The organism is Phyllobacterium sp. CCNWLW183 (genome assembly GCF_037203775.1).
GTDB lineage: Bacteria > Pseudomonadota > Alphaproteobacteria > Rhizobiales > Rhizobiaceae > Phyllobacterium > Phyllobacterium ifriqiyense.
Map to the genome: position 1 here is coordinate 1 of NZ_JBBCBN010000013.1, position 57,671 is coordinate 57,671.

A 57,671-nucleotide genomic window follows, 5' to 3' on the forward strand; every position below is an offset into this window, starting at 1 on the left:
CTACAAAGACGCGCTTCGATGACCGCCCGTCTTTCCCACCATCTCAATAGCCAGACGCAAAAGCGGGCGTGGCAAGGTAAAAGCACGGAGAAAATCAGCATGGGTAAGCGCAAAAAATATTCGGAGGATGATCTGGTGCCATTTTGCTCATTCATACCAAATCCGCTGCCGGAACTGCCCTTCACGTTGCAGCCAAGACATCCGCAACAGACAGATGAGCAATATGCTGCCGATATAGAGGGACAAAAGCGCGCCCACCGTCGCTATGTGGTGATGCTCTCGCTGTTTCAGGCCATGGCAACGGCACTTGGCTACCATAAGATTTGCAACAAGCCCGCCTGCCGCCGCAAACAATGCTGTATAGGACGGCGCGATTTTTTCCCGAAAGACGACTATCCTGTCGTGCTTTTTCCGCTTTGCGGCACGGTGGAGATGGCGGAGCGGGCACGCGCGGCCGTACCCAAGATGCTTGCTATTCTGAAATCCGGTTACAACCCGCTCGTCGCGCCCGACGGCACCTTACATCCCGGCGAGAAAATGCTAGAAGTCGAGCCATGACCACGAAACCGCGCATCACCATCACCTATTGTACGCAATGCAGCTGGATGCTGCGCTCCGCCTGGATGGCGCAGGAGCTGCTCTCCACATTCGGCGCTGATCTGGGTGAGGTGGCGCTGGTTCCCGGCACAGGCGGCATCTTCGAAATCCACGTTAATGGCGACCTTATCTGGGAGCGCAAGCGCGATGGTGGCTTTCCGGAAGCCAAGGTTTTGAAGCAGAAGCTGCGCGATATTGTCTGGCCGGAGCGTGATCTTGGCCATTCCGACGGGCACAAGGCAAAGGGTGCGTCCTTCGACAAGCTCAGGATGAGGAAGGAAGTGCCTGCCAAAGATGGGAGGGAGCCTGCCACAATTCCTCATGGTGAGCCTGTCGAACCACGCGTAACAGGAATCCCAGTCTCACAAGATGAGGCAGAGAATTGAGTAAGCCCGAAATTACCAACACCAAGCTGGATGATGCGGCGCGCGCGGGCTGGCTCTATTATGTTGCCGGCAATACGCAGGATGAGATTGCCGCAAAGCTTGGCGTTTCGCGCCAGTCGGCCCAGCGCATGGTGTCGTTGGCTGTTTCGGAAGGGCTGGTCAAGGTTCGGCTTGATCATCCGATTGCCCATTGTCTCGATCTGGCGGCGCAGCTGAAAAAGCGCTTTGGCTTGAAAATGGCGGAAGTGGTGCCGACTGATCCCGGCTCCACCTCGACCACGCTTGGTGTTGCCGATGCAGCGGCGGCGGAAATGACGCGCTGGCTGAAGACGGAAGCGCCGGTGGTTGTCGGTATCGGCACCGGACGCACGCTAAAGGCTGCCATTGAAATGTTGTCGCCCATCGATTGCCCGCAACACAAGGTGGTGTCGCTGACGGGCAATATCGCGCCGGATGGTTCGGCTGCCTTTTACAACGTCATCTTCAATATTGCCGAAAAGATAAAGGCGCGCAGTTTCCCCATGCCGCTGCCTGTCATCGCCTCTTCACCCGAAGAGCGCGAATTGCTGCACAGTCAGCCAATGATCCGCTCCGTGCTGGAATTGTCGGCCAAGGCGGATGTCGCCTTTATCGGCATTGGCGATCTGGGGGATGACGCGCCGCTTTTTGTCGACGGATTTATTTCCCGCGCCGAATTACAGACCTTGCAGCGGGCGGGTGCGGTGTTTGAAATCGTCGGGCGTGCCTTTGATCGCAATGGTATTGCTATTGAAGGATTGACCAATGAGCGCGTTGCCAGCGCCCTTATTCCTTCCCGTGAGACGGCCATGGTCATTGCCATCGCCAAAGGCGAAAAGAAGATGCCCGGCATAGCGGCCGCCCTCAAGGGCAGTCTTATCAATGGGTTGATTACCGACGAGCACACCGCCGAGGCACTGCTCGCCGACTAAATTCCCTTTCATTGTGCACTGCAGCGACGAATTGCCCTTGACTAACTTCGCCCATGTGTGAGTATTTGCCCACAATACAAGCAATTGCTCATAACATTCGGGAGGAATGAAATGTTTAAGAGAACGCTTCTGCTCGGCGCGGTTTCTGTCGCGGCGATGGTCAGCTTTGCGCATGCGGAGACATTGACCATTGCCACGGTCAATAATGGCGACATGGTTCGCATGCAGAAACTGACCGAAGATTTCACCAAGAAAAATCCGGACATTCAGCTCGAATGGGTAACGCTGGAAGAAAACATTCTTCGCCAGCGCGTCACAACCGATATCGCCACCAAAGGCGGCCAGTATGACGTGATGACAATCGGCACGTACGAAGTGCCGATCTGGGCCAAGCAGGGATGGCTTTTGCCGCTTGACGGTCTGGGTGCGGATTATGACAAGGCCGATCTTCTGCCATCGATCAGCGATGCTGTTTCCGTTGACGGCAAGCTCTATGCCTCGCCATTCTATGGCGAAAGCGCGATGGTGATGTACCGCAAGGATCTGGCTGAAAAGGCCGGTGTGACAATTCCTGAAAAGCCGACCTGGGACCAGATCGCTGATGCTGCGAAGAAGATGACCGACAAGTCCACCGAGACTTACGGCATTTGCCTGCGCGGTAAAGCCGGTTGGGGCGAGAACATGGCGCTGTTGACGGCAACGGCAAACTCCTTCGGTGCGCGCTGGTTCGATGAAAAGTGGACACCGCAGTTCGATCAGCCGGAATGGAAAAAGGCACTCACATTCTATGTCGACCTGATGAAGGAAGCCGGACCTGCCGGTGCTTCATCGAACGGCTTCAATGAAAACCTTGCCCTGTTCCAGACTGGTAAATGCGGCATCTGGATCGATGCTACAGTTGCGGCGTCCTTCGTGACCAATCCGAAAGAATCGAAGGTTGCAGATAAGGTGGGCTACGCCCTCTTCCCCACGGGCGGCGTGGAGAACCACGGCAACTGGCTATGGGCATGGAATCTTGGCATTCCTGCCGGTACGAAAAAGGCAGAAGCAGCACAGAAATTCGTCTCCTGGGCGACTGACAAGGCTTATACGGAATTGGTTGCGAGCAAAGAAGGTTGGGCAAACGTTCCGCCCGGCACACGCACGTCGCTTTATGCCAATCCGGAATATCAGAAGGCTGCGCCTTTCGCCAAGATTACGCTCGAAGCCATGACGGCAGCCAATACAAGCAAGCCGACCGTCAAGCCGGTGCCTTATACGGGTGGTCAGTTCGTTGCCATTCCCGAGTTCCAAGGGCTCGGCACGGCAGTGGGCCAGCAGTTTTCGGCGGCGCTTGCCGGTTCTGTAACCGTTGATCAGGCCTTGCAGAGCGCACAGGCACTGACAACCCGCGAAATGACGAAGGGCGGTTACATCAAGTAGATCCTCCTGGCTCCGGGCGGTTTCGGCGCAAATGCCGGAGCCGCCCGGGCCTCCTTTGCTCATCTGCATTTTCAATGATCGCTGTATTGGATCCTGACCATGGCTACGCTTCAGACACGCGCAACTGCCCGTATCATGATGTCGCCCGCCGTCATCCTCTTGTTCCTGTGGATGATCGTGCCGCTTGTCATGACGCTGTACTTTTCATTCCTGCGCTACAATCTCTTGATGCCGGGAACCGAAGAATATGTCGGCTTTCTCAATTACCAGTATTTTCTGACTGATCCCGCCTTCTTCACTGCCCTTGGCAATACCTTGCTTCTGGTTGGCGGAACATTGCTGATCACGGTGATTGGCGGCATTCTTTTGGCGATTGTTCTGGACCAGCCATTCTGGGGCCAAGGCATTGTCCGCCTTCTGGTCATCGCGCCATTCTTCGTTATGCCAACCGTCTCGGCATTGGTTTGGAAGAATATGCTCATGCATCCCGTCAACGGCTTGTTTGCCTGGATCGCACGATCCTTCGGGTTTCAGCCTGTGGACTGGTTTGCGCAGGTTCCGCTGTTTTCGATTATCCTGATCGTTGCATGGCAGTGGTTGCCATTCGCAACGCTTATCCTGTTGACAGCATTGCAGTCGCTGGATGGCGAGCAGATCGAAGCGGCAGAAATGGATGGAGCCGGACCGATATCGCGTTTCATCTATCTGGTCCTTCCGCATCTTGCTCGCGCGATCACCGTTGTTATTCTGATTCAGACCATTTTCCTGCTGAGTGTTTTCGCTGAAATTCTGGTGACCACAAATGGGGGACCGGGCCTGCAGACCACAAACATTGCATATCTGATCTATTCACAAGCGCTTTTGCAATTCGACGTGGGTGGAGCTTCCGCTGGCGGTATTGTGGCGGTCATCCTCGCCAACATCGTTGCCTTTTTCCTCATTCGCCTCATCGGCAAGAACCTGGAGAGGTAGAAAAATGGCTCGGTCCGTTACCACGCAACGCAAACTCATCTTTACAATAATTGGATGGAGTATCGGGTTCCTGATCTTTTTCCCGATCCTGTGGACGTTTCTTACAAGCTTTAAGACGGAAGGAACGGCCGTGGCAACGCCGCCTCAATTCCTGTTCTTCGATTGGACGCTGGAAAATTATCACGAAGTGCAGAGCCGGTCTGACTACGGCAAGCATGTTATGAATTCGATAGTCATTTCGGTCGGCTCGACACTGCTCGGCCTCGTATTGGCAATCCCGGCCGCTTGGGCGATGGCTTTTTCGCCAACCAAACACACCAAGGATATTTTGATGTGGATGCTATCCACCAAAATGATGCCTTCTGTCGGCGTGCTTGTTCCGCTCTACTTGATCTTCCGCGATTGGGGCCTGCTCGACTCGCGTCTCGGCCTTGTTGCGGTTCTCACCATGATCAATCTGCCGATCATTGTCTGGATGCTCTACACCTACTTCAAGGAGATACCAGGCGAGATACTCGAGGCTGCCCGTATGGACGGCGCATCGCTGATGAAAGAGATTATCTATGTGCTGACGCCCATGGCCATTCCCGGCATTGCTTCGACAATGTTGCTGAACATCATTCTGGCATGGAATGAGGCATTTTGGACGCTCAACCTAACAGCCGCAAATGCTGCGCCACTGACAGCTTTCATCGCCTCCTATTCCAGCCCCGAAGGGCTGTTCTGGGCAAAGTTGTCGGCTGCGTCCACCATGGCAATCGCCCCGATCCTGATTATGGGCTGGTTCAGCCAGAAGCAATTGGTTCGCGGTTTGACCTTTGGCGCCGTCAAATAATTTCTGACCTTTGGCTTCGCCAAAAGAGATGGGAACAATATTATGGGAAGCATAACACTTGAAAAAGTATCGAAGTCATTCGGTAGCACTTCGGTCATTCCGGAAATCGATCTTGAAATCAATGACGGCGAATTCGTTGTCTTTGTAGGACCATCCGGCTGCGGAAAATCAACATTGCTGCGCATGATCGCTGGTCTGGAAGATTTGAGCGGTGGGCGTATCGTTATCGACGGTAAAGACATGTCCAACGAAGCGCCAGCCAAGCGCGGATTGTCGATGGTGTTTCAGTCATATGCGCTCTATCCGCATATGAGCGTCTACCAGAATATAGCTTTTCCGCTGAAGATGGATGGCCAGGAAAAGTCCGCGATCGACAAGAAGGTCAAGGACGCAGCACATATCCTCAATCTGACAAACTATCTCGATCGCAGGCCTGGACAACTATCGGGCGGTCAACGCCAGCGCGTTGCTATCGGCCGTGCTATTGTGCGTCAGCCGAAGGCGTTTCTATTTGACGAGCCGCTTTCCAATCTTGATGCGGCTCTTCGGGGCAATATGCGTCTCGAAATCAGCGATCTACATCATCAGCTAAAAACCACCATGATCTATGTGACGCATGATCAGGTGGAAGCCATGACAATGGCAGATAAGATCGTGGTGCTGAATGCAGGTCGCATTGAGCAAGTGGGATCGCCTCTGGAACTCTATAAGAGCCCGAAAAACGTCTTTGTAGCCGGGTTCATTGGATCACCGCGCATGAACTTGGTCGAAGGGCCAGCTGCTGCAAAACACAATGCGGCAACGTTGGGTGTACGGCCGGAACATGTCCAAATTTCCAAAACTGAGGGCTTATGGAAAGGCACTGTTGGAGTAACCGAACATCTCGGGTCCGATACATTTATCCATGTACAGACCGAGAATACCGGAAAGATCACGGTGCGCACAGATGGCGATTTCGCTACGGAACATGGGCAGTCAGTGTACTTGACACCTGATCCATCCCGTTTGCATCTTTTTGATGCAAACGGCCAAGCCATATAGGCACTCGAAATGAGCAGGCTTGCGGGCAAGACGGCATTTATCACAGGTTCGGCACGAGGTATCGGCCGCGCATTTGCAGAGGCTTATATACGTGAAGGCATAGACCATGTGGTAATTGCTGACATCGATCTGGAGCGCGCGCAGCAAACCGCAACTGACCTGGGCAACAAGGCTCTTGCGGTCCGGCTTGATGTGACCAATCAGCAGTCCATCGATGCGGCAGTTACCAAAACGGTCGAGCATTTTGGCGGCGTCGATATCCTGATCAATAATGCAGCGCTTTTCGATCTCGCGCCAATCGTCGATATCACCCGCGATAGCTACAATAAATTGTTTGCAGTAAATTTTGCAGGAACACTTTTCACACTGCAAGCCGTTGCCAAAAACATGATTGCTCGCGGAAAAGGCGGCAAGATCATTAACATGGCCAGCCAGGCGGGACGCCGCGGAGAGCCGCTTGTCGCTGTTTACTGTGCAACGAAGGCAGCAGTAATAAGTCTTACCCAATCGGCAGGCCTCAACCTTATCAAGCACGGCATCAACGTGAATGCCATTGCGCCCGGTGTCGTTGATGGAGAGCACTGGGAAGGCGTGGATGCCCTCTTTGCAAAATACGAGAACAGGCCGCGTGGAGAAAAGAAGCGACTCGTTGGCGAAGCTGTACCATTCGGCAGGATGGGCACCGCAGACGATCTCGTTGGCATGGCCGTTTTTCTGGCTTCAAGTGATAGCGATTACGTCGTCGCACAAACTTACAATGTCGATGGCGGCAACTGGATGAGCTGACTGTAAGTCGGTCGTGATGGACGCTTGCAGCATGAATGAAAAGAAGGGTTGATCCCGATGACAATTAAACTTTCGCAGAACGCTTTGCCCCAATTTTCGGCCAATGTCAGCGTACCCAGTTACAAGCAATCGGATTTGAAAGCCGGGATTATTCACTTTGGTGTCGGGAATTTTCATCGTGCACATCAGGCGGCTTATCTTGATGAGTTGTTCAATGCAGGGACGGATCACGAATGGGGTCTGGTTGGTGCTGGGGTCCTGCCTTCCGATGAAATCATGCGTCAGAAACTCAAGGACCAAGACTGGCTTACAACTGTAGTTGAACAAGACAGCGGGCATCGCAAAGCATATGTCACATCATCAATGATCGACTATATTCAGCCGGGTAACGCTGCAAACACAATTGCTCGTCTTGCTGATCCTGAAATTCGGATCGTGTCATTGACCATTACCGAGGGCGGTTATTTTATTGATCCGGCCTCAGGAAAATTCAATCCGCAACATCCTGCCATAGCGGCAGATGCGGCCAATATAGACAGCCCGAAAACCGTTTTCGGCTTGATTTTGGCTGGCCTGATTCGTCGGCGCAGCGAGGGCACGCCTGCTTTTACGGTTATGTCTTGCGACAATATTCCAGGCAATGGCCACGTCACCAGCGATGCCATTTGTGGATTGGCGGCGCTGATTGATCCTGTACTTGCAGATTGGGTGAAGCAAAATGTGGCTTTCCCGAATGGCATGGTGGATCGTATTACACCAGCAACAACCGACCGCGAGCGCAACTTCCTGGCAACGGAATTTGGAGTTGAAGATAATTGGCCGGTATTTTGCGAACCGTTCAAGCAATGGGTGCTCGAGGATCATTTTCCAACTGGTCGTCCTGCGCTTGAAAAGGTCGGGGTGACGTTTGTCGAAGATGTTGCACCGTATGAATTAATGAAAATACGCATTCTCAATGGCGGACATGCGGCAATCGCCTATCCGGCTTCACTCATGGACATCCATTTTGTTCACGAAGCGATGGAAGAGCCATTGATACGCAATTTTCTAACGAAGCTTGAGCGCGAAGAGATCATTCCGGTGTTGCCACCCGTACCTGATATGCCTTTCGATCAGTATTTTGATCTTATTATCCGGCGTTTTTCCAATCCAAAAATCGGCGATACCATCCAGCGACTTTGCCAGGATGGATCGAACCGCCAGCCAAAATTCATTTTGCCGACGACTGCCGACAGGTTGAGGGCAGGCGACAGCATTACCGGCCTATCCCTGGTGTCTGCGCTTTGGTGTCGGTTCTGTGCAGGGACAACTGATAGTGGTAAACCGACCGACTATCTGGATGCGAGCGCTGAGCGATTAAAGATCGAGGCTTTGAAGGCAAGGGGCGATCCGAAGGCATTCCTTGCCATGACAGATATTTTTGGCGATGTAGGGACAGCACCGGTTTTCGTCGAATCATTTTCGCGTATTCTCCGGACACTATGGGACAAGGGAGCACGCGAAACTTTGGAACTCTATCTTGAAAATAAACTCTAATGGCTGATCCCTCGCTTATTATTTTCGATTGCGATGGCGTTCTGGTCGACAGTGAGCCTATCTCCATAGCGGTGCTGCTGGAGATGATCGCCAAAAGTGGTGTCACCATGTCAGAAGATGATGCCTATGATCGTTTTCTTGGTCGAAGCATGGCGACCATTAGCAAGATTCTCCACGAAGAATACGGTTTCGCTGCCAGCGAAGCCGACCTCGACGAAATGCGGACCCATCTCTATTCGCGCTTCGAATTGGATCTCCAGCCCATCCCCGGCATCGCTGATACATTGAAGAAATTGCCACAGCGCCGCTGTGTTGCTTCGTCGAGCCAGCCAGAACGCATTCGTTTATCGCTAAGGTTGACCGGGCTCATCGACCTGCTTGATCCGCATATTTTCAGCGCCACTATGGTCAAGAATGGCAAGCCCGCTCCAGACCTGTTTTTATTTGCTGCGAACATAATGAATGTCGATCCGGCTGAATGTGTGGTGATCGAAGACAGTCCAGCAGGTATACAAGCTGCCAAAGCGGCGGGTATGCGCGTTTTCGCATTTACGGGCGGGACGCATTCCCGCGGTGGCAGGCTGGAGTCAACGCTTGCGTCTCTTGGCCCAGACCTTATATTCGACGACATGTTGCAATTGCCTGACCTACTCAAGTCGTAGGAAGCCGTACTGAAAGTTCGTTGATGCCGCAATTTGTCTGCGCTGTAGATGTTGGTACAGGAAGCGCCCGTGCGGGCATTCTGGATGCAAATGGCAACCTTCTGGGCCGCGTGGAGCACCCAATCTTAATGAATCGCCCAATGGGTGATCATGCCGAGCACGATTCGGAAGATATATGGAAATCTGTATGTATTTCTGTGCAAGGCGCGATTGCGGCGGCTAAAATTGATCCTGCAGATGTGGTGGGCTTGAGTTTTGATGCCACCTGTTCATTGGTCGTTCGCGATACCCATGGCAAGCAGCTTACCGTCTCAACATCTGGCGAGCAGCGTTGGGATACAATTGTCTGGCTCGATCATCGCGCTTTGGACGAGGCCGATGAATGCACGGCAACGGGCCACAAAGTCCTCGATTTTCTGGGCGGTGTCATGTCGCCGGAAATGCAGACGCCAAAATTGATGTGGTTGAAGCGTCATTTGCCGACCACTTGGAACAAGACGGGGTATTTTTTTGATCTGGCCGATTATTTGAGCTGGAAAGCAACAGGATCGTTGGCGCGGTCGCAATGCACGTTAACCTGTAAGTGGACCTATCTCGCGCATGAAAAGCAGGGCTGGCAGGTAGATTATCTGGAAGCAATCGGCTTGGAGGACTTGATTGAACGCGGCAATCTTCCGGACGTCGCAAGTCCTGTGGCAACGGATTTAGGCGCACTGACAAGCGAAGCGGCAAAAGAGTTGGGCCTCACGCCAAACTGTCATGTAGGAGCCGGACTCATTGATGCATTCGCCGGCTCGCTTGGCGTTCTAGGTGGCTTTGCTGGCGATCTTTCACAGATTGATCGCCATCTTGCGCTGATAGCTGGAACGTCAAGCTGCCTGATGGCCTTGTCCCGGGAGCCGATCTCGTTTCGCGGTGGTTGGGGCCCCTATCACGGCGTTGCACTTCCAGATGTTTGGCTGAGCGAAGGCGGTCAATCCGTAACTGGTGCCTTACTTGACCATATTATCCGCTGGCATGGGGCTGGAGGCGAGCCAAGTGGCGATGTGCACAGAAAGATCACAGCACGTATCATGGAGCTTCGTGCAACCGAGCCGGATCTCGCAAATCGTTTACACGTCCTGCCCGACTTCCATGGAAACCGTTCGCCGCTGGCTGACCCGCATGCGGTCGGGGTTATCAGTGGTCTGACACTTGATTCATCCTTCGACAGCCTGTGCCGTCTTTATTGGCGTACTGCTATCGGCATATCGCTCGGCGTGCGCCATATTCTGGATGCGTTCAATGACAAGGGTTACGCAATCGACACGATGCATGTCACTGGCGGCCACATCAAGAGCCCGCTGCTTATGGAGCTTTATGCCGATGCGACCGGCTGTACGGTTATAACCTCTGCGGCGGAGGACGCGGTGCTCCTTGGCACAGCGATGGTAGCTGCGGCGGCTGCGGGCGTGTATGCTGATCTACCTTCGGCCTGCACAGCGATGAAGCAGGGCGGGCATGTCCGTCGACCTGATCCGGCAGCGCGTCAGCGCCTTGATCGCGACTATCGAATCTTCCTTGAAATGCATGCCCAGCGCAAAGCATTGGACGCTTTGCAGTAACTGGGAAGCGCTCTAATGCGCCGCTTCCCAGTTATGCGCAGCACGTGCGTCCACCTGTAGTGGAACTGATAACGCAATTGCTGGCATGGCCGCGTTTTCCATCACTTCGCGAATGACGGGAAGCGTTGCCTCCACCTCATCCTCAATGGTCTCGAAAACCAATTCATCATGCACTTGAAGCAGCATGCGCGCTGTGAGTTTCGCGTCTTTCAATGCAGCGTCCATACGCACCATAGCACGACGAATAATATCGGCTGCCGAGCCTTGGATCGGTGCGTTGATTGCGGCTCGCTCGTTGAAGGCCCGCAGTTGCGGATTTGACGAGCGGATTTCAGGATAATGCGCACGGCGGCCAAAAATGGTTTCGACATAGCCGTGTTGACGGGCAAAGGCTTTCGTCGCTTCCATATAATCCTTGATCCCCGGGAAGCGTTCAAAATAGGTCCGGATGTATTGGCTGGCTTCTTCGCGCGGAATGGAGAGCTGGTTGGCAAGCCCGAATGCGGAAATACCGTAGATAATGCCGAAGTTGATGGCCTTTGCGCGTCGTCGCACTTCCGAAGGCATGCCTTCCACCGGGACGCCGAACATTTCAGAAGCCGTCATGGCATGAATGTCGATGCCATCGGCAAAGGCCTGAGTCAGCTGTGGAATTTCCGCAACATGTGCAAGCACGCGGAGTTCGATCTGGCTATAATCTGCCGATATCAGCTTATTACCGGGCGCGGCTATAAAGGCCGTACGGATTTTGCGCCCCTCGGTGGTGCGAACCGGAATGTTTTGCAGATTGGGCTCTGATGACGACAGACGCCCTGTCGAGGTTGCGGCCATGGCATAGGACGTATGGACCCGCTTGGTGTCGGGATGAATGTAGCCGGGAAGGGCGTCGGTATAAGTTGATTTCAGCTTTGTCAGCTGGCGCCAGTCAACGACTTTGCGAGGTAGTTCATGGCCCTCAGCGGCTAAGTCTTCGAGAAGCTGAGCAGATGTTGACCACTGCCCAGTTTTCGTCTTCGATCCCCCCGGCAGCCCCATTTTTCCGAACAGGATATCACCCATCTGCTTGGGAGACCCGATATTGATCTTCTCTCCTGCAAGTTTGTAGATTTCGTCCTCGATAGCCGCTGCTGACTGTGCGAGATCACCTGACAAGCGAGACAGAATCTGTCGGTCGACAGAAATCCCTCGTTCCTCCATACGGGCGAGCACAGGAATAAGGGGCCGTTCGAGCCGCTCGTAAACCGAGGAGAGGCCATCGGCGACAAGCCGAGGCTTCAGAAGCCGCCATAGCCGCAAAGTAACGTCTGCATCCTCAGCGGCGTATTCGGTGGCTCTTTCTATTTCAACTTTGTCAAATGTGAGTGAGGATTTACCAGAGCCGACCAAATCCTTGTAAGACAAAGGCTTGTGGCCCAGCCATCGGTCACACAGACTATCCATGGTATGGTGGCCTTCGCCAGCATCCAACACATAGGAAATAAGCATGGTGTCATCGACCGGATGAAGATCAATGCCGTGACGATGCATGACCAGCCACTCATACTTCATGGCATGGGCAATTTTGAGAACCGATGCGTCTTCAAGCATCGGCTTCAACAGACGGAAAACCTCTGCTTCAGGAATCTGATGTTCAAGCAGTCCACCGCCAAGCAGATCGCCGTCGCGTGATTTATGATTGATTGGAATATACGCAGCCTTGCCCGGCCGCGTGGCGAGGGACAGGCCCACAATTTCGGTCTGCATTGGATCGGCGGATGTTGTCTCCGTATCGAAAGCGACGATACCCGACGCCATGGCTTCATCAATCCAGATTTGCAGCGAGGCAACATCGCGAATCGTTATGTAGGCGCTGCGATCAATTTTGGCTGACAACGCTTCGTCGGTGCGAGCCTTTACAAGGTCAGCAGGTGTAGCGGACACGTTTGATGATGGCGGTTTGCTGGAGACAACCATCTGGCTTGATGCGGTTGCACCTTCAGGGTTGGCATCAGATCCAGCACTATCTAGATCCGGGCCGCGGGCTTCGGCGACGGCCTCAATCTTAAGGTTGGCAGCTTCAATTTCGCTGGCGTCCACTCCGGTTGCCTCGGCAGCGCGACGTGTCAGGGCGTTGAATTCCATCGATTTGAGAAATGCAACCAGCTTTGGTCCGTTCTGAGGCTCGAGTCCGAAATCCTCAAGACCTACGTCAATGGGCGTATCGGTTTTCAGGGTCACAAGCTGGCGGGATATCAATGCCTGCTCGGCATACTGGATTATGTTCTCGCGTCGTTTCTGCTGTTTGATTTCTCCGGCACGCGCAAGCAGCGTATCAAGATCACCAAACTCCTCCAGCAACTGCGCCGCTGTTTTTGGTCCGATGCCGGGAATTCCAGGAACATTATCGGTCGAATCGCCCGTCATTGCCTGTAGATCAATCATTTTTTCGGGCGGCACGCCCCACTTCTCGATTACCTCAGGAATGCCGATCTGCTTGTCCTTCATGCTGTCATACATGGACACCAGCGGCGTAACGAGCTGCATCAAATCCTTGTCTGATGAAATAATCGTAACTTCTGCTCCCACAGCTTCTGCCATGCGGGCATAGGTGGCGATGAGATCGTCAGCCTCATAACCTTCCTTCTCAATACACGGCAGATTAAAGGCTTTCGTTGCTTGCCGGATCAAACCGAATTGCGGGATCAAGTCTTCCGGAGGGGCAGAGCGGTTTGCCTTGTACTCCGGATAAATTTCCTTGCGGAAGGTGGTCGAGGAATAATCGAAAATTACTGCGAAGTGTGTGGGCGTATCGCGTACAGACGTGTCTCGCGCTTCCCGCAACAGCTTCCACAACATGTTACAAAAACCTGAAACGGCGCCGACCGGCAGGCCATCCGATTTCCGCGTCAGGGGCGGAAGAGCGTGGTAGGCGCGGAAAATATAGCCGGAGCCGTCGACGAGGAAGAGATGATCACCTTTTTTCATGGCAACAGAAATAAATGAACATGGTAAAAAAGGAAATGACGAGTTGTGTTGTTTCCAGCGACTCCTGTGGGCATCCTGACGTTAATTTCGCTTCACGCCTTTGTTACAAAGATGTAATCTTCTGTGCCCTTGAATTGCCACGGTTTACCCCCCAAATCCAGTTCATCGACATTAGATCGATCGCTGGTTTTTAAGGCTCGTCCCCCGCCTGACACCAGTGTCGCAGCCTCCCATTCCCCTCTCCAGGGTGGCTGCAAATGAGTGTAGTAGTGATCTGGTCGCCTTTGGTCCCCCCGCCAAGGCGGCCATTTCTTTTATAGCGTGCCGCCCTGCCATTTTTTTGTGCCGTTGGCTTGAAAATACGCTAAGAAGAGCTCCCTTCACGAATCCCGGTCAATGAACTCAGGAAATATTATGTCAGCTCTCGAACCTGTCTTGAATGCGCTTGATACAAACCTCGACAAGAGCTTGGAGCGCCTTTTTGATCTGCTGAGAATCAAGTCCATTTCAACTGATCCGGCGTTCAAAGTGGATTGTCGCAAAGCCGCTGAATGGCTGGTAGCTGATCTGCAATCGATTGGATTTGAAGCAAGTATACGCGACACGCCGGGGCATCCGATGGTTGTCGCACATCATGCTGGCCCTAGCGAAGATGCTCCCCATGTGCTTTTTTACGGCCACTATGATGTCCAGCCTGTCGATCCTCTCGAATTGTGGGAAAACGATCCATTCGATCCTGCGATCAAGGACATGGGCAATGGCCGCAAAATTCTGACCGGTCGCGGCACATCTGACGACAAGGGCCAGTTGATGACCTTTGTTGAAGCCTGCCGTGCTTATAAAGCGGTACATGGCCAATTGCCGATAAAGATTTCCATTCTGTTTGAAGGCGAAGAAGAATCGGGCTCGCCGTCTCTCAAGCCATTTCTTGAGTCACACAAGAATGAGCTGAAGGCCGATTTTGCACTCGTCTGCGACACTGGAATGTGGGATTCGGAAACGCCTGCGATTTCTGTCGGGCTGCGCGGATTAGTTGGCGAAGAGATTATTGTCAAAGCGGCCGACCGGGACTTGCATTCCGGTATGTTTGGCGGCGCAGCGGCAAACCCGATCCGCATCCTTACTAAAATTCTCGCTGATATTCATGACGAGAATGGCGCGGTGACAATCCCTGGTTTCTATGATGGCGTTGAAGAAACACCCACGCAAATATTGCAGATGTGGGAAGGGCTTGATGCCACGCCGGAAAACTTCCTTGGTCCTGTTGGTCTTTCTATACCATCAGGCGAGCAGGGCCGTTCAATCCTTGAACTGATATGGGCGCGTCCGACCGCCGAATTTAATGGCATAACCGGCGGTTACACGGGACAAGGGTTCAAAACCGTCATTGCGGCCCAAGCCTCTGCAAAAGTATCGTTCAGATTGGTCCACAAGCAAAATCCGGCGAAAATCCGCGAGGCTTTCCGCGCCTTTGTCCAAGCGCGTGTTCCTGCCGATTGCACAGTTGAGTTCCATGAGCATGGTGGATCACCCGCCATCCAACTTTCCTACGAATCGCCGCTGCTTTCCAAGGCAAAAAATGCCCTGAGCGATGAATGGCCAAACCCGGCAGTGCTGATTGCAATGGGTGGCTCAATTCCGATTGTTGGTGACTTCCAGAATATGCTGGGCATGGAATCTTTGCTCGTAGGCTATGGCCTCGAAGATGACCGGATTCATTCTCCGAATGAGAAATATGAATTGAATTCATTCCACAAAGGCCAGCGGTCTTGGGCGCGCATTCTCGACGCCCTCGCGAAATAAACAGGAAAAGAATATGACCATTCGCTTTCACCGCAATGACCTGCCTGACCTGAGCAACTATCAGGTCGATGCGGTTGCCATCGATACCGAGACACTTGGTCTCAATCCGCATCGCGACAGGCTTTGTGTCGTTCAAATTTCACCTGGCGATGGTACAGCGGACGTTATCCAGATCGATAAGGGACAGAAAAGCGCTCCGAATTTGGAGAGGCTGCTGGGCGATAATGCCGTCACCAAGATTTTTCACTTCGGACGTTTTGACCTTGCAGTTCTATTTCATACGTTTGGCATCATGCCGAAACCTGTCTTCTGCACCAAGATCGCATCCCGGCTGGTACGCACCTATACGGATCGCCACGGATTGAAAGAGATTTGCAGTGAACTGCTGGAAATCAACCTTTCCAAACAACAGCAGTCTTCAGATTGGGGTGCACCGCAGCTCAGTCAGGCACAGCTGGAATATGCGGCCTCCGATGTTCTTTATCTGCATCGCCTGCGAACCATTCTCCAGCAGCGTCTGGAACGGGACGGGAGAGCAGAAGAGGCGATGGCTTGCTTTGAGTTTTTGCCTACCCGCGCCAAACTGGATTTGATGGGATGGGACGAGCAGGACATTTTTGCGCATAGCTGAGTTATTACGCGGCGGGGGCTTGAGCTGTTTCCTGCTGTGGAGCGCGATCTACATGCGTCCAAGCCGGTCTTTTGAATAGAAATTCCCCATAGCCAGTGAGTTGAATGATTCTATAAAGAATGACCGGGCCGATGACGCCGCTCATCACCGTCAGTAGTGAAATAGTGCCAATATCAGTGATGATTCCAGTTTTAAGCAATATAGTGCGAGCGGCTGCCATGGGCAGAAAGAAGGCCAGGTACACCACGATTGAGTGAGCACCAAGCCAGCGCAGCGTTGCGTTTATGGGCTTCCATGGCACACTTGCAATAAGAGCTGAGCTTGAAACAATAGCCAGTGCTCCAGCAAAACCGGCGATCAACGAGATAACCGGCACACTTGCCCAGCCACCAAGCCCGCCCGAAGTATAAGTCACTTGTGGTATCCACGCGCTAAATGGTGCCGGTGCAGGATGGAAGACCAGCCACCCGTTTAAGACAGCCCATGCACCTAGAATGATTGCAGCAATAGCGGGGCTTGCCCGCAATTTCTCGGCCAGTTTGAAGATTGCTGGAGCAAATGCATATCCTGCAAAAAAATACACATATCGGCTGCAAAACTCGTCAATAACAAGCCATCCCGTGTGGATCGGCAACGTTTCTAAAAGTGCCGATGCTGCAAAGACCAGCCAGACATTTGTCGTCTTCAGCAATCGGGTAACGATAAAGAACACCGGCAACAAATATATGAACCACAATGTGCCAAATGGTTGCACAAATGCGAGCAGATAAGCCGATATGGCACCCGTCGCTCCGTCTTGCGCCACAACCCCTGGTGCCTTGAACACAAATTGAATGGTTAGCCAAAGCACGTAGAAATAGGCAAAATGCACGACCTTTCGATCAATATAGCGCAGCCACGAGCGGTTAATGACGACGCTTAGGAAAAGCCCCGATATCAAAAAGAAATCTGGCATCCGAAATGGCTGAGCAAATGCTACAACCGGATGCATCCACCCTTGCGTGCCAGTCTCGTTCTCTACACCCAGAACAGAATGCATCATCACTACAAAAATGATGCAGATACCTTTGGCAATGTCGACCCAGTCTACCCGCATCTTTTCCACGGTACTCATTCGTCGTGCTCCCTCACCATTCGTCTTTGATACGCGAAGATTCAGAATAGGAAGTAAAATTCAGGTGATGGACGAATGCCCGAAGATGTTTCCATAAAACATGATTGCTAGACCGTATTTCGAGCGATCGAATTTTTATTGTAATTATCAGAAGTCGTTCTTCGGAGTGCTACGCGTACGAGACTGTACAAGGCACAAAAAAGCCGGGCAAGAGCCCGGCGAATTGTGAACGCTAATGCGTCCAGAGGGGAACACGCAACGAGCGAAAAATGGGAGGAGAACCGCTCGTTACGCAAGGATTAAAGTATAGCCGATAAAGGAAATATTCAAGAGCCTGCAAATAATAATCTTTTGCTATTGAGCAGCCGGAGATTGTTTTTCAAATTCTTGGCTGTCCTTGCATACCCCGTGTCCCCGTAACTGGCACCCGCCAAGACGGTATTGCGCCTCTGAGTCGGGTGAGGGACTGAGGCGCTTAATGGCACCGCCACCGCATCCGCTAATTCCAATCGTGAGAACTACAAGCATGATAAGGCGCATGAACATTCCTCATTGATACGCAAGATTAACCCCAGCAGATGGATTTCTCAACTGGCGGCAGGTCATTCAAAGCAGCGGACGAAATTGCCCCAAAGATGGCTTTTCCGGCATGCGGGCAAGTTCTTCAAGTTGATTCATCGCACCTGCAAGAGTGAAGCGCTGAAAAAGCCAAGGCTCAACTTTATATGGTAAAGTTTCGAAAAGCGCGATTTTGTCGGACAGCGCTTGGGCGTCGCCGGTGGGAACGAGCCATTGTGCGTAGGAGTCTGTGAGGATCTCTGCCGGTCCATAGGGGCAATCGGTGGATATGATAGGCGTTCCCGAGATAAGACTTTCGACCAGAACGTTTGGAAAGCCTTCAAAATCGGATGACAGCAATAAAGCGTCTGCGCGCGCCATATAGGAAAAGGGGTTGTCGCGAAAGTTAAGGGCAGCCACTCGATCTTCCAATGCATATTGCCGCGCAAGTTGCATGGCTTCATCGGGCTTATCAGTCAAAAGCAAGAGCCTGCGTGTTGATCCGCTGCCCTTCAACGCTTCGAACAGCACGTCATGGCGTTTGGCCGCAGCAAATCGGCCCACATGGATATAATACGGTTCGGAGGGCAAATCGGCAGGCTTTTCAGCTGCCAATTTGCGTATGTGTTCAACATTGTAGCCATTATGTATCAGCGTTGCGCTGGATGGGATGGCATCCAGTTTTGCAAGATCGTCAATCACGCCCTTTGATACGCCTATGACCGGTTTTCCGTGATAGATACTAGATAAAAGCCGCGCGCGCCGCCGCCGTTTTCGAAGATCGGACACGCCCGCAATAAGCTCTGATGTCGCAATATGTATCCAATGATGTACGTTTATTAGCCCGGCTCTGGCTACAACGCGGTCAGCCGGCGTGAGCGAAGAAGAAACAAAATCAAAGGGCTGAAGGCGTGAGGCCTGTTTGAACCACTGCCGCAGACGTAACGCGGATTTTATCTGTTGAACGAAACCACTTAGCCTGGTCGTCGAGCGATCCAAAACCTCAAAGTCAACCCCGTCTGGGATGGTCCTTGTCTCGCCATCTACAAGTGCCAAAATCTTGACCTTGTGACCGCGACGCGCCAACTCCCCTGCATAACGGAGGCGTGAATAGGTGACTCCGTTCGGCCCGAGATCTGCTATAATAAAAAGAAAACGCATCAGCCATCGTCCTATCGGAGCATCACGGGCGCGCGAAGAGTCCCAGCTCTGTAAATTGACGGGAATCTCGAAACCTTAGGGAGTCCGGCCCAATCAAGCTCACATTTTCTTCGGCACCAAGCACGTCAACCACGTTTTTGTAAACATGTGAGCCACCATAATATTGCGCGTCCGCAACAGCGGCCTGCGCGAAAAGCAAGGCATCACTGAAAAATTTGAAATGCAATAGCGAGCCATAAATAGGAGAAAAATTGCGATAGAATGGCAATGGCTTGTGAATACTGGAAGCGAACGCCATCGTCGTCTCCACGTATAGAAGCGGGTATTTCATCAATTCAACATGTTCCTTGAGAATACGTCCGCGGGGGCCACCCGTTAAAGACATGAAACGGTTATCCGCGCTCATGCGATAGCCGGACGCGTCAAACATATCGGCAATTTTCCAAGGCATGATCTCGCTGGAACCATCGAATACTGCCGATGACAGCGGGCCCGAAGGATAAAGGTCAATCATGGGCGCTGGACAATGCCTAATGCCCTTCAGCTCAAGATTTGCAATGAGCTCCGGTAACGGTTCTTCTTCGCAATTGTCATAAATGAAATATTCATCGCAATCGACATTAAGATACCAGCGATTGATTCCATACAGTTTCAGAAGTTCATGCCTCCAGAGCTTCCCGCGGTCAGCTTCCCCATAGCGTAGGGGTGACTTGAAGAGATCGACATCGGGCTGTTGCAGCAATATGTCCCGGGTAGCATCAGACGAATTATCATCGATACATAGGAAGCGTGTGACACCAATTTTGCGATAGTGAGACAGAAATGAGGGCAGGAAATTTACGCTGTTGCGCGTCAGGAAAATGAGTGGAATGTCCGTATTCTGTAACGGGCGCATTCCAGAACCAAGAGGTGATATCGCGGCAACATTATTTTTTCGGCGCTTCAATCGCGTCTCGATCCGCCACGAATCCAGACGGCTCCTCAGCCTTTGAAAAAGACTGCGCTCGATTGCCGGTGAGCCCTTGTCGGGAAATGCCAAATTCGTTTCTGACAATGTAAAAAGCGTGTCCGATTGCGGTATTGAGTTTTATGTCAGCACGTAAAGACCATGTGCATATGCGCCCACCAATACCAACATAAAAATGCTTATAATCAAGGCATTAATGCCATTCTTATGCTCACTGTGGCGAGAATGCTGGTAACACAGGCCCGCCGCTGTAACCATTAATGCAAGATAGCTTGCGCTTTCCGCAATCTCTTCTTTTATCTGCATGGAAACTGTGCCGTGCTGTGAATCACAATAGGCACCAATAAGAAGAAAAATTGCCGCGACGTAGAATGGCCAAGCAGATTTGCTGAAAACAAATCGCGCAATTTCGCCAACTGTCCGCCAGCGAAAGGCCAGATAAACACATGCCACCGCAATTATTATAACAGCTTCGTGAATACGGAATACTTTGCTGTTCATATAGGTCGTTATTGGACCCACGCGATCAACCTCAAGCTCACGCAGGAAAAAAACGATACAAAGCACAGCCATGCCAATGGAAAACATTCGGCCAGCTTTATGCTGGAGCAGGCCTGCGATGAAGAACAGGGCAGTTGCACCGGCGATATATGCCAGCTGGAAAGTTTCAATCGCACCCGACTCATCCAGCGAAACAGAAACGTCCAGTGGGTCGATTGAAAACGCGAAATAACCGATGTTGATAACGAGTGCACCCAGTAAAAGCAGCGCGAAACCCGTTGTGAACTTTGCCTGTTCCATGTCACGGACCTTATAAGACAGCGAAGCGCCGAGACCTAAAGGAAGCTGCACACTATCGCAACCCTTTAGTGTATTAGTTGCAAAAACTGCAACTGCACACGATAGAGCTGCTTTGGCTGGCCTGTCTTCGCGCCGCTGTTTTGTTAAACGAATTTAACTTCACTGGTCCTTAACCGCACCTTAAATCGCCGCATTTACTCTGCAACGCGTGGCTATCACTCCAGATGGGTACAACGGCGCGGAATTTATCATCAATGGCACCACGCGATAAAGGCAGGCAACGCATCGAACCCGGATTTGGCTCCGGTCGGGATTCGAGCGATGACATGCGTGCAGATCCGAAGGATAGGCCCGTGGCAAAACGCAAATCGGCAGTGCGCAAAGTCTCAAAGTCAAAGCGTAGCAGCTCACGCCGCGGCAAAAACGGCAGTGGATTTATTGGGTTGGTGCGACGTGCAGTTTATTGGTCGTTTGTTTTATGCATTTGGGGTGGAATCGCTCTGACAGGCACGGTTCTCTATTTCGCCGCCAAGATGCCCCAGACGACGACATGGACCATTCCTGACCGTGCACCCAACGTTAGGATAGTTTCCGTGGAAGGCGAATTGATCGCCAATCGTGGCGCTTCGGGCGGAGAGGCAATCGGGCTGCATGATATGTCGCCCTATATACCTGAGGCGGTTATTGCCATTGAAGATCGCCGGTTCTATTCGCATTTTGGCGTCGATCCTATTGGCTTTGCCCGGGCGATGGTAACCAATGTGATTTCGGGTCGCTTGGTACAGGGGGGCTCGACGATCACCCAGCAGTTGGCCAAGAATCTTTTCCTGACACCTGATCGCACCCTTGAACGCAAGGTTCAGGAGGTATTGCTGGCGCTGTGGCTGGAGCAGAAATATACCAAGACACAAATCCTGGAGATGTATCTTAATCGGGTCTATCTGGGGTCCGGCTCTTATGGTGTGGCCGCTGCATCGCACCGGTACTTCAACAAATCAGCCAAAGAAGTGACCTTGCCAGAAGCTGCGCTGCTTGCGGGTCTGCTCAAGGCTCCTTCGCGTTTGTCACCTGCACGTGATCCAAAAGCTGCGCGCGAACGTTCGCAATTGGTGCTTGCTGCAATGCGTGAGCAAGGCATGATCGGCGTTGACGAATTGGATGTGGCGATGAAGCAGCCTACAGCACGCGCCGCTTCCTATTGGTCAGGATCAGAACAGTATGTTGCTGACCGCGTCATGGAGGAGTTGCCAAATCTAATCGGCGACGTATCGAATGATATTGTGGTTGATACCACTGTGGATCTTGGCTTGCAGAAGTTGGGAGAAGCATCGATCCGCGATCTCATCAGTAAAAACGGTGAGAAGTTGAATGTTTCGCAAGGCGCGCTGGTCTCAGTTGATGGAACAGGCGCCGTGCGCGCGCTCGTAGGCGGGTATGATTACGCCAACAGTCAGTTTGACCGGGCCAGCGAGGCAAAGCGCCAGCCGGGATCGGCCTTCAAGCCTTTCGTTTATCTTTCTGCTTTGGAAAAGGGACTTACGCCGGAATCTATTCGCAATGATGCGCCAATCCGCATCGGCAAATGGACACCAGGAAATTACAATGGAAAATATTTTGGCAAAGTAACATTGGCTGAAGCACTGGCCCGCTCGCTCAATTCCGTATCTGCGCAACTTGTCATGGAAGTGGGACCTGCAACCGTTGTCTCAACGGCTCATCGTCTTGGCATCGATTCCAGCCTTACGTCGAATGCTTCGCTGGCCCTCGGCACATCTGAAGTAACTTTGCTGGAACTGACAGATTCCTTTGTCCCATTTGCCAATGGAGGCTACAAGGCGCCTGTCCACATTATTCGCCGTGTCACCACGAATAGCGGTAAGCTGCTTTTTGAGTATAAGGGGCCGACACCGGACCGTGTTGTAAGCCCGCGCAATCTCAGCATGATGAACGCCATGTTGAGCCAGACTATCGAGACTGGCACGGCAACCAAGGCAAGATTTGGCTGGCCGGCAGCTGGCAAGACCGGAACCAGCCAGAACTTCCGTGATGCCTGGTTTATTGGCTATACGTCCAATCTGACGACAGGCGTGTGGTTCGGCAACGATAACGGCAAGCCAACGAAGAAGATCACCGGCGGATCGTTACCGGCAATCGCTTGGAAAGATTTCATGGTGGCAGCCCATAAGGGCGTTCCCATCGCACCGCTTCCCGGAGATTATCGCCTCGATAAATTGATCGAAGAGGGCAATGATATTTTGCCTGATTCGGGTGTTGATCCTTCAGCTCCATCAGCACAACTCGATCCCGGCACGCAGGTTGGACTTGGCGACCAGACTGGATCTACGAGACTTATTCCACCGGGAGACGTGGGTCAAAACGGTCAGGCAGGTCGCAAGACAACGCTGTTCGATCTCATCATGGGAAATTGAACGAGCGATACCAAGCGTCTTGCCAGGAACTAACTTGTCAGGGTTCTTTTCACGGCGATCTTCCATCCGGCAATCTTGGCCTTGCGGGTCTTCTCATCCATTTTCGGTATAAAGCGCGTGTCTCTTTCCCATGTTTTGGAGAATTCGCGGCGGTTTGGCCATATGCCCGCCTTGGAGCCGGCAAGCCATGCTGCGCCAAGTGCCGTTGTTTCGAGAATGGTTGGTCGATCCACGGGCGCATCAAGAATATCGGCAAGGCGCTGCATGGTCCAGTCCGAGGCGACCATCCCGCCATCGACGCGCAGCACGGTCTTGGTGTCAGAAGTCTTCCAATCCTTTCGCATGGCGTCAAGGAGATCGCGCGTTTGATAGGCCACAGATTCCAGCGCGGCTCTTGCAAATTCCGCAGGGCCAGAGTTTCGGGTCAGTCCATATATCGCGCCACGTGCTTCTGCGTCCCAATGGGGCGCCCCTAGCCCTACGAAGGCGGGAACGAGATAAACATCTTGGCTCGGGTCTGCCTGATCAGCGAGCTTACCGGTTTCGGGCGCGGATCCAATGATTTTCAACCCGTCCCGCAGCCATTGCACCGCCGCACCTGCAATGAAAATCGAACCCTCCAGCGCATAGGTCGTTTTGCCATTGAGACGATAGGCGATGGTTGTCAGGAGCCGGTTTTTGGAGATCACCATATCGCTGCCGGTATTGAGCAAGGCAAAACAGCCCGTACCATAAGTGGATTTGAACATTCCCGGTTCAAAACAAGCTTGGCCAATGGTCGCTGCATGTTGATCACCGGCAACACCGAGAATCGGAATTGTTGCGCCAAATAAAGACGCTTCCGCCGAGCCGAAATTTGCCGCGCAGTCTTTAACCTCCGGCAACATTGCACGAGGAACACGGAGAATTTCGAGCAGTTCGTCATCCCACTCATTGGTAGCAATGTTAAAAAGCAGCGTGCGTGAGGCATTGGTGGCATCTGTCGCGTGAACCTTGCCGCCAGTCAGTCGCCAAATCAAAAAACTGTCGATTGTACCGAAAAGCAGTTCGCCATTGGCTGCGCGCTTGCGGGCACCGGGCACTTTATCCAAAATCCAGGAAAGCTTGGTGCCAGAAAAATAGGGATCGAGCAGCAAGCCCGTTTTCCGGGTGAATTTCTTTTCCAGCCCTTGCTTCTTCAGCTTTTGGCAAAGGGAAGCGGTTCGGCGATCCTGCCAAACTATGGCGTTGTGTATCGGTTTGCCCGTTGCCTTTTCCCAGACGATCACCGTTTCGCGCTGGTTGGTAATGCCGATTGCCGCGACGTCGCCCGCTTGGATTTTTGCATTCTCGATAGCAACTTCACAAGTTGCCAGAACGGATTGCCAGATTTCATCAGGATCGTGCTCAACCCAGCCAGACTGCGGATATATTTGCGTGAATTCTTGTTGGCTTTTGCCGACAACTTTCCGGCTCTTATCAAAAATGATTGCGCGGCTTGATGTCGTGCCCTGGTCGATGGCCAATATATATCCGTTCATGCTTCCTCCCGCGTTTTGAACGACGTTATTGATTTCGTTCAACGGGATCAATAACGCCGCGAATGTTATGCCTCGATATTCAACTGCTGATCGGCTATGGAGTCTCCAACGGAGAATTTCTCATGAGTGAAAAAGAACCTCGCAAGGTCCTCGTACTGACCGGCGCAAGCCGCGGTATTGGCCACGCAACTGTTAAGCGTTTTTCGCGTGCAGGTTGGCGCGTTATCACCTGCTCTCGCCAGAGTTTCGATGACAACTGCCCTTGGCCTGCTGGTCCAGACGATCATATCAAGGTCGATCTTGCTGATCCTGCTGATGTAGATCATGCGGTGTCGGAGATCAGGCAGCGGCTTAAGGTCGAAGGCGGGATGCTTAACGCCCTAGTCAACAATGCGGGTATTTCACCAAAGAATGGCTCGGGTAATCGTCTCGATTCCATTGAAACGCCAATGCAGACCTGGATGAGCGTGTTCCAAGTAAATTTCTTTGCCCCAATCATGCTGGCGCGTGGCCTGTTCAATGAGTTGGCCACTGCAAAAGGTTCTGTGGTGAACGTGACATCAATTGCCGGCAGTCGCGTACATCCATTTGCAGGTACAGCCTATGCTACATCCAAGGCAGCTTTGGCGTCATTGACCCGCGAAATGGCATCCGACTTCGGTCCCCACGGAATTCGAGTCAATGCCATCGCGCCTGGCGAGATCGATACGGCAATTCTCTCTCCCGGAACCGACAAGCTGGTAGAGCATTTGCCGCTTCGCAGGCTTGGCAAAACAGCCGAAGTTGCCGAAACGATCTTCTTCCTCTGTTCCGAGGCCTCATCTTATGTGACCGGCTCGGAAATACACATCAATGGTGGCCAACACGTTTGATTCTAAAGGATAAACAAGCTCTCATATGAGAGCTTGTTTATTAGACGTGGCTTTTATCTTTGGTGGTTTAAACGTAGCGATTGACTACATTTTCCAAATATTCCTGACGTCCGGAGCGCGGTTGCGGTTGCAGTCCTGAACCCTCAACTTTGTTCGCAATGTCCTCAAGCGAAAGCTTGCCCGAAAGCATTTGCTGGGCTTCCGGCTTTGACCAGCCAGCATAACGCTCATCGACAAACCCTGTCAGCACCTTGTCTTCGATCATCTTTGCTGCCGCCTTGAGGCCACGAGCGCAAGTGTCCATGCCGCCAATATGAGCAATCAACAAATCCTGCGGATCAAGTGACTGGCGGCGCAATTTCGAGTCGAAATTCGTGCCACCCGACGTAAATCCTCCTGCTTTGAGAATTTCAAAATATGCCAGCGCAACTTCCGGAACGTTGTTAGGGAACTGGTCTGTATCCCAGCCGGACTGATAGTCATTACGGTTCATATCGATTGAACCGAAGATGCCCAGAGCCGAGGCAGTCGCAAGTTCATGCTCAAAGGAATGGCCTGCAAGAATCGCATGACCCTGCTCCAGATTGACCTTCACTTCATTTTCAAGACCGAAGCGCTTGAGGAAGCCGTAAACAGTTGCCGCGTCATAATCGTACTGATGTTTGGTCGGCTCTTGTGGCTTCGGTTCAATAAGGATGGCGCCCTTGAAGCCAATCTTATGCTTATAATCGACGACGAGGCTCAGGAAACGACCCATCTGGTCGAGTTCGCGCTTCATATCGGTATTCAGCAGCGTTTCGTAGCCTTCGCGACCGCCCCAGAGAACGTAGTTTTCGCCCTTGAGCTTCTGCGTAACGTCGATGCAGGTTTTCACCGTTGCAGCGGCATAGGCGAAGACCTCTGGATCGGGATTGGTTGCGGCACCTGACATATAACGGCGGTTGGAAAAGAGGTTGGCTGTGCCCCAGAGAAGCTTTGTTCCTGTCTTCTCCATCTTCCCGGCAAAATAGTCCGCTATTTCATGGAGGCGCTTGTTGCTTTCTGCAAGCGTATCGCCTTCCGGGCGCACATCGGCATCGTGGAAACAGAAATAAGGTGCGCCCAGTATCGAGAACATTTCGAAGGCAACATCTGCTTTCAGTTTCGCTCCTTCCATGGTCTCATTAAACCAGGGGCGCTCGAATGTCTGCCCACCAAACGGATCGCCGCCCGGCCAGACAAAGGAGTGCCAATAGGCAACGGCAAAACGCAAATGGTCTTCAAGGCGTTTCCCCAAAACCACTTCATCCGCATTGTAGAAGCGGTAGGCTAGCGGATTTGTGCTGTCCGGCCCCTCATATTTGACTGGTTTGGTGTCGCCGAAAAATCCGCTGTTCATGACTGAACTCCTTTTAATGCTGGATATAGATTATGATAACGATGATAGGCCGCATCAAATTGAGCGGTCAGTTTTGTTTCTGGCTCGATGGTCGAGGCGGTTGAAGGCGCGACGCATATTTCACGTGGGTTAACTTGCTCGGCGGCGATCAATCCGAGACGCGCTGCCCCGAAAGCTGCGCCGAAATCGCCGTCTGCTGGCACGTCAACTGGGATATTGAGCGCCGTCGCTATGGTTTTCAACCAATAGGTTGAGCGCGAGCCGCCGCCGACAGCCGTAACGCGTTCAAGCTGTGTGCCCGCCGCCGCCAATGCACGCGAACAGTCGCGAAATGCGAAGGCCACACCTTCCAGAACGGCTTGTGTCAATACTGCGCGGTCACTTGCGTGCTCCAACCCATAAAACGATCCGCGAATAGAGGAGTCGTTAAGCGGAGTGCGCTCGCCGGAAAGATAGGGAAGGAAGGTGACGCCCGATGGTTCCCGTAAAGCTAGCCCAAGCTCGTTTGTGAGCTCAGCTGCATTGCGCGAGGTTATCCCGGCATACCAGTTCAACGCGTCGGTAGCCGACAGAATTACCCCCATCTGATGCCATGTATTCGGCAATGCATGGCAAAACGTATGCACGGCACTTTCCGGATTGGGCAAATAGGCATTGTTTGCAGCAAAAAGTACACCGGACGTGCCTAGAGAAATGAAAGCGTGACCCTCGCCAACAGTTCCCATGCCACATGCGGATGCTGCGTTGTCGCCGGCTCCACCAGCAACAACGACGTTGCTTTTCATTCCCCAACGCGAAGCAATATCGGATTTTAATGTGCCGGAGACATCTGTGCCTTCCACCAGCGACGGCATATGATCAAGACTTAATTCTGTGGCGGCCAAAAGTTCTTGCGACCAAGCGCGCTTACCAACGTCCAACCAGGATGTGCCCGCAGCGTCCGACATTTCCGAGACGTACTCGCCCGTCAACCAAAGGCGCAAATAGTCTTTTGGTAAAAGAATATGGCGGGTTTTACTGAAGATATCTGGCTCATTGTTTCTAACCCAGTCCACTTTTGGCGCCGTAAAGCCCGGGAAAACAATATTGCCCGTGAGCGCCCTGAATCTCGGATCTGCATCAAGCGTGCTTGCTTCTTTATGGCTTCGTGTATCGTTCCAAAGCATACATGGGCGTAACACCTGACCATTGGCGTCGAGTAGCGTTGCGCCATGCATTTGACCCGAAAGACCGATGCCCTTTACGGCAGCAAGTTCCATGCCATGACTGGCACGCAGTTCCTGTACAGCGTGTTCTGTTGCTCTGATCCAGTGCTCAGGGTCTTGCTCCGACCAGCCGGAGTGGGGCCGCGTGACTTCCAGCGATCCATTGCCGGAAGCTATGATCCGCTGTTCATCGTCAATCAATAACGCCTTGACACCTGATGTGCCGAGATCGAGACCGAGATACATAAGATTTCTCCTGAACTATGCTGAAATTGCCCGTTTGACCGGGGCATCTCCGGGGGCAAAAATGTGCGTATCGAGATGAAGCAGGGATGTCATCATGCATCCTTGTAAAATAAGCGGATGTTCATCAGGATAGCAGCGAATATTGAGGTCCTCTGTCGCGCCCCAGCCGGATGTTCCCGAAATGATGGCGCGCAAATCCTTTTCAAGAAGATCGAAAACACCTGCGCCCGGGCCAACCAGCGCAACGGGAACGGGGTCAATCAGCGAAAAAAGGCTGCGTAGTCCTGAACCGATTGCCTGTCCTGCTTTGGCGAAGGCCGCACGTTCCGGACCATCCTTTGCCCGTGCAATGTCGGCAACCTTGTTGAAACTTGCGGCGTCGACGCCCTGTATAGGTTGTGTTTTTTCATCTTCGTCAGCGATGTTTCTCAAGATGGCGTAGTCGCTGGCATAGGCTTCAATACATCCGTGCCGCCCGCACCGGCATAGCGCTCCGTTGGGTACATGCAACATGTGCCCGAACTCGGATGCGGAGGAGTAGGCGCCGACAAAGGGTTTTCCTTTCAAGTAAAGGCCCATACCGATGCCGTGAGAAAGCAAAATAGCAGCAAAATCCTCGGTATAATTTTGAGGGTCAGTCCAGCGCAGAGCTTCCGCTATCATGTTGCAATCATTGGTAACGGCTACACCCACTCCATAGCGCTGCGAAAGGGCATTGCCGAATGCGATATTTGTGTCAGGCGTAATGGGAGACCAAAGCATCGCAGAGCTTGCAGCGTCTGTGACGCCCTGCACACCCATTGAGATGTGGAGCAGGGGACCAGCATTCTTCGGGCTGTTTTCGATTAACTCATCAAGCATGGATGAGACAGTTGCGATCAACTCGCCGGTTGTCGCTTCTAAAGTGGGTAAATGACGAAACTGCTCCGCAGTGACTTGGCCAGTATAGTCGAACAGCACGACATGGATAAGGTTGAGCGCGAGTTCCACCGTAGCGACTGTTGCGATTTCAGGGTTTAAAGCCAAGGCTATTTGAGGTCGTCCCCGCTTCGTTTCAGCCGGGTCGCCGCCGCGGTTTTCGCCAATAATACCTTCAGCTATAAGGGCCGTAGTAATGGCTGAAACCGTCGATGGACTTAGCCCCGTATGGGCCACGATGTCGGTTCTGGATAAATGCTCATGCTGTCGTATGGACCCCAATATAAGCCGCCGATTCTGACGGCGGACATCGTCCGGTCGCGCAATCTCATCCAGCAACAAATGACTTCCTCCCGAAATCTTTTTTTGTGCGACGCAAAAAAGTTGTTGCAGTGCAATGACTTGCGTCTTCAAAAACCAAGTTGACACGGAATTAGTTTTAAGTCACTATTTTTTTCGAGCCTCGAAATAAAGAGGTTTAATTGCTGGGCGGAGGTGAAGCCAGCAATAAATAGTCAGCGTGCTAAAGGCACTGGGAGGGTTATCATGAAGAAATATGCGGCCGCATTGGCGGGGGCAACGATTCTAGCTGTCTCGTTTGCAGGACCTGTTTTGGCGAAGGACAAGATCATCGGCGTTTCTTGGTCGAACTTCCAGGAAGAGCGTTGGAAGACCGATGAAGCTGCCATCAAGAAGGCTCTCGAGGCAAATGGTGACAAGTACATTTCTGCCGATGCGCAGTCGTCTGCGGCAAAACAGTTAACCGACGTAGAAAGCCTGATTTCGCAGGGCGCCAATGCCTTGATCATCTTGGCACAGGATTCCAGCGCAATTGGTCCAGCGGTAGAAAAAGCTGTCGCTGAAGGCATTCCTGTTGTGGGTTATGACCGTTTGATTGAAAATAAAGATGCGTTCTATGTCACGTTCGACAACAAGGAAGTTGGACGCATGCAGGCTCGCGGCGTATTGGCTGTAAAGCCAGAAGGCAACTATGCCTTCATCAAGGGCAGCTCGGCCGATCCTAATGCTGACTTCCTCTTCGCCGGCGCACAGGAAGTACTCAAAGATGCTATCGATTCCGGTAAGATCAAGAATGTCGGTGAGGCTTATACAGATGGCTGGTTGCCGGCCAACGCGCAGAAGAACATGGAGCAGTTTCTCACTGCCAACGACAACAAGATTGACGCTGTTGTTGCTGCCAATGACGGAACGGCTGGCGGTGCCATCGCGGCGCTCCAGGCTCAGGGTCTAGCCGGATCCGTGCCGGTTTCAGGTCAGGATGCCGATTTCGCTGCGCTTAATCGTGTCGCTCTAGGCACGCAGACAGTGACAATCTGGAAAGACTCGCGTGAACTTGGCAAAGAAGCTGCAGACATCGCGGCGGCATTGGCTGATGGCAAAAAGATGGAAGAAATTCCAAACGTCCAGAAGTTTGCTGGCGGTGCCAACAAGGTTGAGGTCAATGCAGTGTTTCTGACACCAGTTCCGGTTACCAAGGAGAATCTGGGTGTTGTCATTGACGCCGGCTGGGTCACGAAAGACGTCGTATGCCAAGGCGTAAAAGCCGATGCAGTGGCAGCTTGCAAATAGTTTGATCAAGATATCCTGAAATTTGACGCCGCTGATCCTCCGGGTCGGCGGCGTTCAAACAAGATAACTGGGAGAAATTTCATGAGTGATCCGGCTATTAGCCTTGACCGCGCTCGCGCTTCTGAACTGAGTGTTGTTGCCCGCTTCTTCAAAGCGACGGAACTCGATACGCGGCTCCTCGGTATGATAGGGGCGCTGGTGATCATCTGGGTGGCTTTCCAGTTCCTGTCTGGTGGCCAGTTTCTGACCCCGCGAAATCTCTGGAACCTTTCCGTGCAAACTTCGTCGGTGGCTGTCATGGCAACTGGCATGGTTCTCATCATTGTTACGCGGAATATTGATCTGTCAGTCGGCTCGGTATTAGGGTTTGTCGGCATGATCATGGGCGTTACGCAAGCAGAATTTCTACCCAAACTGCTGGGCTTTGAACACTCAGCAACTTGGCTGATAGTCCTTGCCATTGGTATTTTAACGGGTGCCATTATCGGCGCCGCTCAAGGTTTTATTATTGCATTTATGGGCGTCCCTGCATTCATCGTAACGCTCGGCGGGCTTCTGGTCTGGCGTGGTGCTGCGTGGTGGGTAACCTCCGGCAGAACCGTAGCGCCAATGGACTCCACTTTCCGCCTTATGGGCGGTGGGCCTGAGGGATCAATTGGCGCGATGTGGAGCTGGATTGTCGGCTTGGTCGCCTGTGTCGCTTTGGTCGTCATGATCATTAATAGCCGTCGTCAGCGGAAACGTTTCAATTTCCCGCGTCGCCCTGTGTGGGCGGAGATATTCATGGGCGTTGTCGCTTGTGGTTTGGTGCTGGGCGTTGTCGCAGTCGCAAACGCCTATTACTGGCCCATAGGCATTGTTCGTAAATATGCGGAAGCAAACAGCATTGTGATCCCGGAAGGTGGGCTGTTTATTTCTCATGGCATTGCTGTGCCAGTCCTTATCGCGGTGGCGACAGGCATCATCATGACCTTCGTGACAACACGCACGCGTTTTGGTCGTTACGTTTTTGCAATGGGGGGTAACCCGGAAGCAGCCGACCTTGCGGGTATCAATACGCGTTGGGTCACGATGAAAATCTTTATCATTATGGGAGTTCTCTGCGCGATAGCCGGCGCCATCTCGACGGCACGCCTGAACGCCGCCACCAACGCGCAAGGTACATTGGATGAACTGCTGACGATTGCAGCCGCTGTTATCGGTGGCACCTCATTGGCTGGCGGTGTGGGCACGATTGCCGGGGCAATGATCGGAGCGCTTTTAATGCAATCGCTTAGTTCCGGGATGGTCTTGTTGGGCCTCGACACTCCATTGCAGAATATCGTTGTTGGCCTGGTGCTCGTCATAGCAGTTTGGCTTGATACAATTTATCGCCGTCGGACCGCTTGAGGGAGGAGAAAACTATGACAAACAAACAAACCGCTCTCATCGATATGGAAAATATCTCAATTGCCTTCGGAGGTATCCGTGCAGTTGATGGCGCATCAATCGATCTTTTCCCGGGGGAAGTTGTTGCTCTCCTTGGGCATAATGGTGCCGGAAAATCGACATTGATCAAAATTCTATCCGGCGCTTACAAACGGGATAGCGGTACGATCAAAGTTAGTGGCGAAGAGGCCACGATCAACAATCCGCGCGACGCGAAAGCCTACGGCATTGAGACGATTTACCAGACCCTTGCACTGGCCGACAATGTGGATACGGCGGCCAATCTATATCTCGGGCGAGAACTAATGACGCCATGGGGTACGCTGGATGATGTTGCGATGGAACATAGTGCAAGAGAAGTCATGAGGCGTCTCAACCCGCGCTTTCAACGCTTTAAGGATCCGGTCAAGGCCTTATCAGGTGGTCAGCGTCAGTCTGTAGCAATTGCAAGAGCTATTCTCTTTAACGCGCGCATACTTATCATGGATGAGCCAACAGCAGCACTTGGCCCGCAGGAAACAGCGCAGGTCGGCGAGCTAATCAAGCAGTTAAAGAGCGAAGGGATAGGCATTTTCCTTATCAGCCACGATATTCATGACGTCTTCCATCTCGCGGATCGTGTCGCGGTGATGAAGAATGGTCAGGTCGTCGGAACCGCAAATGTCGGCGATGTAAATGAGGATGAGGTGCTCGGCATGATCATCCTAGGCAAATGTCCACCCGGAGCAATTCCTGGACCCGGCGCCGTTAACTGATATAAAAAAGAAGCCCGCTTGCGCGGGCTTCGAGCTTTACATCAGATAGCTTCGACCTGTTGAACTTCCGGAACGAAGTGCTTCAGCAGGTTCTGGATACCGTGCTTGAGCGTTGCGGTGGAAGAGGGGCAGCCTGAGCATGCGCCTTTCATGTGGAGAAACACCGTGCCATTTTCGAAGCCGCGAAATGTAATATCGCCACCATCTTGAGCGACAGCGGGGCGAACCCGTGTTTCCAACAATTCCTTGATCGTATCAACGATCTCGGTGTCGGCACTGTCGAAGAACTCGCCTTCAGTTTCACGCTGAGCATTGTCAGCAATATCGGTCACATTCGCCATAACTGGAGCGCCGGACATGAAATGCTCCATGATGGCGCCGAGAATCGCTGGCTTCAAATGCTGCCATTCGGGCGCATCCGTTTTAGTCACAGTTACAAAATCATATCCGAAGAATACACCGGAAACGCCCCGAACTGCAAAGATCTTGGCAGCGAGAGGTGACGCGTCACCTGCGGTAGCTGCATCGCGAAAATCAGCGGTGCCTTCCTCAAGCACCACCTTTCCCGGCAAGAATTTCAATGTTGCTGGATTAGGCGTGGCTTCGGTCTGGATAAACATGGCGTATCTCGCGTCCCTAGTTTAGAACTGTTCAAAAGGCATATAGGCCTTTAAACCATTCTCTTCAAGTCAAGATTATATCACGTTTTAAGAATGCCGTCAGGTAATAGCGTCCAGATCTTCGTCAGAGAGGTTATAGGGCACGACGGTCACGGGAATAGAGAAGGTTTCCCGACCTGCTAATGACTGAACGAGTGGCCCCGGGCCGTCCTTGCCGGAACCAGCAGCCAAAACCAGGATGGCAATATCCTGATCTTCTTCGATGAGTTTTTGGATCTCTTCTGAGGTTATCCCCTCTCGTACGGCAAGTTCAGACTCTATGCCAATACTTTCCCGAACGCTGGCGGCAAACTTGCTAAGCGTGGAATTTGCGGTTTCCTCAGCCTCGGCCCGCATGATTTGCTCAACTCCGAGAAACGCTTGAAAGTCCGCTGAGTCGATGACAAACAGGAGCAGCAAAACACCCCCAGTGGTCTTGGCACGGCGGGCTGCATAAGCAACCGCCCGCTCACATTCAGGGGTTTCATCAATAATGGCCAGGAATTTACGGCGATGGCCAGCTTCGCGGCTGAGACGTTTTGATACCATTTGTGCAACCTGCCTTAAGCGTCGATCGTCTGCAAGCCTTGTCTAGTCTTGAAGGAAGCCAACGATATCACGAACCTTATGCATCGTCTTTTCCGCAAGGACACTAGCCCGCTCGCCACCATCCTTGAGAACCTTGTCGACATAACCGGGGTCAGCGGAAATGCGGCGCATTTCATCAGCAATAGGCGAGAGCTTTTCAACAGCTAGCTCAGCTAGCGCTGGCTTGAAAATGGAAAATTGCTGTCCGCCGAAGTTGCGAAGTACGTTTTCCTTGTCGGTATCCGTCAAAGCGGCATAAATGCCGACCAGATTGTCCGCCTCGGGTCGGTCTTTCAAGCCATCGACTTCGGAAGGCAAAGGATCGGAGTCTGTTTTTGCCTTTCGGATCTTCTTGGAAATCGTATCAGCATCGTCGATAAGATTGATTCGGGAAAGATCCGACGGGTCGGACTTCGACATTTTCTTGGTGCCGTCGCGTAAGCTCATAAGCCGTGCGGCAGGGCCGCCAATGACTGGTTCAGTCAATGGAAAGAAGCTTGATATGGTTTCGTCGCCTGACTGGGTCTCTATTCCAAGGCCAAGTTTAGAGATCCGGTCGGAAAAATCAGTGTTGAATTTTTGCGCGATGTCACGGGTCAGTTCGAGATGTTGCTTTTGATCCTCGCCAACCGGCACATGCGTAGCGCGATATACGAGAATGTCAGCAGCCATCAGATTGGGGTAGACATATAGGCCAACGGACGCGTTTTCGCGATCCTTGCCAGCCTTATCCTTGAATTGTGTCATGCGGTTCAGCCAGCCCATCCGGGCGATGCAGTTAAATATCCAAGCGAGTTCAGAATGCTGGCGAACACGGCTTTGATTGAAGACTATATGTTTCTTGGGATCAACGCCCGAGGCGAGGAAAGCAGCGGTGACTTCACGCGTGTTGCGCAAAAGCTCCGAAGGCCCGCCCCATACAGAAATCGCCTGCGTTATGGCGTGCTGATCGACCACGCAATAGATGCAATTATTGTTTTCCTGCAAAGCGACCCAACGGCGGATTGCGCCGAGATAGTTGCCAAGGTGCAGATTTCCGGTTGGTTGAACACCGGAAAAAACGAGCGGTTCAAACGTGCTCATAAATCGTCCTTAATTCTTCTTCGGCCAAGGTGGATAGCCATGACGTGCGGTTCTGGCAGAGCAAAGCATGGGATTCAAGCCCTACCATCATTTGAGCTGCAACAGGTCCCATTTATTGCCGTAGAGATCCTCGAAAACAGCTACGCTGCCATAGGCTTCATGTCTTGGTTCTTCGAGAAATTTCACACCTGCACGCAGCATTTTCGCGTGATCGTTTGAAAAGTCATCCGTATAGAGAAACAGGGCAACACGGCCACCTGTCTGATTGCCTATCGCTTGCTGTTGTTGCGGGCCTTGAGCCTGAGCAAGAAGCAGCTTTGCGCCACCTCTTTCCGGTGAGACAACCACCCAGCGCTTTGTTTCCGATTGTTTAGTGTCGCTCTCAACGGAAAAACCCAGCACATTTGTGTACCAGGCAATCGCCTCATCATAGTCATCAACGACGAGTGTGATCAGTCCAATTCCGCGGGCCATTATGATGGATTCTCCGCTGGTGGTTCGGCTGCTTTTGCACGGCGCTTTACGTTGCGGCGGATCATGCCCAGACTTGCGCCGCCACTGCCAAAGGCCAATGCGAAATATATGACCATCGACATGAAGATGAGACCGAAAACGCCAGCTGCCTGAACATGGACAGGTGCTTGCGCGACGAGATAGGGCTCCGCCCATTTGATTGCATAGGACAATGCAAGCGCCATAATGGCAGCGGCAATGATCAATCGCGGTATACGGGTCAAAAGCGGGATGTCACGTCCCCAATGCCCTCGCCAGATAAGAGTAGCAAACAGAAGGATGGCGTTGACCCATCCAGCTGTCACTTCGGCGGTGGCAATGCCTGTCTCTGCCAAAATGGGAAAGAGTGTCAGCGCCATGGCTATATTGATGACCACCGAAACGGCCGCAAAGATCATAGGCGTCTTGGTATCTTCACGTGCGAAAAAGCCGGGTATGAACGCCTTGATCAGCACGAAGGCGGGTAGGCCAAGACCATATATCGCAAGAATATTCGCAACACGGCTTGTTGACTCAGCGGTAAATTCGCCGCGTTCGAGCAAGAGCCGAATAATCGGCTCGGACATGACCAGAAGCGCTGCAGCGGCTGGCAATGTAAGAAACAAGATGAACTCGACCGAGCGATTTTGGAGGTTGCCCGCCTCCTTCAAATTGCCGGATCGGAGGGCGCGTGCAAGTTCAGGCAAGAGCACAGTTGCGACAGCGATACCTACAACGCCGAGTGGGAGTTGATAGACGCGATCAGCGTTTGCCAGTGACGTAATTGCGCCTTCCTTACCGGAAGCGATATTGGTGTTTATCAGCAGATTTATCTGCGTTATGCCACCTGTAATTGCTGCGGGTAGAGCCAAAACCAAAAGTCGTTTGACGTTTGCAGTCATGCGGGGGCGGCGAAAGCCAATCGATATTCCAGCTTTACGCACGGCAAACCAGACGATAGTCAATTGCACCAGCCCCGCAGCCATTACACCCCAGGAAAGGCCATAGCCAATTGCAATCCCGTCATGGCCGGCATACCAGGCATAGGCGAGCACGCCGATCAGAATGATATTCAGGAAAACCGGCGCTACTGCAGCGGCAAAATAACGGTGAAGGGAGTTCAGCATTCCCCCCATCATGGCTGCCAGCGACATGCATGCCAGATATGGAAACATGATGATCGCCATCGAAACCGTATTGCCGAACTTTTGTGGATCATCGACAAATCCCGGAGCAATCACGGTTCGCACGATGAGAGGCATGGACAGTTCCATGATAATGGTCAGAGCCATCAGAACGCTGAACAGAACGCCAAAGACTTCTTCCGAAAACCGCTTGGCCCCATCCATACCGTTGGCTTCAATTTCCTTTGCAAAAAGAGGTACAAAGGCTGCGTTGAATGCACCCTCCGCAAACAATCGGCGGAAGGTATTGGGAAATCGGAAGGCAGCATTGAACGCATCCGCAACCGGACCCGTTCCAAGAGCTGCGGCCATAAGCATTTCGCGGGTAAGACCAAAGACACGGCTCATCAATGTGCCGGACGCGACGGTCGCAAATTTTTTGACGAGGCTCATACTATTCTGCCGTCATGAGGGCGTTTTGCCGTTGAGGCTGGGCTGTAATAATGTCGCCCTCGCCGAAAAGCGCGAGAAGTTTTTTACGGATGCGGCTTTGTCGGGTCGTATTGGTAATTTGATGGCCAACAAGGTCGGTCACATAGAACACGTCGATAACCTTTTCGCCGAATGTCGTCACATGTGCCGAGGCAATGTCGAGCGATAAGTCGGAGATTACTCCTGTAATCTCTGACAGAACGCCCGGACGATCCAAACCTTCAACTTCGATTACCGTGAATTTGTTTGATAGAGTATTGTTGATCTCCACCCGGGGCGTAATCTTGAATGCCTTTGCAGCGCGCTTAGGCTTTGTTCTGGAGGCAAGCATCTCAGGCAGATAGGTTTTGCCCGACAATACGTCCTCAATTAAACGTCCAACGCGCGTGGCGCGCCGCCGCTCGTCATCGTCAGTTGCAAATTCACGGCTGATCAGGATTGTGTCGAGCGCCCGCCCATCACTAGTGGTAAAAATCTGTGCGTCGACGATATTCGCGCCTGCAGCCGCGCATGCACCAGCAATGACAGATAGAAGTCGCGGATGATCTGGCGAAAGGACAGTTATTTCCGTCACACCCTCAAAATCGTGAGTTTTCACCATGGTAGCAAGTGTCTTGCCACTGGCGTCAGATTCTCGAACAAAGGTCGCATGGCGCACCTGATCGGCAATGCTCACTGTCAGCAGGTAGTTCTGATAGTGAAGTGCGAGATAGGATTGACGCTCGACCTGCGGCCACGATGACAGAGCATGCTCAAGCTGCGCTCTGGCGTGGTCGGTTCGCTCTTTGCGCGGCACTTCCGAAAAGCCGCCTGTAAGCATCAATTCGGTTTCGTAGAACAGATTTCGCAATAACTGCCCCTTCCAGCCGTTCCACACACCGGGGCCGACCGCTTTTATGTCGCAGATCGTCAGGATCAGCAGCAGTTTCATGCGGTCGAGCGTTTGTACAATCTCGGCAAAGTCTTCGATTGTTTTGCGATCATTCAAGTCGCGTGATTGCGCGACCATGCTCATTGTCAGATGTTGCTCGACCAACCAGGCCACGGTCTGGGTATCTGCCTTGGAAAGACCCAAGCGCGGGCATATGCGTTTAGCAATACGCGCACCTGCAATGGAATGATCTTCCGGGCGGCCTTTCGCAATGTCATGTAGCAGAAGCGCAATATATATGAGACTACGGTCCTTTTTCAGGCCAGGCATGATCTGATTGGCTAAGGGATGCTCCTGTTCGAGTTCCCCGCGCTCGATTTCAGACATTACTGCGATGCATCGCAGTAAATGCTCATCAACGGTGTAGTGATGGTACATATTGAACTGCATCATCGCGACGACTTTGCCAAAATCCGGAATGAACTTACCCAATACGCCAGATTCGTTCATGCGACGCAGGATAAGTTCCGGATTGCGTTCTGAAGTCAGGATTTCAAGGAAGAGTTTATTGGCCTCCTGATTGTCGCGCAGGTCTGCTTTGATCAGAGAAAGAGAGCGCGTAACCAGTTGCATCGCATCCGGGTGAAATTCCAACCCATGTTTGTCAGCAAGATGGAAAAGACGGATGAGGTTCACAGGGTCCTTGTGAAATACTCCGTCATTGGCAATCGTAATGCGGTGATTGTCGACAACAAAATCCGTGGTTCCCGCCAATTTACGTTTTCGGCGCGAAAAAGTGAGGAAAATCCGGTTGAAACCTGGAACATGCTTCGCCTGCTCCTCTTCCAGCGCAGCACAAATGATACGCGTTAGATCGCCAACTTCTTTCGCCACAAGAAAGTAATGTTTCATAAAGCGCTCGACATCCCGTTGTCCGGGATGCGCGGTATAGCCAAGGCGCCTTGCGATTTCGCTCTGTATATCGAAAGAAAGACGTTCTTCGGACTTTCCTGTAAGAAAGTGCATGTGGCAGCGAACTGCCCATAAAAGGTCTTCAGCCTTGCGGAAAATATTGTGTTCCGCGCGCGAAAGCACGCCCAGTTTGACCAATTCATCGCTTGTCTTGACGCGATAATAATATTTGGCGATCCAGAAGAGTGTATGCAGGTCGCGCTGACCGCCTTTGCCTTCCTTTACGTTCGGTTCAACGAGATAGCGGGTTGCGCCGGATTTCTTGTGGCGCGCATCCCGCTCTGCAAGCTTTGCTTCGATGAAGGCGGGACCGGTGCCCTCAACAACCTCTTTATCAAATCGGTCAATGAGCTTGTCGAACAGCTCCTGATTGCCGCAAATATAGCGTGCCTCCAGAATACTGGTGCGGATGGTCATATCCGAAAGCGATAAGCGGACTGATTCATCCAGATTGCGGGTAGCATGACCGATTTTCAGGCCAATATCCCAAAGCATATATAGAATGTATTCGACCACCTGCTCACCCCAGGGGGTTTGCTTATAGGGTAGGAGAAATAACAGATCGATATCAGAACCTGGAGCCAGACCGCCGCGGCCATAACCACCAACCGCTATGATCGTCATTTTCTCTGAAGTCGAAGGATTGACTGCGGGATAAACATGGCGGGTTGCAAAATTATAGAGCGCCGTAATGATCTGATCCATCAACCATGAGAGGCGCACGGAGCATCGTGTGCCCCGTGCATCTTGCATCAGCATCGTTTCAGCGCTTTTGCGGCCAAGTTCCAGCGTTTGCTTGATGAGCTGCAAAACATCGCTGCGCTCGACAGACGGTTTGCCCTGCTTGGCTGCCGCTTTGACGAGATCTTCAAATTGTTGATGAAGCTTGTCCGGGCTGACGATCTGTTCCAGTTTCAGGTCTGTGGCGCTCATGAACACGACTTTACAAATGATGGCCGCACGCTATAGCGCGAATTTGCGCCAAACGAAATGATTACATTTTGAAGCAGGCAGTAATACGTCTTGGCGCTAATGCGCGCTTAGTCCTTTCAGGCGGTAAAGTTCTTCAAGTGCTTCGCGTGGGGTCAACTCGTCGGGGTTAATTGCCGATAGGGCGACAAGGAGCGCACTGTCTTTCCCTTGGACTGGCTTGGGTGCCTGTCGTTTTACCTCTACGGAAAACAGCGGCAAATCATCAATTAGCTTATCCGCTTTGCCAGAGGTTTCGCCAGCTTCCAGCTGATGCAAAACATCGCGAGCCCGATTTACAACAGCTTCAGGCAAACCCGCCAGACGTGCCACCTGCACACCATAGGAACGGTCGGCTGCACCCTTGGCAACCTCATGCAAAAATACAACGTCTCCGTCCCATTCCTTTACCCGCATTGTTACATTGCTTAGGCGCTCAAGCTTTTCGGAAAGCGAAGTCATTTCATGAAAATGCGTTGCAAAGATTGCGCGGCATTGATTTTTCTCATGCAAATATTCAACCGCTGCCCACGCGATGGAAAGACCATCGAAAGTCGCAGTGCCGCGTCCGATCTCATCAAGGATCACAAGAGAACGATCCGTTGCCTGGTTCAAAATCGCAGCCGTTTCGACCATTTCTACCATGAATGTAGAGCGGCCGCGTGCCAAGTCATCGGATGCACCAACGCGGGAGAACAGCCGATCGACCACGCCTATATGCGCTGAACCCGCAGGGACAAAAGAACCCATTTGGGCGAGGATGGCTATAAGCGCGTTCTGGCGCAGAAAAGTTGATTTACCGCCCATATTGGGGCCCGTCAGGAGCCAAATGGCTCCTTTACCGGTCGTGAGCGGCGAGAGATTGCAGTCGTTAGCAACAAAAGGATTTTCTGCCTGCCGTCTAAGGGATTGCTCGACCACGGGATGACGCCCGGCGACAATCTCGAAAGCTAAGCTGTCGTCGACAAGTGGGCGGCAATATCCCTGTTCGCCGGAGAGAGCAGCCAGAGCAACGGATACATCAAGGGTTGATAATGCGAGTGCGCCAGCACGTATGGCGTCAGCATTGAGAATCGTTTCATTTGTCAAAGCGTCGAAGATACCAAGTTCGATCGAAAGAGCCCGTTCTGCTGCATTTGCGATTTTGGTTTCAAGCTCAGCCAGCTCGGTGGTTGTAAACCGCATGGCATTGGCGATTGTTTGACGATGTATGAACTTGCTCTTTGCCTCAACGCTATCCGTCATGACGGAAGCATTGTTCGCAGTTACCTCGATGAAGTAGCCCAGCACATTATTATGCTTGATTTTCAGCGATCGGATGCCTGTGGTTTCCATATAGTCGGCTTGCAAGCCGGCGATGATCCGGCGCGAGTGATCCCGCAGAGCACGCATTTCATCGAGTTCGGCGTGATACTCCGCACGAACAAATCCCCCATCACGTTTTAGCAACGGCAATTCATCAGCCAAAGACCGGTCAAGGTGTGCGGCAAAATCCAGAGGCAATTGGGCGAGACATTCGCGAACGCGGGCAAGTTCCGATGGTAATTCTTCACCCGAAAACAAGTGAAAAATCTCGGAGGCGGCTTCCAGACCAAGCGCGAGAGCCCCAAGATCACGGGGGCCACCGCGGCCAACTGCAAGCCGCGACAATGCGCGGGGCATGTCAGGAACGCCTCTTAGGGCCGATTGCATCAGATCGGCCAGGGGTTGCCTTGCAAGGAAGAACGAAATGGAGTCAAGGCGTTCGGCGATAGCTGCCGGATCTGTTAAGGGCGATGTCAAGCGCTCGGCCAGAAGACGTGCACCACCGCCCGTTGTTGTTCGGTCAATCGCTCGCAGCAGGCTACCTTCACGTTTGCCGGAAAGCGTGCGTAGGAGCTCAAGATTCCCTCGCGTCGCTGGATCTATGAAAAGCGAAGAACCTTCCGATTCCCGCTCCGGACGCATCAAGGGAGGGCGTTCCGCGAGCTGTGTTTTTTCAACATAGGCGATAGCGCCCGATATGGCGGAGAGTTCAGCGCGTGAAAACTGACCAAACCCATCTAGAGTGCTGACATCAAAATAGCGTTGTATGCGATTTTCTGCTGTGGCGCTGTCAAACAGGCTTGGCGGTTGGGGGCTCACAGCGCGCCCGACAATATCAAAAACTGCACGCAATTCCGGGTCGTGAAAAACTGTGTCCGCCACAATCAGTTCGCGAGGGTCGACGCGGAGTATATCTGCCAGTAAACGCGAAGCGTCCGATTCACTGACGCGGAAAGTTCCGGTTGAGATGTCGATCCAGGCAAGGGCAAATTGGGTCTTATCCGCGCCTTTGACGCGGCCCATAGTCATCATATAGTTTGCTTCAGAAGGATCAAGGAGTTTCTCTTCAGTGATCGTTCCCGGTGTAACCAATCGAACAACATCGCGCTTTACAACGGATTTTGAACCACGCTTCCTCGCTTCGGCCGGATCTTCCACCTGTTCGCAAACTGCAACCCGAAAGCCTCGTGCTATCAGTTTCTGCAAATAGTCATCAGCGGCATGGACCGGGACGCCGCACATGGGAATATCTTCGCCAAGATGTTTTCCACGCTTTGTCAGGGTAATCCCGAGGGCCCTGGAAGCTTCGACGGCATCGTCGAAAAAAAGCTCGTAAAAATCGCCCATTCGATAAAACAGAAGACTGTCAGGATTAGTTGCCTTAATCTCGATATACTGCTCCATCATCGGCGTTGGACGCGCCGAGATATTCGCTTCATATGGGGATTGTTCAATTACAGAGGATGCCAATTCGGCCAAAACTTGTCTCCTGAGCTAAGCAGGAGCAATCTATTCGGTATCCGCGAATTTACACACCTCTGCAGAGTCAAACTGCGATATTCTCCACAGGTGATAAAACGATGTCTATCCGAAACGTTTCGATTCGGCCGCATAATGGCTGACGTAGCGTTCGGAGATGCGGCTAACGGGCAAAATGATGCAAACATCCGTTGTGCCAAAATCGTGATCGATAACGGCACCATCACCTATCATTGCACCAAGTCGCAAATAACCTTTGATCAAGGGTGGCATCGCAAAGAGTGCCACACGGGCATTGATAGCTTCGTTCGGAACAAGGTCCATGGCTTGATAAAGAGCAGGTAAAGCTTTGACATCCCAGTCGGCCGTTGCCCGGCAATTGTGATGAAGAAAGGAGAGCGGCAAAGCATGGGCGGCCGGAACAGTGCCTTGGAAGGATGCGCATCCAAACATCACGCCAATTGAATGGAACCGGCAATAGGTCCAGATGCCTTGCCAGAGCAATTCGACAGTACGTTTCGAGCGATATTCAGGCAGGACACAGGAACGGCCAAGTTCGAGAAAACGCAAATCCGGCTTGGCGGCGACGAGGCGTTCGATGGAAAATTCGCTTGCAGTATAAAAACCGCCTGTCTCGAACGCTTTTTCGGAACGCAGGAGTCGGTATGTTCCAACGATCTGTTTGTGCTTTGGTCCAGGTATTGCCGTGTCATAAACAAGGAGGTGATCGCAAAAGGGATCAAACCGATCAGCGTCGCGCTGCTCTAATGTTGCAGAACCTTTGGCGCCCAGTTCGTCAAAGAATACTTTGAACCGCAATTGCTGGGAGGAGGCAATTTCGTCCTCGGTTTGCGCAAGGCAAACCTCCATAGTCCCGATTCGGCCAAGCACCGAGACAATCTGTGGAGCCGTAAATGGCGAAGATGTTGAATCAACCTGCGACATGATGCTTTGATCTTTAGAGATTGAAGCGGATTCAAGCAAGGAGATGTCCATATCGATTTGACCCTCGTCGGAGGTTGACCGGTAGTCGTTCTCGCCCTCATTACTACGATTTAATGACGGCAACATGACGTAAAACGAAGGCCAAACCGGCGATGCTTGATCAGCTAGTTTGCCTTATCAGGCGGGTTCTTCCGCTCTTTAGCCCAAACAAAAAACTCTTCAATTACAACCAATGCTGCACCAACAGAAATATAGGCATCGGCGAGATTGAAAACGGCGAATGACCATGATGGCAGATGGAAAAGAATATAGTCGATTACATAGCCATGAACGCTGCGATCGATGAGGTTTCCGAGAGCGCCGCCAATAATAAGCGCAAAGCCCGCACGAGAAATCCACCGATCCGGGTTTGTACTCCACCAAAGGTAACTTACGAAGCCTATGACGACGAGTGTAAGCCCTATGAGCGCAATGTCGTGCATTCCGCTCAACATTGAAAAGGCAATGCCTTCATTGTGAACACGAAATAATGCCAGAAAGGGTAGAAGATCGATTTGCTGCTGATAATCCATACCTGTTTCGACGAGATATTTGATTATCTGGTCGGTCAGGACAGCAACCATGATGATTGCAGAAAGGCTAAAAAAACGCGTGCGGCTCATAAATGGCATTTTCTCAAGTGGTCGCGTCAAGCTTCAGGGCGTCACGCCGGATTTCAAACAGCATTACTCCGGTTGCGATGGCAAGATTAAGGGAGTCAGCTCGGCCGGCTTGGGGTATTCGCGCCAGCCGATCACATGCCGAGGACAGCTGATCGGGTAGGCCCTGCTGCTCGTTGCCCATTAACAAGACGACCGGCTTATTGGCGTAAGGGATAGTCCGATAGTCCACTGAACCCTTGAGATGCGTTCCAACGATCAGACCCGTGAAACTCTTTCTCCAGGATAGAAATTCTGCTTCCGTTGCCCTGATGAGGGGAACTGCAAATACCGACCCCATTGTCGCGCGAACCGTTTCAAGCGAGAACGGGTCCGTGGTGTCGCCGATGAGGATAATACCTTTGGCGCCTGCTGCGTCGGCAGTTCGAATGATTGTACCGAGGTTTCCAGGGTCCCGAACCCGATCCAGAGCCACGAAAACGTCGTTGGCTTGTGGACGGATGTTGGAAAGCATTTGGAGGTTTTGCTGGAACACCCCGACTACCATTTGCGGGTTGTCACGCCGGGTTATTGCCGAGATGATCTTTTCATTGACCTCCAGCACATCGCCGCCCTTGGCCACCGTTCTGGCGGCAACTTGCTCGACAAGCGAGTTTCCCTTACCGGCTTTGGAGTAAACCAAGGTCTTGATTGTCCAACCAAGGTCGAGTGCGTCGATGACGAGCTTTAGTCCTTCGGCAAGAAACACACCCTGCTGATCGCGGAATTTTTTCAATGCCAGCGAACGCAGATCCTTGACGATCGGGTTGGTAAGGCTGGTGACTTCCTTGACTTTGCCCGGGCGGACGATGCCGCTGCCGCGATGGTGGTCGTCCTGCTTGCTCATGATGCACCCCAGCGGCTGAAGAGAGATGTGGAAAGGGCCCGCTTTGAGGAGCGCTCGCGAAGAATAAGTTCGCCGGACTGCACTTCGCCGCCAAGGCCCGTAAACGTATCCCGCATCAATTCGTGAATGGCAAAAAATGATGCGCGGATCGAATAGGCAGTTAGCACAACCGCCAAGGGATTGGGCGTAAGAATTGATCGGCATAAATCAATCATGTCTGGCAGATTGTCGAAAAGTTGCCAGACCTCGCCGTTGGGGCCGCGCCCATAGGCTGGCGGATCAAGGAGGATGATATCGTATCCGTTTCCGCGGCGTTCCTCCCGCGCCACGAATTTCATTGCATCTTCGCATATCCAGCGAATAGGCTTGCTCGATAGTCCAGCCATTTCCTGATTTTCGCGTGCCCAGAGAATGGCTTTCTTCGACGCGTCTACATGCGTAACCTCGGCGCCTGCCCTGGCTGCTACGAGTGAAGCAACCCCCGTATAACCAAAGAGGTTTAGCACTTTGACCGGGCGTTTTGCACCGCGGATCAGATCATGCATATACGCCCAATGCGTCCCCTGTTCAGGAAATACGCCAACATGCCGGAATGAGGTGAAACGACCCAAAAACGAAATGCCATCATAAGCGAGCGGCCAGGTTTCACCCAACGGCACATTAGGAAACTGCCAACGTCCAACGCCCTCTTCATCTGTATTGCCGGTGAAAATTGCATCGGCCTTGTCCCACTCGCTCTTGCTCCACGCCGGAAGCCAGATCGCTTGACCTTCCGGGCGGACAATCCGGTAAGGGCCGTACTGTTCCAGTTTCAAACCATTGCCGCTATCAAGAAGCGCATAATCTTCAGACGGAAGCGTTTCCAGAATAAGCCCGGTCTTTTCCTGCGGACGTGCACCGGTACGGCGGGTAACCACGCGCTTTGGAGTTTGTTCTGTTCGCGGCGATGCACGCTCCGTTTCTTCATCGGAGGAACGGTGCGCTTTGGCGAATTGCGGGCGGGGCTTCGTTACGCTTTGCCGCTGCACAGCATTTTTTGAAACGTCACCTTGTCGGCCACTGCCGTTTTTCGTTTTTCTAATTTTACCGCCGGGCGATTTCAAACCGTATTTTCCTTGCAACCTTTTCCAAGGTTACTACGCCATTGCCTTTTCATAGACAAGGATACCCGCAGCAAGGTCTTCAAGAGCTGCGCCAACGGATTTGAACAATGTAATCTCGCCCGTCGATTGACGACCTCTCATTGTTCCTCGTGTGAGGTCGAACAAATCGCCAATTATGTGGCCGGAATCGATTACCCCGGCCTTGATCGGCTGGACGATATCACCGCCCTCTTTTAGCGCTCCGTCTCTCGTATCAACAAAAACACGCGCTCGTTTGATGCACTCATCGTCACTTTCTCGCATCTTCGGCGTAAAAGCACCGATAAGATCGACGTGCGCGCCGGCTTTCAGATGTTTTCCAAGGATCAACGGCTCGGTGGATAGCGTACCGGCGGTGATGATATCGGCCTCCGCGATCGCTGCATCCTTGTCTTCAACAGCTCTGGCGTTAAAACCGTCCCGGATCAACTCTGCCGCTACTTTCTCGGCTCCGGCAAAATTTCTGTTCCAGATCGAGATGTCGTTAATTGGGCGTATGGCGCTATGAGCTCGGGCCAAAAAGCCCGAAAGTGCGCCCGCACCGAGAACCACAAGCTTTGATGCATCTTCCCGGGCGAGATAGCGTGCTGCAAGAGCGGACGCCCCTGCTGTCCGCCATAAGGTCAGGCGTTGACCATCTATAAGAGCTTTTGGTTCACCGGTCTTACCGTCGAGCAACAGATATACACCCATCACGGCAGGTTTCGAGACGGCTCCATTATCTGGCGAGACAGTTACAATCTTGACGCCCATATAACCCTTGGACGAGTCGCCCAGCGCATCAAAATCGGACCATGCGGGCATTAGAAGCAGTGTGGAGGCCGCTCCATCCGGGCGCTCAACAGTATGATGGTGGCGCACGGGCTGGATCACGCCTTGGCGGAATGCCAGCTCGATTGCGTTAATCATGTCGGGCCAGTTCAACAGGGCATCGACCTCAACGGGGGAGACGAGTTTCATTAAAGGTCCTTGATAGAAATTAATGCAAGGAGGGAAGATTGGGTGTCGAGGCCGTTTCAGTGGCTGCCTTGCGCGCTTCCTTGCGTAACATTTCTGCTTCGAGCTTGCGTTGACGCGCCAGCTTGCGATGCTTGCCCTGATTGGACCAAGTGACAAGACTGCCGAGAACAAGACCGATGATCAAAGCGGCAAACAACCAGACAAACAAAGGAGCCGAGTAGGAAAGCGCAGGGTTGCCCGGATTAAAGGGATCAATCGTAAACAGGGCATTACCGCGATTGGCAACCGATAAAGCGATCAGAATAATCGCGATCGGTACGAGAATCAGTACGGCGACCACGCGATTAATCATATTGAAGCCTCTTTTTGCTTATTCACTAAGTATGGATTCAGCTGTTTGCATTCAGCCTGTCGCGGAGTTCCTTGCCGGTCTTGAAGAACGGTACCCACTTCTCTTCGACGTCAACGCTTTCACCTGTTCGCGGGTTGCGGCCGCTGCGGGCCGGCCGGTTCTTTACGGAAAATGCACCGAAGCCTCGTAGCTCGACGCGATTGCCCTCAGCCAAAGCATCTGTAATTTCGTCAAAGATGGCGCCGACAATATTCTCCACATCGCGCTGGAATAGGTGCGGATTGCGGTTGGCAATTATTTGCACAAGCTCTGATTTGATCACAGCAAAATTCCCTTCTGGTTTTGAGATCAGGATACACAGTCGAACTGGACTATGCCACTGATCTTATATGTAAATAGCTTATTGCGCTCCCACGGGCTTGCCGTCAACGTGCCAAACCGAAACGAGTCCGTCAAGAAACATCCTGTCGCCAGTAATTTCGTGGAGCACTCCAGTGCTTGTCTCAGGCAGACCCAGCAGTTTGGCAGCCATTTTCATCGCCGATTGCGAGAAAAGAGAACCAAAGGTGGATTTTTCAACCGGTTTCCATTCAACGACCTTAAGTTTCGGGTCTACGCCCTTACCTTCAAGCCATTCAAGCGCCTTTTCTTCACCGCCAAGCGCGTCGATAAGTTTGTTCGATAGAGCCTGACGACCAGTAAATACGGAGCCATCTGCCAGCGCCAACGCCTGTTCGTGGTTAAATTTGCGACGATCCTCAACGAGGCCCACAAACCAATTGTAGGAATCGATTATCATGCGATGGATCATTGCCTTGGCTTCATCGCTTGCAGGATTGAAAAAATTGGGTTCAGCTTTTAGCGGGCTGGATTTAATAGTTTCGACTTTTACACCGACCTTTGTCAAAAGCTCCGATATATCCGGATACTGAAACAAGACGCCAATGGAACCGACAATGGACGACTGCCTTGCAACAATATGATCCGTAGCGACTGCGATCATATATCCGGCTGAGGCAGCCAAAGTCCCAACCTGCGCAACGACGGGTTTTTTCTCTGCAATTTTGCGGACAGATTCGTAAATTGCTTCACCGCCAGCAGTGGTGCCACCGGGTGAATCAATGGACACGATAACACCTTTGACGGCGTCGGACTCCCCAATATCTTTCAAGCGTTTGAGAAGCTCTTCATCTTCAAGAATTGTTCCCTCAACACGCACTTTTGCAATGTGAGGAACGGATTTGCTTGTATAGCCTTCCGAACCGCTGGTGATGAGATAGATTGCAATCAAAGCTAAAGCAGCCACCAGCAAAGCAACAATACGCCAGAAAGTTACCTTTCGCCGTAGCTTGCGCCTATCGATAATTGCATCCGCTGTGTTGGCCATGATTTTTGTCCGTTTCGCCAATGTTTGTGATACTCTTTTGCGATATCGCCCAGTGGAAGTCCAGACAGTGCGCCAATCGATGAGTACAAATATGGGTGCGCGAATGACCTTGTAACTGGCCATCTCACCACATACTTGTTCCTACACGCATCGCATATGCTCTAAATCACGTCTATTTCATCGAAAAATAACCATATTGGCGTTGAACTAGCTAGAAATATTATAAACGGTAACAGCAGCCAAACCCATGTCTATTGAAAAAACCGATATCACTGGTGTGCGAAATGCCGCCGCAGACGCCGAGCATCATGCGACGGTTGCACGGCAATTTGCGGCATCCGACAAGGGATCGACTGTTTTCGAAGCTGCGGAACGTCATTCGCGCCGCGTTCGGTTGTTGAAGTTTTCTTTGCCTGTAATTGCCCTTGTGGGCGCTGCGGTATTTTCGTGGTTTACATTCTTTTCCGCCTCGGGCGTTCCAAACAACATTGCTCTGGATGGTGCTGGAATCGAGGATGGCAAGCTTGTGATGACGAATCCCAAGCTCGACGGCTTTACCAAGGATAAGCTTCCCTACAAAATGAGTGCTGTAAGAGCCTTGCAGCAGGTTGGAAACAGTTCAGTCATATCGCTTGAAGGTATTGACGCGGAAATTCCAATCGGCAAAGACATGCGCGCTGAGGTTAAAGCGAAGTCAGGGGTTTTCGACAATGCCAACAGGCAGTTGAAGCTCGACAGCGAGATAAGTTTGGTGACATCGGATGGCATAACTGCTCAGTTGCAATCTGCCGATATTGATATTGCCGGAAATACCATGTCCACCAATGATCCAGTCAGCGTAAAAAATCGTAATGGCAGTATTGTTGCCGATAGTATGCAGATCACTGAGGGTGGTAAGGTAGTGACGTTTGAAAAGCGTGTAAGGCTTGTCATTCAACCTACAAAGCTGCAAGAAGGTGACAATGAGGTAAAATCGTCCAACTGATCTACAGTCGGGATTGTTACTTTGAAGAAATTTCTCGGATTAGGAGAGAGAGCAATGTCTTTCGGGGCGAAACTGATCAGGATATCATCGGTTGCAGTGAGTTTGTTGGCCTCCGCGTTGGTTGTCCCTGCCATGGCGCAGCAGACTCCAGGTGCAGCGCCCGGCGGTATAAAGCTTTCAGGCGATCAGCCAATTCAGATCGATTCCGACAAGGTCGTGCTGCATAATGATGCAGGTACCGCAACATTCACTGGAAATGTTACGGTTGTTCAGGGCGCAACCTTGCTAAAAGCAGGCTCAATGATCGTCTACTACGTTAAAGGTGGCAATAAAGATGCCGCAAACGCAGATGCTTCGAAAGTTTCGAGCGGCGTGGCTGGTGCCGGAGCCCAGGACATTGATCATCTCGAAGTCAGCGATAAAGTCTATGTGAAGTCTGAAGACCAAGTAGCCACCGGGGATCACGGTACATTTGACATGAAGACCGAAGTGCTCGTCCTGACGGGAAGCAAGGTCGTCCTTTCCCAAGGGGACAATGTTGCTGTTGGATGTAAGCTTACAGCTCAGCTGAAAACCGGTGAAGCTCAGCTGGAAAGCTGCAAGAGTGGCCAGACCGGACGCGTTTCAATCGTCGTTGCGCCTAAAAACGCCCAAAAGAACTAAGCCGCCGGAAGAATTGTAAGTGTCCCTATTTTCACGCCGCTCACCCAGCACAAATGCCGCACGGCCAAACTCCAGTGTTTCACAGGAGATGCGCCCGGCGGATCCCTTGGCCGTGGATCGCATGAAGGGCACACTCGTCGCGCGTGGGATCACGAAAAGCTATAATGGGCGCCAAGTCGTAAATGGTGTTTCATTCGGCGTGCGTTCCGGTGAGGCTGTTGGCATTCTTGGGCCGAATGGCGCTGGCAAGACAACATGTTTTTATATGGTGACCGGGCTCGTGCCAGTCGACAAGGGCACGATAGAAATTGACGGGTTCGATGTCACAACAATGCCCATGTATCGGCGATCGCGCCTTGGTATCGGGTATTTGCCGCAAGAGGCCTCAATTTTTCGCGGATTATCAGTAGAAAATAATATCAAGGCCGTGCTCGAGGTTGTCGAAAAGGACAGGCACGCCCGCGCGCAGGAGTTGGATTCACTTCTTGAAGAGTTCCACATTGCCCATTTGCGAAAAGCTCCAGCGATTTCCCTTTCCGGTGGTGAGCGCAGGCGCCTAGAGATCGCGCGTGCTTTGGCCTCGCGTCCAAACTTCATGTTGCTCGACGAGCCGTTTGCTGGTGTTGATCCGATTGCTGTTGCGGATATTCAGCAATTGGTAAGGCATCTGACTGGCCGTGGCATTGGCGTATTGATTACAGACCACAATGTTCGCGAAACGCTCAAGCTCATCGACAGGGCCTATATTATCCATGCCGGTCAGGTTTTGACCCATGGTCGCCCGGACGAAATAATTGCTAATCCGGATGTCCGCCGACTTTATCTTGGTGATGAGTTCAAGCTCTGATTTTGCCGATCAGGCCCTCCGGTGACATAAAAATCTCAACTTTCAAACCCGTACTGGTTGAAAATGACATCAGCACGCGAGTTTTTGGAGCTTTTCAATTGACAAGCAAGGATTGGGCCACTTCTGTACTGCAGTAACTAATTCTGTATGGAGTAGCTGCGTATATTATGGCTCTGTCGCCAAAACTCGATTTGAGGCAAACCCAATCTCTGGTGATGACTCCATTGCTGATGCAGTCGATACGGCTGCTGCAGCTGAATCATATCGAGCTTGAGCAGTTCATAGAGCAGGAAATCGAAAAAAACCCATTATTGGAAAGACTGGATGCTTCAGACGACACTATTTTGTTTGGCGGCGTTCATTCCGAACATCGTTCAGACAGCGATCAGGATCTACGAAGCGACGGTAGTGCCGACAGGGTTTTATCTGATGATGCCGATAGTCTTTGGTTGAATAGCGGCGAGACCACCAGCTCAAGTGCAATGTCCGATACGTTTGATAGCTCGCTCGAGAATATTTTTCCTGACGATCCCGGTAGCCGCGATTTTATTGCAAGTGATCTTGCTTCTCAGTGGAAGTCATCTGCAGGCGATGGCTATGTCTCGTCGGGTGGAGAGAACTATAATCTTGAACAGGTGACCGCAGCGCCTCTCAATATGCAGGAGCATATCAGGGAACAGATAATTTTCGCTTTCGAAAAAGCAGAAGATCGAATGATCGCAGCCGAACTCGCTGATCAGGTCGACGAAATTGGTTATTTTCGTGGTGATATTGCCGAACTCGCCATCCGGATTGGTTCTTCCGTTGAACATCTGGAGAAGCTGCTTTTTGTCCTGCAGGGATTTGAGCCCGCAGGCTTGTTTGCACGCGATCTTGCTGAATGCCTGCGGCTTCAATTGCGTGCCAGAAAACGCCTCTCACCAGCGATGGATATCCTGCTTCAAAATCTTGAGCTGCTCGCCAAACGCGATTTTCATAGTTTGAAAAAACTGTGCCGGCTTGGAGACACCGAAATTATCGATATGCTTCGGGAAATACAGTTGCTTGACCCAAAACCAGGCACTGCGTTTTCGTCTGGCATAGCCGATAGCATCATCCCCGATGTTCAGGTTGACCAGGCTCCCGATGGCAGTTGGCGTATCGAGCTTAACTCGGAGACATTGCCCAAGGTGCTGATCAACAACAACTACTATGCAACTATAATGAGGGCGAAAACATCTCCGGACGAAAAGACATTTCTGGGGGAATGCATGCACAATGCGAACTGGTTGATTCGAAGTCTTGACCAGCGCGCTCAGACGATTCTTAAGGTCGCCACGGAGATTGTTCGCCAGCAGGAGCAGTTTCTTTTGCAGGGCGTCGCATATTTGAAACCTCTCAATCTGCGCAATGTTGCCGATGCCATTGGGATGCACGAATCCACGGTTAGCCGGGTCACGACAAATAAGTACATGCTCACCAAGCGCGGCGTTTTCGAACTGCGATACTTTTTCAATGCAGCCATTGCTGCCAGTGAGGGCGCCGAGCAACATTCTTCGCAATCTGTAAGGCATCAAATCAAAATTCTCATTGATGCTGAGTCGCCGGATTCAATCCTTTCGGATGATACAATCGTGGAAATGTTGAAGGAACAAAATATTGATATTGCGCGGCGAACTGTAGCCAAATACCGCGAAGCGATGAACATCGCTTCCTCGGTGCAACGGCGCCGCGAGAAAAAAGCTGAGGCTTCTGCTACCAAGAGCAATGTAAGGTCTGGATTCATTGCTCCGCCACGTGTAGGATTACTGGCAGTGGGCAAATGAACTGGGCCAAAGAAGTCCAGTCAGGGAGAACGAAGCGCTGATAGTTTACGACGATGGAGTTGAAGCGCGCCTAAGGATGGAACATCAGGAAAGTGAAATGTGATTGATCATCCCCGCGATTTTGCGGGATGTCTTTGCTCGATTCGAAACAACAGTGTAGATTGGATCGGGCAATGAAATCACAATGAAGGTGAGGTATCATGAGTCTGCGTGTATCTGGAAAACATATGGACATCGGCGATGCTTTCCGCGTCAAAATCGAAGAGCGGATGGCTGAAATGGTCACCAAATATTTCGGTGGCGGGTATTCTGGCCACGTTACTGTGGAAAAGCAGGGCTCCCGATTTATCGCAGATTGTCTCGTGCGTCTCGATACCGGAACGGTATTGCAGGCCGCTGGTGAAGCTCAAGATCCACAACTGGCATTTGATGCCGCTGGTGAGCGTGTTGACAAGCGGTTGCGTCGCTATAAGCGTCGGCTGAAATCGCATCAGGCTCCTGGCTCAAACGGTGTTTTCGATGATGTTTCTTATCGCGTGATGGCACCTGTACCGGATGAAGATGAGGATATTCCGGAGGATTATGCTCCCACAATCGTCGCTGAAACCTCGATGGCTTTGAGAAGCATGAGCGTTGCATCTGCGGTCGTAGAGCTCGACTTGAAAGATAGTCCTGTGGTTGTGTTCCGCAACGCTGGTAGTACGCAGGTTAATATCGTATATCGCCGCGCAGATGGGAATATTGGTTGGATCGATCCCTCGACGGTGGCCGATCAAGTCGTATCCCGGTAACAAAAAACAAGTTCATGGCGAGTTGAACTACCGTTCGCACTCTTAACAAGGTGCGGACGGTAACTGGAAGGAAGAGAATAATGGATCTGGGTGATCTCATTCAGCCCGACGCTGTCCTGCCCGCATTGAAAGTCAATTCCAAGAAGCAACTCTTGCAGATCATGTCGGAAAAGGCAGCCGCCTTGACCGGTTTGAGCGAGCGCGAGGTTTTCGATACGGTTTTGCAACGCGAGCGTCTAGGATCAACCGGTGTCGGCAATGGCATTGCCATTCCACACGGCAAGATCAACAGCGTAAAGCGTATTGCCGGGGTTTTTGCCCAGTTGGATACGCCTGTCGATTTTGAGGCGTTGGACGATCAGCCCGTCGACATCGTGTTTCTCTTGCTAGCTCCGGAAAATGCTGGCGCTGACCACTTGAAGGCATTGTCCAGGATTGCTCGCATGTTGCGCGATCCAGAGCGGATCGCCAAATTGCGGACCGCCCATGATGCCAGCCTGCTTTATGAGTTGCTGACGTCGCAGCCAGCCTCCAATGCGGCCTGACGGCTTATTGCGTAGTTTTAAAAAAGGCCGCCTTTGGGCGGCTTTTTATTTTTCGGTTTTTCGCGCATAGAGTTCAAGTCGGTGGTGTACAATATCGTACCCGAGCGATTTGGCGATTTCCTCCTGCAGTTTTTCAATTTTGTCCGATTTGAATTCGATGACTGCGCCGGTATCAATATCAATCAGATGGTCATGATGGTCGCCATGCGCCTGTTCAAAACGCGATGGTCCGCCATTGAACGCATGGCGATGTATGGCACCCATATCTTCAAGCAAATTCATCGTTCGATAGACTGTGGAAAGCGAAATGCTGTCGTCAATCTCAATGGCACGATGAAATATTTTCATCGCGTCAGGATGGTCTTCCGTTGAGCTCAAAATATCCAGGATAATGCGCCGGGGCCGCGTAATACGTACGCCCGCTTTGCGCAATTCCTTTTCATATTCAGGTTTCTGATTCAAAGCATGTTTCATAGCTGGAATATGCGTCAGATCGTCCTCAGTTGCAAATTTTCTCAACTGAGGACGCCTTTAAATTTGGTTATAAAGAAATCGCCGCCAATGAATTTCATCGGCGGCGATTACGGCGGTTTCTCTGTAAAAGGTGAGCTAGCTCACTCTTGGCACTTCCACGGTGACCTTGTGTTCGCCGGATGTCTCCATGGGAATACCGCCTTCTGGCTTTGTCAGCTTCTTTCCATTGACTGTAATCTTCTTGGTTCCGCTGGCAAGTGGTTTGACCTCAACTGAATATTTGGCATCACCATTGCGCAAGACAAAGCTGAAGCCATCCCATGTGGAGGGCAGGGCCGGATCAACGAACAATCGGTCGGCTTGTCGGGTAATGCCAAGAATTCCTTCCGTCGCAACGCGATATAACCAGCCAGCGGAGCCCGTATACCAAGTCCAGCCACCGCGACCGCGCATGGGATCGACTGAGTAAACATCCGCAGCGACGACATAGGGTTCAACACGATACGACTCCGCCTTGTCAGCATTAAGCGAGTGATTGACCGGGTTAAGCATGCTGAACCAGCGATAGGCTTCATCGGCATTGCCGAGTTTGGCCATAGCCAGAACCGCCCAAGTTGCCGCGTGCGTATATTGTCCGCCATTCTCGCGCACACCAACCGGATAGCTTTTGATATAACCCGGATCGTGGCGCGATTTGTTGAACGGAGGCGTAAACAGTTTGACGACCTGTGCTTCTTCGTCAATCAGATGGGTGGCGACCGATCCCATTGCCTGCTTGGCCCGGTCCGGATCGCCATAACCGGAAAGGACGCTCCAAGATTGAGCGATAGAATCGATCTTGCATTCCTCGCTCATCTTTGAGCCCAATGGAGAGCCATCATCGAAATAGCCGCGGCGATACCATTCTCCGTCCCAGGCATTCTTTTCCAATGAAGCCTTCACGCTTTCTATATGTGCTTGCCAGCGCTTTACACGCTCAGCATCATTATAGCGTTCAGCTATAGGCAACATATCGCGCAAGGTGCTGATCAGGAACCAGCCAAGCCACACGCTCTCGCCTTTGCCCTCTTCGCCGACACGGTTCATGCCGTCGTTCCAGTCGCCGGTCAGCATAAGTGGCAATCCATTGCTGCCTGTACGGGCAACAGCAAGATCAAGCGCTCTGGCAGCATGCTCGTAGACGCTGACAATCTCGGTGGAAATTGTCGGCTGATAAAAGGCATCGTGTTCGGCTTCTTCCAGAGCACGTCCTTCGATAAGGGCAACTTGCTCATCAAGAATGCTCATATCGCCTGTCACGGACGTGTAATGCGCGATTGCATAGCCAAGCCAGACCACGTCGTCGGAAATCTTTGTCCGCACACCGGCTCCGGTTGTCGGAAGCCACCAATGCTGAACATCACCTTCCTTGAATTGTCGTGCTGAGACATTCAGGATTTGCTTGCGGGCAAGCGCTGGATCGAGGATCAGCATCGACAATGTGTCCTGCAACTGATCGCGGAACCCGAAAGCGCCACTGGCTTGATAGAATGCCGAGCGCGCCCATATACGGCAAGCCAGACTTTGATAGGGCAGCCACCGGTTGACCATGATGTCGAAAGCGTCGTCGGGCGTGTCAACCTGAAGACCGTCAAGGAAGTCGGCCCAGATCACCTTAGAAGCCAACAATGTGTCTTCAAACGTACGGGTTGCGTGCTCGGCAAGTATCTTGTGGGCATCTTCAGTGTTTCCCGTGTCGCCCATATAGAACAGCACTTCCTTGGTTTCGCCGGGGCCAACCTCAATATCCACCGCAAGCGCGGCACAAGGGTCGCCGCCAGCTTCCACCAGATTGGATAGTGGCTTTGCCTCTAGAACAGCCGCGGGACGCTCTACCGAGCCAAGATTTCCCAAAAATTCTGTCCGATCCGCGGTGACGGATTGTGGCTTCACGCTGCTTGCAAAGAAAGCCATCTGATTGCGTCGTTCGACCCCGTAAGGATTTCGGGCAAACAGAACTCCCTTCTCGCTATCGTAAGACGGCACGATGAAGGGGGCGGTCTTTGCGCGAACATTGCCGAGCATC

At 52.1% G+C, this 57,671-nt stretch carries 48 protein-coding genes and 2 pseudogenes (1 of these 50 running past the window's edge); 24 read left to right on the top strand and 26 right to left on the bottom strand.

The window, feature by feature from the left end; genetic code table 11:
- From V9K95_RS22525 to V9K95_RS22575, 11 genes and pseudogenes are all read left to right on the top strand, one after another.
- Positions 1–558: hypothetical protein (locus V9K95_RS22525; RefSeq protein WP_336442286.1), on the top strand; the 558-nt coding region annotated here is incomplete at its 5' end.
- Positions 555–827 (top strand): annotated as a pseudogene (locus V9K95_RS22530) (SelT/SelW/SelH family protein); the annotation flags it as partial. The gene V9K95_RS22525 and the pseudogene V9K95_RS22530, both read left to right, overlap by 4 nt.
- A gap of 152 nt (positions 828–979) precedes the next feature.
- On the top strand, positions 980–1,933 hold the full coding sequence (locus V9K95_RS22535; protein WP_115051591.1) for a sugar-binding transcriptional regulator: 954 nt from the start codon (positions 980–982) through the stop codon (positions 1,931–1,933).
- A 111-nt stretch (positions 1,934–2,044) separates the two neighbouring features.
- Positions 2,045–3,355: an ABC transporter substrate-binding protein gene (locus V9K95_RS22540; RefSeq protein WP_115051590.1), complete on the top strand. Its 1,311-nt coding sequence runs from the start codon at positions 2,045–2,047 to the stop codon at positions 3,353–3,355.
- Between the two features lie 99 nt (positions 3,356–3,454).
- Positions 3,455–4,327, top strand: a complete 873-nt coding sequence (locus V9K95_RS22545; RefSeq protein WP_115051589.1) for an ABC transporter permease subunit — start codon at positions 3,455–3,457, stop codon at positions 4,325–4,327.
- A gap of 4 nt (positions 4,328–4,331) precedes the next feature.
- Positions 4,332–5,162, top strand: coding sequence for an ABC transporter permease subunit (locus tag V9K95_RS22550; protein ID WP_115051588.1), 831 nt, complete (start codon positions 4,332–4,334; stop codon positions 5,160–5,162).
- A 42-nt stretch (positions 5,163–5,204) separates the two neighbouring features.
- The gene (locus V9K95_RS22555) at positions 5,205–6,203 is read left to right on the top strand and encodes an ABC transporter ATP-binding protein (RefSeq protein ID WP_336442287.1); all 999 of its coding nucleotides are present in this window, start codon (positions 5,205–5,207) and stop codon (positions 6,201–6,203) included.
- 9 nt (positions 6,204–6,212) lie between these two features.
- The gene (locus V9K95_RS22560; RefSeq protein ID WP_336442288.1) at positions 6,213–6,989 is read left to right on the top strand and encodes an L-iditol 2-dehydrogenase; all 777 of its coding nucleotides are present in this window, start codon (positions 6,213–6,215) and stop codon (positions 6,987–6,989) included.
- Positions 6,990–7,046: 57 nt separating this feature from the next.
- Positions 7,047–8,525, top strand: a complete 1,479-nt coding sequence (locus V9K95_RS22565) for a mannitol dehydrogenase family protein (protein ID WP_336442289.1) — start codon at positions 7,047–7,049, stop codon at positions 8,523–8,525.
- Positions 8,525–9,187: an HAD family hydrolase gene (locus tag V9K95_RS22570; RefSeq protein ID WP_336442290.1), complete on the top strand. Its 663-nt coding sequence runs from the start codon at positions 8,525–8,527 to the stop codon at positions 9,185–9,187. The genes V9K95_RS22565 and V9K95_RS22570 overlap by 1 nt, the downstream gene beginning before the upstream one ends.
- A 23-nt stretch (positions 9,188–9,210) precedes the next feature.
- Entirely contained in the window at positions 9,211–10,791 is a 1,581-nt protein-coding gene (locus V9K95_RS22575) for an FGGY-family carbohydrate kinase (protein ID WP_336442291.1), read from the top strand.
- A 12-nt stretch (positions 10,792–10,803) separates the two neighbouring features.
- Here the strand turns inward: V9K95_RS22575 and polA are convergent, their stop codons facing one another.
- Complete coding sequence (gene polA, locus V9K95_RS22580; RefSeq protein ID WP_336442292.1) at positions 10,804–13,755, bottom strand: DNA polymerase I; 2,952 nt, start codon at positions 13,753–13,755, stop codon at positions 10,804–10,806.
- Positions 13,756–14,169: 414 nt separating this feature from the next.
- Here polA and V9K95_RS22585 point away from each other — a divergent pair, with 414 nt between their 5' ends.
- Together V9K95_RS22585 and V9K95_RS22590 are read left to right on the top strand one after the other, a co-directional pair.
- Positions 14,170–15,558, top strand: coding sequence for a M20/M25/M40 family metallo-hydrolase (locus tag V9K95_RS22585; RefSeq protein ID WP_336442293.1), 1,389 nt, complete (start codon positions 14,170–14,172; stop codon positions 15,556–15,558).
- 13 nt (positions 15,559–15,571) lie between these two features.
- The gene (locus V9K95_RS22590) at positions 15,572–16,189 is read left to right on the top strand and encodes a ribonuclease D (protein ID WP_336442294.1); all 618 of its coding nucleotides are present in this window, start codon (positions 15,572–15,574) and stop codon (positions 16,187–16,189) included.
- Between the two features lie 4 nt (positions 16,190–16,193).
- On the opposite strand, the gene V9K95_RS22595 is transcribed toward V9K95_RS22590, so the two are convergent.
- The 4 genes from V9K95_RS22595 to V9K95_RS22610 form a co-directional block, all read right to left on the bottom strand.
- On the bottom strand, positions 16,194–17,303 hold the full coding sequence (locus V9K95_RS22595; protein ID WP_336442295.1) for an acyltransferase family protein: 1,110 nt from the start codon (positions 17,301–17,303) through the stop codon (positions 16,194–16,196).
- A 606-nt stretch (positions 17,304–17,909) separates the two neighbouring features.
- Entirely contained in the window at positions 17,910–19,022 is a 1,113-nt protein-coding gene (locus V9K95_RS22600; protein ID WP_336442296.1) for a glycosyltransferase, read from the bottom strand.
- 22 nt (positions 19,023–19,044) lie between these two features.
- Positions 19,045–19,968, bottom strand: a complete 924-nt coding sequence (locus tag V9K95_RS22605; protein ID WP_336442297.1) for a glycosyltransferase family 2 protein — start codon at positions 19,966–19,968, stop codon at positions 19,045–19,047.
- Positions 19,969–20,109: 141 nt separating this feature from the next.
- Positions 20,110–20,841: a hypothetical protein gene (locus V9K95_RS22610; RefSeq protein WP_336442298.1), complete on the bottom strand. Its 732-nt coding sequence runs from the start codon at positions 20,839–20,841 to the stop codon at positions 20,110–20,112.
- 203 nt (positions 20,842–21,044) lie between these two features.
- Here V9K95_RS22610 and V9K95_RS22615 point away from each other — a divergent pair, with 203 nt between their 5' ends.
- Complete coding sequence (locus V9K95_RS22615) at positions 21,045–23,219, top strand: transglycosylase domain-containing protein (protein ID WP_336442299.1); 2,175 nt, start codon at positions 21,045–21,047, stop codon at positions 23,217–23,219.
- 29 nt (positions 23,220–23,248) lie between these two features.
- Here V9K95_RS22615 and glpK read toward each other — a convergent pair whose 3' ends face one another.
- On the bottom strand, positions 23,249–24,739 hold the full coding sequence (gene glpK / locus V9K95_RS22620) for a glycerol kinase GlpK (RefSeq protein WP_115051553.1): 1,491 nt from the start codon (positions 24,737–24,739) through the stop codon (positions 23,249–23,251).
- A gap of 122 nt (positions 24,740–24,861) precedes the next feature.
- Here glpK and V9K95_RS22625 point away from each other — a divergent pair, with 122 nt between their 5' ends.
- Positions 24,862–25,611, top strand: coding sequence for an SDR family NAD(P)-dependent oxidoreductase (locus V9K95_RS22625; RefSeq protein WP_115051552.1), 750 nt, complete (start codon positions 24,862–24,864; stop codon positions 25,609–25,611).
- Positions 25,612–25,678: 67 nt separating this feature from the next.
- Here the strand turns inward: V9K95_RS22625 and xylA are convergent, their stop codons facing one another.
- From xylA to V9K95_RS22640, 3 genes are read right to left on the bottom strand one after another with little or no spacing between them, the layout of a single operon-like run.
- The gene (xylA, locus tag V9K95_RS22630; protein ID WP_336442300.1) at positions 25,679–26,989 is read right to left on the bottom strand and encodes a xylose isomerase; all 1,311 of its coding nucleotides are present in this window, start codon (positions 26,987–26,989) and stop codon (positions 25,679–25,681) included.
- Entirely contained in the window at positions 26,986–28,440 is a 1,455-nt protein-coding gene (gene xylB, locus V9K95_RS22635) for a xylulokinase (protein ID WP_336442301.1), read from the bottom strand. Before xylB ends, xylA begins: the two co-directional genes overlap by 4 nt.
- 15 nt (positions 28,441–28,455) lie before the next feature.
- Positions 28,456–29,697 carry an ROK family transcriptional regulator gene (locus V9K95_RS22640; protein ID WP_307282165.1) on the bottom strand — a complete coding sequence of 414 codons (1,242 nt, stop codon included), beginning with the start codon at positions 29,695–29,697 and terminating at the stop codon, positions 28,456–28,458.
- 207 nt (positions 29,698–29,904) lie between these two features.
- Between V9K95_RS22640 and xylF the strand changes: the two genes are divergently transcribed.
- From xylF to V9K95_RS22655, 3 genes are all read left to right on the top strand, one after another.
- Positions 29,905–30,948 (top strand): D-xylose ABC transporter substrate-binding protein, encoded by a 1,044-nt coding sequence (xylF, locus tag V9K95_RS22645; protein ID WP_336442302.1) that lies wholly within the window; start codon positions 29,905–29,907, stop codon positions 30,946–30,948.
- 81 nt (positions 30,949–31,029) lie between these two features.
- On the top strand, positions 31,030–32,337 hold the full coding sequence (locus V9K95_RS22650) for a sugar ABC transporter permease (protein ID WP_336442303.1): 1,308 nt from the start codon (positions 31,030–31,032) through the stop codon (positions 32,335–32,337).
- A 14-nt stretch (positions 32,338–32,351) separates the two neighbouring features.
- The gene (locus V9K95_RS22655; protein WP_336442304.1) at positions 32,352–33,131 is read left to right on the top strand and encodes an ATP-binding cassette domain-containing protein; all 780 of its coding nucleotides are present in this window, start codon (positions 32,352–32,354) and stop codon (positions 33,129–33,131) included.
- A gap of 41 nt (positions 33,132–33,172) precedes the next feature.
- On the opposite strand, the gene V9K95_RS22660 is transcribed toward V9K95_RS22655, so the two are convergent.
- The 15 genes from V9K95_RS22660 to sppA all read right to left on the bottom strand — a co-directional run bounded on the left by V9K95_RS22660 (position 33,173) and on the right by sppA (position 49,496).
- Positions 33,173–33,751, bottom strand: a complete 579-nt coding sequence (locus V9K95_RS22660; RefSeq protein WP_115051546.1) for a NifU family protein — start codon at positions 33,749–33,751, stop codon at positions 33,173–33,175.
- Positions 33,752–33,850: 99 nt separating this feature from the next.
- Complete coding sequence (locus V9K95_RS22665) at positions 33,851–34,339, bottom strand: universal stress protein (RefSeq protein WP_008127009.1); 489 nt, start codon at positions 34,337–34,339, stop codon at positions 33,851–33,853.
- Between the two features lie 42 nt (positions 34,340–34,381).
- Positions 34,382–35,461: a tryptophan--tRNA ligase gene (gene trpS, locus V9K95_RS22670; protein ID WP_336442305.1), complete on the bottom strand. Its 1,080-nt coding sequence runs from the start codon at positions 35,459–35,461 to the stop codon at positions 34,382–34,384.
- Positions 35,462–35,548: 87 nt separating this feature from the next.
- Positions 35,549–35,935, bottom strand: coding sequence for a VOC family protein (locus V9K95_RS22675; RefSeq protein ID WP_336442306.1), 387 nt, complete (start codon positions 35,933–35,935; stop codon positions 35,549–35,551).
- A complete protein-coding gene (murJ, locus tag V9K95_RS22680; protein WP_336442307.1) occupies positions 35,935–37,530 on the bottom strand; it encodes a murein biosynthesis integral membrane protein MurJ in 1,596 nt (531 codons plus the stop codon). Before murJ ends, V9K95_RS22675 begins: the two co-directional genes overlap by 1 nt.
- 1 nt (position 37,531) lies before the next feature.
- Complete coding sequence (locus V9K95_RS22685; protein WP_336442308.1) at positions 37,532–40,345, bottom strand: [protein-PII] uridylyltransferase; 2,814 nt, start codon at positions 40,343–40,345, stop codon at positions 37,532–37,534.
- Positions 40,346–40,441: 96 nt separating this feature from the next.
- Entirely contained in the window at positions 40,442–43,093 is a 2,652-nt protein-coding gene (mutS, locus tag V9K95_RS22690) for a DNA mismatch repair protein MutS (RefSeq protein WP_336442320.1), read from the bottom strand.
- A 177-nt stretch (positions 43,094–43,270) separates the two neighbouring features.
- On the bottom strand, positions 43,271–44,161 hold the full coding sequence (locus tag V9K95_RS22695; RefSeq protein ID WP_370878770.1) for a GNAT family N-acetyltransferase: 891 nt from the start codon (positions 44,159–44,161) through the stop codon (positions 43,271–43,273).
- Between the two features lie 113 nt (positions 44,162–44,274).
- Positions 44,275–44,772: a signal peptidase II gene (gene lspA, locus V9K95_RS22700; protein ID WP_115051541.1), complete on the bottom strand. Its 498-nt coding sequence runs from the start codon at positions 44,770–44,772 to the stop codon at positions 44,275–44,277.
- Between the two features lie 13 nt (positions 44,773–44,785).
- Positions 44,786–45,655, bottom strand: coding sequence for a TrmH family RNA methyltransferase (locus V9K95_RS22705; protein WP_115051540.1), 870 nt, complete (start codon positions 45,653–45,655; stop codon positions 44,786–44,788).
- Positions 45,652–46,758 (bottom strand): class I SAM-dependent methyltransferase, encoded by a 1,107-nt coding sequence (locus V9K95_RS22710; protein ID WP_115051539.1) that lies wholly within the window; start codon positions 46,756–46,758, stop codon positions 45,652–45,654. Before V9K95_RS22710 ends, V9K95_RS22705 begins: the two co-directional genes overlap by 4 nt.
- 33 nt (positions 46,759–46,791) lie before the next feature.
- A complete protein-coding gene (locus tag V9K95_RS22715) occupies positions 46,792–47,757 on the bottom strand; it encodes an ornithine cyclodeaminase family protein (protein ID WP_115051538.1) in 966 nt (321 codons plus the stop codon).
- A 19-nt stretch (positions 47,758–47,776) separates the two neighbouring features.
- Entirely contained in the window at positions 47,777–48,109 is a 333-nt protein-coding gene (locus V9K95_RS22720) for a LapA family protein (protein WP_115051537.1), read from the bottom strand.
- A 37-nt stretch (positions 48,110–48,146) separates the two neighbouring features.
- Positions 48,147–48,431: an integration host factor subunit beta gene (locus V9K95_RS22725; protein WP_115051536.1), complete on the bottom strand. Its 285-nt coding sequence runs from the start codon at positions 48,429–48,431 to the stop codon at positions 48,147–48,149.
- A 78-nt stretch (positions 48,432–48,509) separates the two neighbouring features.
- On the bottom strand, positions 48,510–49,496 hold the full coding sequence (gene sppA / locus V9K95_RS22730; RefSeq protein ID WP_336442309.1) for a signal peptide peptidase SppA: 987 nt from the start codon (positions 49,494–49,496) through the stop codon (positions 48,510–48,512).
- Between the two features lie 247 nt (positions 49,497–49,743).
- Between sppA and lptC the strand changes: the two genes are divergently transcribed.
- The 6 genes and pseudogenes from lptC to ptsN all read left to right on the top strand — a co-directional run bounded on the left by lptC (position 49,744) and on the right by ptsN (position 55,132).
- Positions 49,744–50,481, top strand: coding sequence for an LPS export ABC transporter periplasmic protein LptC (gene lptC / locus V9K95_RS22735; RefSeq protein WP_115051535.1), 738 nt, complete (start codon positions 49,744–49,746; stop codon positions 50,479–50,481).
- A gap of 54 nt (positions 50,482–50,535) precedes the next feature.
- Positions 50,536–51,144 (top strand): LptA/OstA family protein, encoded by a 609-nt coding sequence (locus V9K95_RS22740; protein ID WP_115051534.1) that lies wholly within the window; start codon positions 50,536–50,538, stop codon positions 51,142–51,144.
- 118 nt (positions 51,145–51,262) lie between these two features.
- Positions 51,263–51,991 (top strand): annotated as a pseudogene (lptB, locus tag V9K95_RS22745) (LPS export ABC transporter ATP-binding protein); the annotation flags it as partial.
- Positions 51,992–52,158: 167 nt separating this feature from the next.
- A complete protein-coding gene (gene rpoN / locus V9K95_RS22750; protein ID WP_336442310.1) occupies positions 52,159–53,796 on the top strand; it encodes an RNA polymerase factor sigma-54 in 1,638 nt (545 codons plus the stop codon).
- Positions 53,797–53,996: 200 nt separating this feature from the next.
- Positions 53,997–54,587, top strand: coding sequence for a ribosome hibernation-promoting factor, HPF/YfiA family (gene hpf, locus V9K95_RS22755; RefSeq protein ID WP_115051531.1), 591 nt, complete (start codon positions 53,997–53,999; stop codon positions 54,585–54,587).
- 80 nt (positions 54,588–54,667) lie between these two features.
- Positions 54,668–55,132, top strand: coding sequence for a PTS IIA-like nitrogen regulatory protein PtsN (gene ptsN, locus V9K95_RS22760; protein ID WP_008127044.1), 465 nt, complete (start codon positions 54,668–54,670; stop codon positions 55,130–55,132).
- Positions 55,133–55,177: 45 nt separating this feature from the next.
- Here the strand turns inward: ptsN and V9K95_RS22765 are convergent, their stop codons facing one another.
- Positions 55,178–55,606 carry a Fur family transcriptional regulator gene (locus tag V9K95_RS22765; RefSeq protein ID WP_115051630.1) on the bottom strand — a complete coding sequence of 143 codons (429 nt, stop codon included), beginning with the start codon at positions 55,604–55,606 and terminating at the stop codon, positions 55,178–55,180.
- Between the two features lie 135 nt (positions 55,607–55,741).
- Positions 55,742–57,671, bottom strand: partial view of a GH36-type glycosyl hydrolase domain-containing protein gene (locus V9K95_RS22770; protein ID WP_336442311.1) — the 3' portion only. It continues 6,659 nt past the right edge of the window; only the last 1,930 of its 8,589 coding nucleotides appear in the window; the start codon falls outside the window, past its right edge; the stop codon is at positions 55,742–55,744.

Excerpts from the sequence above, each read along its gene's own strand:
- V9K95_RS22705 (WP_115051540.1), bottom strand. The coding sequence starts at position 45,655 with ATGAGCAAGCAGGACGACCACCATCGCGGCAGCGGCATCGTCCGCCCG.
- V9K95_RS22555 (WP_336442287.1), top strand. The coding sequence starts at position 5,205 with ATGGGAAGCATAACACTTGAAAAAGTATCGAAGTCATTCGGTAGCACT.
- V9K95_RS22625 (WP_115051552.1), top strand. The coding sequence starts at position 24,862 with ATGAGTGAAAAAGAACCTCGCAAGGTCCTCGTACTGACCGGCGCAAGC.
- V9K95_RS22695 (WP_370878770.1), bottom strand. The coding sequence starts at position 44,161 with ATGGACATCTCCTTGCTTGAATCCGCTTCAATCTCTAAAGATCAAAGC.
- V9K95_RS22570 (WP_336442290.1), top strand. The coding sequence starts at position 8,525 with ATGGCTGATCCCTCGCTTATTATTTTCGATTGCGATGGCGTTCTGGTC.
- V9K95_RS22685 (WP_336442308.1), bottom strand. The coding sequence starts at position 40,345 with ATGAGCGCCACAGACCTGAAACTGGAACAGATCGTCAGCCCGGACAAG.
- V9K95_RS22615 (WP_336442299.1), top strand. The coding sequence starts at position 21,045 with ATGGCACCACGCGATAAAGGCAGGCAACGCATCGAACCCGGATTTGGC.
- V9K95_RS22720 (WP_115051537.1), bottom strand. The coding sequence starts at position 48,109 with ATGATTAATCGCGTGGTCGCCGTACTGATTCTCGTACCGATCGCGATT.
- ptsN (WP_008127044.1), top strand. The coding sequence starts at position 54,668 with ATGGATCTGGGTGATCTCATTCAGCCCGACGCTGTCCTGCCCGCATTG.
- lptC (WP_115051535.1), top strand. The coding sequence starts at position 49,744 with ATGTCTATTGAAAAAACCGATATCACTGGTGTGCGAAATGCCGCCGCA.
- V9K95_RS22655 (WP_336442304.1), top strand. The coding sequence starts at position 32,352 with ATGACAAACAAACAAACCGCTCTCATCGATATGGAAAATATCTCAATT.
- V9K95_RS22575 (WP_336442291.1), top strand. The coding sequence starts at position 9,211 with ATGCCGCAATTTGTCTGCGCTGTAGATGTTGGTACAGGAAGCGCCCGT.
- V9K95_RS22740 (WP_115051534.1), top strand. The coding sequence starts at position 50,536 with ATGTCTTTCGGGGCGAAACTGATCAGGATATCATCGGTTGCAGTGAGT.
- V9K95_RS22565 (WP_336442289.1), top strand. The coding sequence starts at position 7,047 with ATGACAATTAAACTTTCGCAGAACGCTTTGCCCCAATTTTCGGCCAAT.
- V9K95_RS22675 (WP_336442306.1), bottom strand. The coding sequence starts at position 35,935 with ATGGCCCGCGGAATTGGACTGATCACACTCGTCGTTGATGACTATGAT.
- V9K95_RS22590 (WP_336442294.1), top strand. The coding sequence starts at position 15,572 with ATGACCATTCGCTTTCACCGCAATGACCTGCCTGACCTGAGCAACTAT.
- V9K95_RS22600 (WP_336442296.1), bottom strand. The coding sequence starts at position 19,022 with ATGCGTTTTCTTTTTATTATAGCAGATCTCGGGCCGAACGGAGTCACC.
- V9K95_RS22650 (WP_336442303.1), top strand. The coding sequence starts at position 31,030 with ATGAGTGATCCGGCTATTAGCCTTGACCGCGCTCGCGCTTCTGAACTG.
- V9K95_RS22665 (WP_008127009.1), bottom strand. The coding sequence starts at position 34,339 with ATGGTATCAAAACGTCTCAGCCGCGAAGCTGGCCATCGCCGTAAATTC.
- V9K95_RS22560 (WP_336442288.1), top strand. The coding sequence starts at position 6,213 with ATGAGCAGGCTTGCGGGCAAGACGGCATTTATCACAGGTTCGGCACGA.
- trpS (WP_336442305.1), bottom strand. The coding sequence starts at position 35,461 with ATGAGCACGTTTGAACCGCTCGTTTTTTCCGGTGTTCAACCAACCGGA.
- V9K95_RS22585 (WP_336442293.1), top strand. The coding sequence starts at position 14,170 with ATGTCAGCTCTCGAACCTGTCTTGAATGCGCTTGATACAAACCTCGAC.
- xylF (WP_336442302.1), top strand. The coding sequence starts at position 29,905 with ATGAAGAAATATGCGGCCGCATTGGCGGGGGCAACGATTCTAGCTGTC.
- V9K95_RS22545 (WP_115051589.1), top strand. The coding sequence starts at position 3,455 with ATGGCTACGCTTCAGACACGCGCAACTGCCCGTATCATGATGTCGCCC.
- mutS (WP_336442320.1), bottom strand. The coding sequence starts at position 43,093 with ATGATGGAGCAGTATATCGAGATTAAGGCAACTAATCCTGACAGTCTT.
- xylA (WP_336442300.1), bottom strand. The coding sequence starts at position 26,989 with ATGAACAGCGGATTTTTCGGCGACACCAAACCAGTCAAATATGAGGGG.
- murJ (WP_336442307.1), bottom strand. The coding sequence starts at position 37,530 with ATGAGCCTCGTCAAAAAATTTGCGACCGTCGCGTCCGGCACATTGATG.
- polA (WP_336442292.1), bottom strand. The coding sequence starts at position 13,755 with ATGAAAAAAGGTGATCATCTCTTCCTCGTCGACGGCTCCGGCTATATT.
- lspA (WP_115051541.1), bottom strand. The coding sequence starts at position 44,772 with ATGAGCCGCACGCGTTTTTTTAGCCTTTCTGCAATCATCATGGTTGCT.
- V9K95_RS22540 (WP_115051590.1), top strand. The coding sequence starts at position 2,045 with ATGTTTAAGAGAACGCTTCTGCTCGGCGCGGTTTCTGTCGCGGCGATG.
- rpoN (WP_336442310.1), top strand. The coding sequence starts at position 52,159 with ATGGCTCTGTCGCCAAAACTCGATTTGAGGCAAACCCAATCTCTGGTG.
- hpf (WP_115051531.1), top strand. The coding sequence starts at position 53,997 with ATGAGTCTGCGTGTATCTGGAAAACATATGGACATCGGCGATGCTTTC.
- V9K95_RS22660 (WP_115051546.1), bottom strand. The coding sequence starts at position 33,751 with ATGTTTATCCAGACCGAAGCCACGCCTAATCCAGCAACATTGAAATTC.
- V9K95_RS22550 (WP_115051588.1), top strand. The coding sequence starts at position 4,332 with ATGGCTCGGTCCGTTACCACGCAACGCAAACTCATCTTTACAATAATT.
- sppA (WP_336442309.1), bottom strand. The coding sequence starts at position 49,496 with ATGGCCAACACAGCGGATGCAATTATCGATAGGCGCAAGCTACGGCGA.
- xylB (WP_336442301.1), bottom strand. The coding sequence starts at position 28,440 with ATGTATCTCGGTCTCGATCTCGGCACATCAGGTGTCAAGGCGTTATTG.
- V9K95_RS22595 (WP_336442295.1), bottom strand. The coding sequence starts at position 17,303 with ATGAGTACCGTGGAAAAGATGCGGGTAGACTGGGTCGACATTGCCAAA.
- V9K95_RS22765 (WP_115051630.1), bottom strand. The coding sequence starts at position 55,606 with ATGAAACATGCTTTGAATCAGAAACCTGAATATGAAAAGGAATTGCGC.
- glpK (WP_115051553.1), bottom strand. The coding sequence starts at position 24,739 with ATGAACGGATATATATTGGCCATCGACCAGGGCACGACATCAAGCCGC.
- V9K95_RS22715 (WP_115051538.1), bottom strand. The coding sequence starts at position 47,757 with ATGAAACTCGTCTCCCCCGTTGAGGTCGATGCCCTGTTGAACTGGCCC.